At 59.5% G+C, this 40,560-nt stretch carries 29 protein-coding genes and 1 pseudogene; 21 read left to right on the top strand and 9 right to left on the bottom strand.

Going from position 1 to position 40,560, the window contains the following annotated elements; translation table 11 throughout:
- Positions 1 to 152: 152 nt before the first annotated feature.
- From ACRXB1_RS02435 to ACRXB1_RS02455, 5 genes are all read left to right on the top strand, one after another.
- On the top strand, positions 153 to 1,292 hold the full coding sequence (locus ACRXB1_RS02435) for a glycosyltransferase family 4 protein (RefSeq protein WP_449490990.1): 1,140 nt from the start codon (positions 153 to 155) through the stop codon (positions 1,290 to 1,292).
- A 2-nt stretch (positions 1,293 to 1,294) separates the two neighbouring features.
- Positions 1,295 to 2,824: a glucose-6-phosphate isomerase gene (locus ACRXB1_RS02440; protein WP_075359141.1), complete on the top strand. Its 1,530-nt coding sequence runs from the start codon at positions 1,295 to 1,297 to the stop codon at positions 2,822 to 2,824.
- Positions 2,821 to 4,026: a glycosyltransferase family 4 protein gene (locus ACRXB1_RS02445; RefSeq protein ID WP_449490983.1), complete on the top strand. Its 1,206-nt coding sequence runs from the start codon at positions 2,821 to 2,823 to the stop codon at positions 4,024 to 4,026. Before ACRXB1_RS02440 ends, ACRXB1_RS02445 begins: the two co-directional genes overlap by 4 nt.
- 39 nt (positions 4,027 to 4,065) lie before the next feature.
- Positions 4,066 to 5,337 carry a glycosyltransferase family 4 protein gene (locus ACRXB1_RS02450; RefSeq protein ID WP_449490984.1) on the top strand — a complete coding sequence of 424 codons (1,272 nt, stop codon included), beginning with the start codon at positions 4,066 to 4,068 and terminating at the stop codon, positions 5,335 to 5,337.
- 348 nt (positions 5,338 to 5,685) lie between these two features.
- Entirely contained in the window at positions 5,686 to 6,681 is a 996-nt protein-coding gene (locus tag ACRXB1_RS02455) for a LysR family transcriptional regulator (RefSeq protein WP_082778815.1), read from the top strand.
- On the opposite strand, the gene ACRXB1_RS02460 is transcribed toward ACRXB1_RS02455, so the two are convergent.
- Together ACRXB1_RS02460 and ACRXB1_RS02465 are read right to left on the bottom strand one after the other, a co-directional pair.
- Positions 6,671 to 7,639: a GDP-mannose 4,6-dehydratase gene (locus ACRXB1_RS02460; RefSeq protein ID WP_449490985.1), complete on the bottom strand. Its 969-nt coding sequence runs from the start codon at positions 7,637 to 7,639 to the stop codon at positions 6,671 to 6,673. The genes ACRXB1_RS02455 and ACRXB1_RS02460 overlap by 11 nt on opposite strands.
- Positions 7,636 to 8,121, bottom strand: coding sequence for a hypothetical protein (locus tag ACRXB1_RS02465; RefSeq protein WP_449490986.1), 486 nt, complete (start codon positions 8,119 to 8,121; stop codon positions 7,636 to 7,638). Before ACRXB1_RS02465 ends, ACRXB1_RS02460 begins: the two co-directional genes overlap by 4 nt.
- A gap of 187 nt (positions 8,122 to 8,308) precedes the next feature.
- Between ACRXB1_RS02465 and ACRXB1_RS02470 the strand changes: the two genes are divergently transcribed.
- The 4 genes and pseudogenes from ACRXB1_RS02470 (at position 8,309) to ACRXB1_RS02485 (ending at position 16,869) form a co-directional block, all read left to right on the top strand.
- On the top strand, positions 8,309 to 10,549 hold the full coding sequence (locus tag ACRXB1_RS02470) for a hypothetical protein (protein WP_449490991.1): 2,241 nt from the start codon (positions 8,309 to 8,311) through the stop codon (positions 10,547 to 10,549).
- A gap of 835 nt (positions 10,550 to 11,384) precedes the next feature.
- Positions 11,385 to 12,878 (top strand): oligosaccharide flippase family protein, encoded by a 1,494-nt coding sequence (locus ACRXB1_RS02475; RefSeq protein ID WP_075357809.1) that lies wholly within the window; start codon positions 11,385 to 11,387, stop codon positions 12,876 to 12,878.
- Between the two features lie 15 nt (positions 12,879 to 12,893).
- Positions 12,894 to 15,401 carry a glycosyltransferase family 4 protein gene (locus ACRXB1_RS02480; RefSeq protein ID WP_449490987.1) on the top strand — a complete coding sequence of 836 codons (2,508 nt, stop codon included), beginning with the start codon at positions 12,894 to 12,896 and terminating at the stop codon, positions 15,399 to 15,401.
- Between the two features lie 287 nt (positions 15,402 to 15,688).
- Positions 15,689 to 16,869: pseudogene (locus ACRXB1_RS02485) on the top strand (PDDEXK nuclease domain-containing protein).
- A 122-nt stretch (positions 16,870 to 16,991) separates the two neighbouring features.
- Here the strand turns inward: ACRXB1_RS02485 and ACRXB1_RS02490 are convergent.
- The gene (locus tag ACRXB1_RS02490) at positions 16,992 to 18,155 is read right to left on the bottom strand and encodes an acyltransferase family protein (RefSeq protein WP_449490988.1); all 1,164 of its coding nucleotides are present in this window, start codon (positions 18,153 to 18,155) and stop codon (positions 16,992 to 16,994) included.
- A 300-nt stretch (positions 18,156 to 18,455) separates the two neighbouring features.
- Here ACRXB1_RS02490 and ACRXB1_RS02495 point away from each other — a divergent pair, with 300 nt between their 5' ends.
- A complete protein-coding gene (locus tag ACRXB1_RS02495) occupies positions 18,456 to 18,599 on the top strand; it encodes a hypothetical protein (RefSeq protein WP_162915992.1) in 144 nt (47 codons plus the stop codon).
- A 148-nt stretch (positions 18,600 to 18,747) separates the two neighbouring features.
- On the top strand, positions 18,748 to 19,677 hold the full coding sequence (galU, locus tag ACRXB1_RS02500) for a UTP--glucose-1-phosphate uridylyltransferase GalU (RefSeq protein WP_062167451.1): 930 nt from the start codon (positions 18,748 to 18,750) through the stop codon (positions 19,675 to 19,677).
- Between the two features lie 51 nt (positions 19,678 to 19,728).
- On the opposite strand, the gene ACRXB1_RS02505 is transcribed toward galU (ACRXB1_RS02500), so the two are convergent.
- Both ACRXB1_RS02505 and ACRXB1_RS02510 read right to left on the bottom strand, forming a co-directional pair.
- Complete coding sequence (locus tag ACRXB1_RS02505; RefSeq protein ID WP_172811945.1) at positions 19,729 to 20,319, bottom strand: phosphatase PAP2 family protein; 591 nt, start codon at positions 20,317 to 20,319, stop codon at positions 19,729 to 19,731.
- A gap of 83 nt (positions 20,320 to 20,402) precedes the next feature.
- Positions 20,403 to 21,575 (bottom strand): GlxA family transcriptional regulator, encoded by a 1,173-nt coding sequence (locus ACRXB1_RS02510; RefSeq protein ID WP_236873361.1) that lies wholly within the window; start codon positions 21,573 to 21,575, stop codon positions 20,403 to 20,405.
- A 304-nt stretch (positions 21,576 to 21,879) separates the two neighbouring features.
- On the opposite strand from ACRXB1_RS02510, the gene galU (ACRXB1_RS02515) reads away from it, so the two are divergent.
- A complete protein-coding gene (gene galU / locus ACRXB1_RS02515; RefSeq protein WP_082771313.1) occupies positions 21,880 to 22,839 on the top strand; it encodes a UTP--glucose-1-phosphate uridylyltransferase GalU in 960 nt (319 codons plus the stop codon).
- A gap of 219 nt (positions 22,840 to 23,058) precedes the next feature.
- Here the strand turns inward: galU (ACRXB1_RS02515) and ACRXB1_RS02520 are convergent, their stop codons facing one another.
- The 3 genes from ACRXB1_RS02520 to ACRXB1_RS02530 form a co-directional block, all read right to left on the bottom strand.
- Complete coding sequence (locus ACRXB1_RS02520) at positions 23,059 to 23,508, bottom strand: GDP-mannose mannosyl hydrolase (RefSeq protein WP_062000954.1); 450 nt, start codon at positions 23,506 to 23,508, stop codon at positions 23,059 to 23,061.
- Between the two features lie 314 nt (positions 23,509 to 23,822).
- Positions 23,823 to 23,990, bottom strand: a complete 168-nt coding sequence (locus tag ACRXB1_RS02525) for a hypothetical protein (RefSeq protein ID WP_155524231.1) — start codon at positions 23,988 to 23,990, stop codon at positions 23,823 to 23,825.
- 143 nt (positions 23,991 to 24,133) lie between these two features.
- On the bottom strand, positions 24,134 to 26,362 hold the full coding sequence (locus ACRXB1_RS02530) for a hypothetical protein (RefSeq protein WP_082771312.1): 2,229 nt from the start codon (positions 26,360 to 26,362) through the stop codon (positions 24,134 to 24,136).
- A gap of 1,346 nt (positions 26,363 to 27,708) precedes the next feature.
- Between ACRXB1_RS02530 and ACRXB1_RS02535 the strand changes: the two genes are divergently transcribed.
- From ACRXB1_RS02535 to ACRXB1_RS02575, 9 genes are all read left to right on the top strand, one after another.
- Entirely contained in the window at positions 27,709 to 28,710 is a 1,002-nt protein-coding gene (locus ACRXB1_RS02535; RefSeq protein WP_062000096.1) for a GlxA family transcriptional regulator, read from the top strand.
- A 126-nt stretch (positions 28,711 to 28,836) separates the two neighbouring features.
- On the top strand, positions 28,837 to 30,351 hold the full coding sequence (locus tag ACRXB1_RS02540) for a mannose-1-phosphate guanylyltransferase/mannose-6-phosphate isomerase (protein WP_062167449.1): 1,515 nt from the start codon (positions 28,837 to 28,839) through the stop codon (positions 30,349 to 30,351).
- Between the two features lie 44 nt (positions 30,352 to 30,395).
- Positions 30,396 to 31,772, top strand: a complete 1,377-nt coding sequence (locus ACRXB1_RS02545) for an undecaprenyl-phosphate glucose phosphotransferase (RefSeq protein WP_062000094.1) — start codon at positions 30,396 to 30,398, stop codon at positions 31,770 to 31,772.
- Positions 31,773 to 31,788: 16 nt separating this feature from the next.
- Positions 31,789 to 32,970 carry a polysaccharide biosynthesis/export family protein gene (locus ACRXB1_RS02550; protein WP_082771311.1) on the top strand — a complete coding sequence of 394 codons (1,182 nt, stop codon included), beginning with the start codon at positions 31,789 to 31,791 and terminating at the stop codon, positions 32,968 to 32,970.
- 87 nt (positions 32,971 to 33,057) lie between these two features.
- A complete protein-coding gene (locus ACRXB1_RS02555; RefSeq protein WP_062167447.1) occupies positions 33,058 to 35,289 on the top strand; it encodes a polysaccharide biosynthesis tyrosine autokinase in 2,232 nt (743 codons plus the stop codon).
- Between the two features lie 70 nt (positions 35,290 to 35,359).
- Positions 35,360 to 36,478, top strand: a complete 1,119-nt coding sequence (gene gmd, locus ACRXB1_RS02560; RefSeq protein WP_062000092.1) for a GDP-mannose 4,6-dehydratase — start codon at positions 35,360 to 35,362, stop codon at positions 36,476 to 36,478.
- Positions 36,479 to 36,485: 7 nt separating this feature from the next.
- Positions 36,486 to 37,442: a GDP-L-fucose synthase gene (fcl, locus tag ACRXB1_RS02565; protein ID WP_062000091.1), complete on the top strand. Its 957-nt coding sequence runs from the start codon at positions 36,486 to 36,488 to the stop codon at positions 37,440 to 37,442.
- Between the two features lie 57 nt (positions 37,443 to 37,499).
- The gene (locus ACRXB1_RS02570; protein WP_062000090.1) at positions 37,500 to 38,642 is read left to right on the top strand and encodes a glycosyltransferase family 4 protein; all 1,143 of its coding nucleotides are present in this window, start codon (positions 37,500 to 37,502) and stop codon (positions 38,640 to 38,642) included.
- 150 nt (positions 38,643 to 38,792) lie between these two features.
- Complete coding sequence (locus tag ACRXB1_RS02575) at positions 38,793 to 40,127, top strand: glycosyltransferase WbuB (protein ID WP_062167445.1); 1,335 nt, start codon at positions 38,793 to 38,795, stop codon at positions 40,125 to 40,127.
- Positions 40,128 to 40,202: 75 nt separating this feature from the next.
- On the opposite strand, the gene ACRXB1_RS02580 is transcribed toward ACRXB1_RS02575, so the two are convergent.
- Positions 40,203 to 40,560 (bottom strand): hypothetical protein (locus ACRXB1_RS02580; RefSeq protein WP_449490989.1); only part of this gene is annotated, 358 nt, incomplete at its 5' end.

Here is a 40,560-nt window from a genome sequence, read left to right on the forward strand (position 1 = left end):
TTCAGACGTGTGCACATGCGATCAGCGCAGCACGAACCCGCAGAGTATGCGCTAGCCATGCGCAGCCATTCCGATGGAGCGAAAGCCGCATGAGCCGCGTATCGAGGGTCCGGCATTCACAGCGACAACACGGAGACGCCGAGGCTTCCGGCGTGCAGCCTACGAAGGTTCACGTGCATCTTTTCTATGGCTCCGATCCGCGGTTTTATCGGAAGGGCGAGAACATTGGTTGTCTTTATGGATATCACCATGCCGAGTCGGCGGGGATGACGCTGACGTATTCGCGCGACAAACCTGAGAACAAGATCGTGCGTCTCGCTCGCCGCGGATTGAAAGCCGTGCTCGGCTTCGATTTCATTCATACATGGCGCAATCGCGACGAGATCCTGAATTCGGACGTGGTGTGGACGCATACGGAGCACGAGCATTTATCGGCGGCGTTGTTGCTTTTGTTGAAGGGACGCGCCTGCGGCAATCCAATGTTGCTCGCGCAAAGCGTCTGGCTCTTCGATAAATGGGCGAGCTACGGTGCGATAAGGAAACTCTTCTATAAGAAGCTGCTCGCACGCGCCGATGTGCTGACCACCCACGCGACCGAGAATGCGCAGATGGCGCGCGACTACCTGAAGCGCGAGGTGCAGCAGGTTTTCTACGGCATCAATCCGCGCGACTTCCCGTTGCAGGAAACAGCGGCGTGGCAACCGAATACGCCCGTTCGAATTGGCGCGATTGGCAATGATCGTGATCGCGATTGGGAATCGCTGGTCAAGGCATTTCGGCAGAATCCTGCATGTGAAGTGCGGATTGCGACGCGTCGCCGGGTATCGAAGGAACTGCATGCCGGCAACGTGATGATCGCGCCGGCCATCGGCCTCAAGGCGGCGCGCGAACTCTACGATTGGGCCGATGTGATCGTCGTGCCGTTGCGCCATAACACGCATGTTTCAGGCATCACGGTCGTGCTGGAAGCCGTTGCGCTGGGCAAGCCCGTGATTGTTTCCGACGTCGGTTCGTTGCGCGATTACTTTGGACCCGAGCATGTGTTTTATGTGCCGCCGCACGACGTGCAGGCGTTGCAGCGCACGCTCGAGACAATCGTCGCCAATCCGGAACTCGCGCTGCAGCGCGCGCAGGCCGCGAGCCGTCACTTTGCGGCGCGTGATTACACGACCCATCAGTTCGCGATGCAGCACGTCCGCATCACGCAGGAGTTCATGCGTAATGCGCGTCCCGTCGAAACGCCGGCGCATGCCGATCTTCACGGCATCGCATCATCACGCAGGGCGCACTGACGATGAGCACGCCAGCCGCTCCGCGCACGCCCAAATTCATTGCCGATCTGATCGAGAACGGCGGTAAGCCCGCGCGCGCAGGGTTCCTCGGACTGTTCCGCGATGAACCCAAACACTGGGTGCCGCAGACCGGCTTCTGGGCGTTCACGCTGCTGCTCATCCTCGCGCATCAGGGCACGGTGCTGACGCTGGCTTTTCCGTTTTTATCGACAGCTGTCGGCTTGTGGCTTTATTTCAAGAGCCCCGCCCGATACATCGGCTTTGTCTGGTGGCAATGGTTCCTGAGCCCGGAAGTCCGGCGCCTTGCCGACTACGCAAAGGGCGGCTTCACGCCGACGAGCCTGATCCAGATCGCGCCGGTTGTCGTCACGATGATATGCGCGCTGACCGTTGTGCGGCATTACCGCGTGCTTGCCGAAAGACGCGGCGTGCCGGTCCTGCTGATCTTCCTCGGGCTCGCTTATGCGTATCTGATCGGCGTGATGTCAAACGGCCCCATGGCGGCCACCTACGATCTCGCTGCGTGGCTTTATCCGGTGCTTATCGGATTCCACATCATGGTCCATGCACGCGAATATCCAAAGTATCGCCAGGCGATTCTCGATACGTTCATCTGGGGCATGCTGTTCATGGGCGGTTACGGGCTCGTGCAGTTCTTCATCATGCCCGCATGGGACGCAATGTGGATGATCGGATCGCAAATGGCGTCGCAGGGCGACCCCGTTCGCCTTGGCGTGCGTGTGTTCAGCACCATGAATTCATCCGGCCCGTTCGCCCTCGCGATGATGGCCGCGCTCACTTTCACCATGGCCGGCACCCAGAGCGTGCGATGGCTTGCCGGTGGTCTCGGCTTTATCTCGTTCGGACTTTGCATGGTGCGCTCGACGTGGGGCGGCTGGGTCATCGCGATGGTCCTGCAAATCATCAAGGCGAGCAACAAGGTACGCGTGCGGATTCTGATTGGCGGAGTGGTGCTGGTCGCGCTCTCGGTGCCGTTGCTGACCTTCGGTCCTATCGCCGACAAGATGGCGACGCGCCTGCAATCCATCACCAATCTCAGCGATGACAACAGCTACGCCGCGCGCAACGAGTTCTATGCATCGTTTGCGAAAACAGCCTTTACGGATGTGTCGGGCGAAGGTTTTGGGGCGACCGGTTCTTCGACCAAGCTTTCGTCATCGAACGGTGATCTGGGAAAATACGGCAGCTTCGACAGCGGCGTGATGAACGTGCCGTTCGTGCTCGGCTGGCCAGGTTCACTGATGTACCTCGCCGGACTCGGCCTGCTGTTGATGCGCGCATTCCGTGCGTCGTTTTCCCTGCGCGATGACAAGTACGCGCAAGCCTCATTGAGCGTGGCGTTTGCGATTGTCGGCATGCTGGTCTTCACCAACACCTTCACATCGATTGGCGGAATGATCCTTTACATGGGCCTGTGCTCGGTCCTGGCCGCTCGCCATCACATGCGGCTCGAAAAGAAGCGGGCACGCGCGGTCTTCGAACAATCCATTCCACAAAAGGCAATCCGATGAAAATCGCCATCGTCACCCATGTCGTGCGTCATAACGACGGGCAAGGCCGCGTGAACTACGAGATCGCACGCGCCGCGCTGGCGGAGGGCCACCAGGTCACGTTGCTTGCGTCGCATGTGGCGCCCGAACTGGCATCGGAAACGCGTTTGCGATGGGTCGCGATCAAGGTCGGGCGCTTCTGGCCGACCAAGCTTTTCAAGCAGCAGGTCTTCGCGCTGAAGACCGCGCTGTGGCTGAAGAAACACAAAAAGGACTATGACGTGCTGCATGTGAACGGATTCATATCGTGGACCAAAGCCGATGTGAACACCGCCCATTTCGTGCATGGTGGATGGCTGCGGAGTCCTTACTATCCGTTCAAGCTCACGGGCGGTTTGTGGTCTGCGTATCAAGTCATCTACAGCCACGTCAACGCAAAGCTGGAACACTGGGCGTACCAGCGCTCGAAGATCATCGCGGCAGTGTCAGAGAAGGTCGCCGTGGAGATTCGCGCAAACGGTACGGAGAGCGAGCGCATCGAGGTCGTCTACAACGGCGTGGATACGACCGCTTTCACGGCGGCACGTCGCACGGGCAGCGATAGGGCGCAGTTCCAGCTTCCCGACGATGCCTGCCTGCTGTTGTTCGTGGGCGACCTGCGCACGCCGCGCAAGAATCTCGACACCGTCCTGAAGGCGCTACTGGAGCTACCGTCGAGCGTACATCTGGCGGTCGCCGGTTACATCCCGGGCAGCCCTTACCCCGATGAAGCGAAGGCGCTCGGCATCAGCGATCGCGTGCATTTTCTCGGGCTCGTGAAGAACATGCCGACGCTCATGCATTCCGTCGATGCATTCGTTTTCCCTTCGCGATACGAAGCCATGAGCTTGTCCCTGCTCGAGGCGCTCGCGGCCGGCTTGCCGGTCATCACGGCGAAGACGGCGGGCGGGGCGGAGATCATCGGCACGGATTGCGGCATCGTGCTCGACGATCCCGACGATGCCACCGCGCTCGCGGGAGCTGTCTTGAAGCTCGCGGATGCACCTGAGCTACGCCGTGAAATGGGCGTGGCCGCGCGCCTGCTTGCGGATCAGTTCGGATGGGCGCGGATGGCGCGGCGCTATCTGGATCTGTATCGCGGGTTTGCGAATCAGAAGGGTGCAGTGGCTTCATCGAACGATACAAGCGATGCGCAAAAGGCCGAAAGCGTGGCCGCCATATAAGTAGTTTATTTCCAACGATATTGAAGCGGGGTCAGGGATATGAGCACACAAGCCATCAAGTCGCTGCAGATCGGGATGCACTGGTTCCCTGAGCGCGCGGGCGGTCTCGACCGCATGTATCACACGCTGGTTGGCGCGCTGCCGCGCGCGGGCGTCACGGTGCGTGGGGTGGTTGCGGGATCGGCGCGAGTCGCATCCGATACAGAAGGCGCCATTCACGGTTTTGGTCCTGCCGCGCAATCGCTGCCGCACGCGGGCGTCACGGTGCGTGGGGTGGTTGCGGGATCGGCGCGAGTCGCATCCGATACAGAAGGCGCCATTCACGGTTTTGGTCCTGCCGCGCAATCGTTGCCGCGCCGGCTGATGGCGGCGCGCCGTGCGTTGCGTGCCTCGCTGAGCCGCGAAACGCCCGACGTCGTCTCGTCGCATTTTGCGCTTTATACGTTCCCCGGACTCGATGTCACGCGTGGCATTCCGCAGGTCTCGCATTTCCAGGGGCCTTGGGCCGACGAAAGTCATGTCGAAGGCGCGGACACCATTGGGCAACGTACCAAGCGGATGCTCGAGCAACGTGTGTATGCGCGTTCGACGCGGCTGATTGTTTTATCGGAGGCATTCGGCGAGATCTTGCAGTCGCGATATTCCATTCCTGCAGACCGGATTCGCGTGGTGCCGGGATGTGTAGATGTTTCGCAGTTCAACGTGCCGTTGAGCCGTGCCGATGCGCGCCGGCGTTTGCAGCTTCCGCAGGATCGTCCGGTCGTGCTTGCAGTGCGGCGACTCGTGCGGCGCATGGGACTGGAAGATCTTATTGAAGCGATGAAGCGCGTGAAGGCGAAGCAGCCCGATGTGTTGTTGCTGATCGCGGGGAAGGGGCGGCTGGCTGAAGAGCTGCAGGCGCGCATTACCGAAGCCGGTCTCGACGATAACGTGCGTCTTCTCGGGTTTGTGCCTGATCGGCATTTGGCGGCGCTTTATCGGGCGGCTGATGTGAGTATCGTGCCGACGGTTGCGCTCGAGGGGTTCGGGTTGATTACGGTGGAGTCGCTGGCGTCAGGCACGCCGGTGCTGGTTACGCCGGTTGGCGGGTTGCCGGAGGCGGTTGCGCCTTTGTCAGGGAATCTTGTTTTGCCTTCTACTGGGGTTGATGCGATCGCCGAGGGGTTGATCGGTGCGCTCGACGGGTCGCTTGTTTTGCCAAGCGAGCAAGCATGTCGGGATTATGCCAAGGCTAACTTCGATACGCCGGTGATCGCTCGCCGCGTGGCTTCGGTTTATGGCGAGGCTATTGAGGTGGGGGTTTTGCATTGAGTTGGTTTTGTGTAGCGGTTGGGGGTTGATACCGGGTTGCTGCTCTTTAAGTCTTCGCGCGTTCCGTCTTGGCTGATTTTTTTAGCACTATTAGCCACTGTCCGTGCCGCCACGCACAGTGGCTAATAGTGCTAAAAAAATCAGATAAAAACGAACGCGCGTTAGCCTAAAGAGTAGCAACCCGGCATCACCCTCGACCGCCAACCCTGACCCACCCCCATCCCACCCCCGCCCCGCCCATCCAACGCCCATCCAACGCCCCATTCCCATTTCCATCGTAATATTCATCTTTCAGGGCCCGCGCGCCCAGCGCCTCCCCGTATAACCTCTAGCCTGGAACCCCCATCCATGGACCGTTTCCTAGCGATGAAAGTCTTCGTCCGTGTCGTCGAGAGCGGCAGCTTCTCGAAGGCCGCCGATGCCTTGCGCCTTCCCGCCGCCAGCGTCTCACGCACCGTGCAAGCCCTCGAAGCTCACCTCGGCGCGCGCCTGCTCAACCGCACCACGCGCAGCATCAGCATCACCGAAGACGGCGAAATCTATTACGAGCGCTGCGTGCGCGTCCTCGGCGAAGTCGATGACATGGAATCCGTGCTCTCACGCTCGAAACTCAGCCCGAAAGGCACCGTGCGCGTCAGCCTGCCAGCTCTCATGGCGAAAAGCACGATCATCGGCGCGCTGCCGGAATTTTTCGCGGCCTACCCGGATATCCGGGTAGAAATGAGTCTCACCGATAAACAAGTCGACATCATCGAAGCCGGTGTCGATTGCGTGATCCGCGTAGGCGCTGTCGGCGATATTGGCCTGGTCGCGAAGACCATCGGACGATATTCGCAAATCACGGTCGCGGCGCCATCGTATATCGAGAAATACGGCGAACCGAAGACGCTCGAGGATCTCGAGAATCATTATTGTGTGGACTATCTGGTAAGCAAGACGGGACGCGTCAGGCCATGGGAATTCGTCGTGGACGGGGAAACGCGCACCGTTCCACTCAAGGCGATGCTCGCCGTGAACGACGCCGAATCGTACGTGGAATGTGGCTTGAAAGGACTCGGACTGATCCAGGCGTCGGGCTACACGCTGACATCGTATGTGGAAAGCGGGGAGCTGCGCGAGGTGCTGCAGGCGTATCCATCGTACCCGCGGATCGTGTCCATTCTTTACGCGGCCAACCGGCATCAGCCGCGTCGCGTGAAAGTGTTTATTGAATGGATAGCAGAAGTGTATAGGCGCCAATCATCGCTGCAAGTGCCTGCGGACGATCCGCTTGCCGGCCAGACGCGGCTTGCAGACCACTCGCTGCCTAACGGGCAAGTCAGGAACGGGCACGTTACGTCTTGACGGTCGCCGCGCTTTCAACTTTTGCACGCGCGTGGTTATACATCCACTCGAGTGTGTCGTAGATCGGCGTAACCGGCACGCGGCCAATCGCACGACGCAACTTGACGTTCGAACCAACGAGCTTCGCAATCTCATTGCGGCGCATGAAGCGAGGGTCGACGAACACCTCGATCTCGTACCCCGCGATACGGCGCATCATGCCGAGGATTTCGCCAAGCGAATGGCCGATACCGGAACACGTGTTGAACGCTTCGCCCACGGGCGCTTTTTCGATCAATTGCGTGTAGACCTCGACGACATCGCGGACATCGGAAAAATCACGGCTCACCGCGAGGTTACCCAGCGACATTTTTTGTTCGTGGCGCGCGTGGTGATTGACGATCTTGGGCAACAGGAAATCTTCGCCCTGGCCAACTCCCGTGTAGTTGAACGGCCGCGTAAAGAAAATAGGCAGGCGGTCGAGCCATAAACGCGCCATGTTCTCCATGGCGAGCTTGCTGACTGCGTAGTCGTTGCCGGGATTGAGCGGCACGTTCTCGTCGATGACTTCCACGTTCGCGTTGCCATACACATTCGATGTGCTCGCCATCAGCACCGCACGGGGCTTTTTATCGAGGAGCGCAAGGGCATCGAGCAGATTGCGCGAACCCATGATGTTGACGAGATAACTTTGTGTCGGCGGATTGCCGGTAACGTGCGCAAGACCGGCCAGATGCACGACGACGTCCGGGTTCGCGTCGGACACGCAAGCGCGCACGGCGTCGAGATCCAGGAGATCGACCGGCACGCCGGTCGTCCCCGGTACATCGGCCTCCGATGCCGGCGAGGTCGTGCCCCACACGTCGTAGCCTTCGTCCAGCAGACGCTCAGCCATGTGGCGTCCGGTGAATCCCGAAAGACCCGTGATGAGAGCGCGGCGACGCTTCTTGCCGCCATCAGGATGTTTTGTGTCGTTCATTGCGCTTGGTATGTGCGGCGATCATGTCGCGGGTGGATTGCAGCGCCTTCTGTTTGCGCCATTCCGACATGGCGACCCTTGAGCAAGTTATTGGTAAGCAAGCTTCGTGCTGCGCGCCAACGAGGTGCCGGGGCCATTTTTCGCATCGATTCAGCCGAGAATTTTAACATGCGGGTCATTACGCAAGGGGACAGAACAAACCGGATCATTTGCTGCAGCGGCAGTGGGGCTCGCGCCGGGAAACGGCTGGAAAAATCGTTGAAATCGGGTTGAGCGGTTTTGGAATGTGAAGCTCCCGCGCGTGATCCCCACCGTTTCGATGCGGGCCGCACAGATAAATCGCCCAAAATCGTCGTTAATTCTATGGCGAAACAATTATGAAAATATTTGGTGGCCCCTTGCTTGTCATGGCATCCAACGGCGCTTTGTAAGCCGCCTGAGTCAAGCGCGCTATTACTTTTCGAAACAATTTTTTTGAACAAAATAAGTCGGACCGGAATTCCGATCCACCCGTGCTCATTTCACCTTCCATTTATTTCAGATTTTTTTGCAATATTTGAACGGTAGGCTTGATTAACCCGAGTAACGGCCGTGACGCCTCTACTGCTCCATTGGCCGATCGAGCAGAGCCGGCCGCTCTCAGATGGAGAAAACCTCTTGCTTCGCACTTTGCATCGTTTTTCAGTTGTGGTTTCGCGGTTCGTAGTAGTGGGTGCGCTTGGCGTGGCGGCAGCGGCTCCGGCATATCCGGCGTACGTGGCGCCGGCGACGGTGCTGCAGGCGCGCACATCCTGGATTGGCAACACGTTCGGTTTCGGCGATGGCGCATGGACGCAGATCAACATCACCGCGATCGCCGTGGCCCCGGACGGCCGCGTGTTCACCAACTCGCCGTGGGACGAGAGCGGCGCCGAGGTCAGTGTCTACAAGAACGGCAAGGTGCTCGGCAGAGCCGATGGCACACACGGCTGGGGTCATTACGGCGGCAACGCAATAGCGATCAACAAGCGCTACGTATTTGTGGCGGTCGCCGTGGGCAATGAACGCGGCGGTCTGTCGAAGCCGGGTGTATGGCCGCCGAAGGGCAAGCAGTGGTTCGGCGTGTCGCGCCGTGAACTTGCCGATATGAAGCGGCCCGCCACATTCCAGGCGAGCCTCGCCGCCGATAAAGCCGACGGGCACGCCCAGCTTGCGGCCGCGTTCCTGATGGTCAACGAGGCGCCGGATGAGAAGCGGGGCGCACCGAAGGTCGAGTTCAGGCAGGACGTGGGCGGGTTGGCGGCGACCGATGCGTTGTTGTATGTCGCGAACACATCGGCCAATCGCATCGAAGTGTACGACGCCGAAACGATGCAGCAAAAGAGCAACTGGAGCGCGCCGCAACCGGGGCGTCTCGCGCTCGCGAAGGACGGCACGCTTTGGGCGCTGACCAACACGCAAGGTGCAAAGGCGCGGCTTGCGCATTACACGCCGGCGGGTGCGGTGATCGACGATGCGCCGGCGTTCGCGGCCGGCACGGATGCAGTAGATGTTGCTGTCGATACGCAAGGGCGTTTGCTGGTCGCAGACAACGGCCCACGTCAACAGGTGTTGATTTTGACGCGCGATGGCGGGGCGAACAAGTATCGCGAGACGGGCGCGCTGGGTGAGCGAGGCGGAATTTTCTCTGGCGTCGCGGGCAAGCCTGGCCCGCAGCGTTTCAATGGACTGACGGGCGTCGGCGCCGACGCGGCGGGCAACATCTATGTATCGACGAACGGCATTGGCGTGCGCCAAGGGTCGACGGGCGCGGGGCTTGGCGCCACGCTCGAAAGCTACGCGCCAGATGGCAAGCAGTTGTGGGAAGTGCAGGGCTTGTTGTTCGTGGACGGCGCGTGGATGGATCCGTCGCGGCCGAACAGCGTGTACACCGGCAACAAGCGTTTTGAACTGGATTTATCGAAACCGGTGGGACAGGAATGGAAGTACGCGGGGTTTCTATCGGGGCGTTTCAAGTATCCCGAGGACCCGAGTTTCAGCGTGGATGACTGGCCGGGCCAGCCGATCGCCCGCAAGCTCGACGGCCGGACGTTCCTGTATCTGACCGACATGTATTCGGATCACCTGAAGATTTATCGGTTCGATGCAAAGCGCGATGGTGAACTGGCCATTCCTTCGGGGTATTTCGCTGGTCGCGAACGCGGCGCCGCGAACATCCCGAATCATCCGGCTGGCGGTGACTGGATCTGGCGCGATGACAACGGCAACGGCCGCTTCGAGCCGAACGAGTTCGAGTCGAACAGCGCGATGCTGCCCAATCCGGGCGGTTGGGGATGGTGGGTCGACACCAAGGGTGACATCTGGCACACGAGCGATTCGAGCGGCATCAATCGCTTCAGGTATGGCGGCGTGGACAAGGTAGGCAATCCGCTTTACACGTACAACAACGCGCAAAACTATCCGATGCCTGCGCCGTTCAATGTAGTGAAGCGCGCCATATACGAGGCCGATACCGACACGATGTACCTGACGGGATACACCGCCGACGAGCCGTTTGATCGTGGGTACTGGAAGGAAGTGGGTCGACGCCTGGTGCGCTATGACCGTTGGTCTTCGGACACGCCAAAGCAGCGTTATTCGATTGCGTTGCCGTGGGATACGAAGAGCAAGCCGCTTGCGACCACGATCGGGCTGACGGTGGAGGGCAAGTATCTCTTTTCGATAGAGCCGGTCGGGATGGTTCATGTGTATGAGAAGGATACGGGGCTTGAAGTTGGGGTGATCAAGCCGGGGCCGGAAGTGGGGGGGGCGTCGGGGTGGGTTGATGTGCCGAATGGGATTAGTGCTAGCCGGCAGGCTAATGGTGAGTATTTGATTTTTGTAGAAGAGGATGCGCGGGGGAAGGTGATGATGTACAGGTGGAGACCGTAAGGGTCTCTGGGGGGTTGGATGTGTGGGGTGGGGTTTTGTGCCGGGTTGCTGCTTTCTGAGTCTGCGCGCGTTCATTGTTAGTCGTTCTCTTTAGCACTATTAGCCACTGTGCGTGGCGGCACTTCATTTCTTTTTCCAACGGCGAAAAAGAAACGAAGCAAAGAAAACGCCTCTCAACCGCTAATTCTTAAGTGTCCCGAGCGTGCAGTGACAACTGTTTGGTACGTCAGAAGAACGGTTACCGCTATAACCACGAACAGTTGAAACCCTTCCCCTCCGAACACGGATACCCACACGCTTCGCCACCAGTAATTGTGGCAGTCAATACGGAAACCTGCGCAACGCATAACAACGGTCTAGCGCATAACGAGCCCACAGCATCTTGAACTTGCCCAAGACCTCCTCACCGGGAAGCGGCCAAGCACGGAACACCATGGAACCGGTGCAGCCGACCCTTCGTTTTGGGCGCTGGCGCGCGTAAGCCTGATTAGTGGATTCCCACACTGGTGGCGAAGCGTGTGGGTTGCCGTTTACGGAGGGGGAGGGTTTCAAGTGTTCTGAAGTCCGGCGTCGAGCGTGCTTCTGAAGTACCAAACCGATAAACGTGCACGCTCGGGACACTTAAGAATTAGCGGTTGAGAGGCGTTTTCTTTGCTTCATTTCTTTTTCGCCGTTGGAAAAAGAAATGAAGTGCCGCCACGCACAGTGGCTAACGGCGATAAAGAGGATAACTAACAAGTAACGTGCGAAGACATTAAGAGCAACAACCCGGCATTAAGCCCGCCCCACAACACCTGAAAACCTCCTAAAACCAACTGCCAACGACCCGCCCCCGATGGAAAAATCGTTAATCAAAAACATGGCGATCAACTTCTCGGGACTGGTGCTGCCCACCTTCGTCTCCCTGATCACCGTACCTGCCTACATCCATCTCGTAGGTGTCGAACGCTATGGCGTCATCAGCCTCGTCTGGACGCTTATCGGCTACTTCGGCATTCTCGATCTCGGCATGGGCATGGCCGCGCAGCATCAAATTTCGAAGGCGCACGCAGCAAACGACCCCGAAGCCCGCTCGCGCGTTTTCTGGAGCGCCATCTGGCTCAACCTGGGCACGGGAATCATCGGCGGAGCGCTGATCTACTTCGGCGCCTTCGCCTACACGGCCTACGTGGCACACACATCCCCGGACATGCAGCGCGAGGTCTATCACGCGCTTCCGTGGCTCGCGCTCGCCATCCCCATCGCAAACGTTTCATGGGTATGCGCGGGCGCCATCAACGGCGTCGAACGCTTCGGTATCTACAACACGAACCAGACAATCGGCACGTTCCTCTTCCAGTTGTTGCCGCTCGCGGCTGCATGGAAGATCGCGCCGAACCTGCAGACGGTGCTTGCCGCCGCCGTGGTCGCGCGTGTTATCGCGGTCGTGCTGCTTGCGCGCGCGAGCATCAAGGTGCTCGACATCAAACGCATCGAATGGCCACAACTTGGCGTGGCCGGCGGTTTGTTCAAGTTCGGCGGATGGATGCTGGTTGCAACCATCTCCAGCATGATCACCGATTCGCTCGATCGCATCCTTCTCGGCGCAAATCTCGGCGCGCGGTTCGTCACCTACTACACGGTGCCGCAGAACCTCGTCACGCGTTTGAACATGTTGCCGAATTCGCTGGTGCGCACGTTGTTTCCGCGGCTGTCGGCAATCAAGCGCGATCACGCCGATGCAATGGTCCGCCAGTCGCTCGAGTTCCTGAACGGAGTGTTCACACCGATCGCGTTGTTCGTGATGCTCGTGCTCGCACCGTTTCTGCATCTGTGGGTCGGGCAGGAAATCGCCATCGCGAGCGCACCCGTTGGCCGGATCCTGATCATCGGCGTGTGGCTTGTCGGGCAGGCAAGCGTCACGCGCATCATGATCCAGTCGCAGATCAATCCCGCTACAGCCGCGCGCATCGGCCTCGTGCAACTGCCGTTCTTCGTGACGGCGCTGTGGTTCGGTATTGCGCACTTCGGTCCCATCGGCGCGGCGAGCGTGGTCGTCGCGCGTTCACTCGTCGACTACGGTCTGCTGCTGTGGATCTCACGCGTCAACGCCCGGCCAATCGCCGCCGACATGCTCCTGCACCTCGCGTTTCTTGTCGCGGGACTCGGTGTCGCTTACCTCATCGATCCAATTGAATACCCGTTGCAGTCGATTGCCGCGGCGTTCGTTATTGCAGGCCTCAATGCCGGCTGTTCCCTGTTGACGCGACCCGCGCTGCGCTCCATGGCGCGCAGCTTTGTTCGCGAGTTGAGTACGCGTCTGAAACGACGCGTGAAATCCACGGTTTGAGGTGAGGAGTGGCGCATGAGACATGATCTCGATGAAGTGCTCATCGACCCGGTTCAGGATCACGCTGACCGCACTGATGTGAATCCGCCTTCCGTGATGGATGCGCCGCCAAAGCATCGCGCACGGGTTGCAAAGCGGATACCGCGCGTAGCGATCGTGCACGACTGGCTCGTCGCGTTTGCAGGCGCCGAGAAGGTGCTGGAACAGATCCTTATCTGCTTTCCGGAAGCCGATCTGTTCAGCGTGGTCGACTTCATGGAGGAGCGCGCGTGGATGCGCGGCAAGAAGGTCACCACGTCGTTCATCCAGAAGCTGCCGCAGGCGAAGAAGCGGTATCGATCGTACTTGCCGTTGATGCCGCTTGCCATCGAGCAACTCGATGTCTCCGGTTACGACCTCGTGATCTCGAGCAGCCATGCGGTCGCGAAGGGCATCCTCACCGGTCCGGATCAGATCCACGTGAGCTACGTGCATTCGCCCATCCGCTATGCGTGGGACCTGCAGCATCAGTACCTGCAGCAATCCAACCTCACGGTCGGCATCAAGTCGGGACTCGCGCGCCTCGTGTTGCACTACATGCGCAACTGGGATATCCGGACGTCGAACTCGGTGGATCATTTCATCGCGAATTCGGAGTTCATTTCGCGTCGGATCAACAAGGTGTATCACCGCGATTCGCATGTGATCTTTCCGCCGGTAGATGTCGATGCATTCCAGCTTTGCGAGGTGAAAGAGGACTTCTATCTGACCGCGTCGCGCATGGTGCCGTACAAGAAGATCGACTTGATCGTCGAGGCGTTTGCAAAGATGCCCGAGCGCAAGCTGGTGGTGATCGGCGATGGTCCCGACATGCGCAAGATTCAAGCGAAGGCGACCGCGAACATCGAGATCATGGGATATCAGCCGTTCGCGGTCTTGCAGGACAAGATGCGTCGCGCGAAGGCGTTCGTGTTTGCGGCCGAAGAAGACTTCGGCATCTCGGTGGTCGAGGCGCAGGCGTGCGGAACGCCCGTGATTGCTTACGGGAAGGGCGGTGCGCTGGAAACCGTGCTCGACAGTTCGAACGCATGTCCGACGGGCCTCTTCTTCGATGAACAAACGACCGAATCGATCATCGATGCCGTCGATGGCTTCGAGCTCGGCGCGGTGAAGATCGAACCCGCGGATTGCCGCGCGAATGCCGAGCGTTTTTCGGTGAGGCATTTCCGCGATAACCTGCGCGCCTACGTGCAAAGCGTCGCGCCGCAGTTCACGCTGCCACCGCCGGCGTTGCCGCCGGTTCCCCTCGTGCGCAAGGTCAAGACGACAACGCCGAAGCAGGACGAAGAAAACGAAGCCGCCGATGGCATGCGGGTGCTCGCAGTCGATCAAAGCGGCGTGCTCGGCGGCGCGGAATTATCGCTGCTCGAGGTCATGAAGAACATGCGCGGCAACAACGAGACAGTTCTCTTCGATGACGGTCCGTTTCGCATTGCATTGGAAGCGGTCGGCATCAAGGTCGACGTGCTCGATGGCGCCGCGCTCGGCGGCGTGAGCAAGGACAGCGGCATGAAACGGCCGAGTGCCGGCATGATCGGCGGCGTGATGGGACTCGTGCGCGGCACGCTGGAAAAATCCCGCAACTCCGACGTGATCTATGTGAACACTCAGCGCGCGATGGTCGTTGGCGCAATCGCGGGCCTGATCTCACGGCGGCCGGTCGTGTGGCATCTTCGCGATATCGTCAGCCCCGAGCATTTCGGCAAGACGCAGCTCACCATCATCAAGTGGTGCACGAAGCTGATGCTGGAACGTGTGATCGCCAATTCGACTGCGTCGGCGGTCGCGCTTACCGCGTTGACGCGGATGAAAGAAGAGCGTCTGGATGTGGTGTTCAACGGCATTTCAGCCGAGCCGTTCACGGAACTCGAAGCGGTCGCGCAACATGAATTGCGCTCGCGTTTTGGTTTGCCGCAGGATGCGTTTCTGGTCGGATCGTTCAGCCGGCTCGCGCGCTGGAAAGGGCAGCACGTGTTGCTCGAGGCGCTGCTGGAGGCGCCCGACATGCACGCCGTGCTGGTAGGCGCCGCCCTCTTTGGCGAGGATGCTTACGAGGCGGAATTGCGGGCTTATGTGCTTGAGCACGGGATTGGGGATCGCGTGCATTTTCTGGGGTTCCAGCATGACATTGCGGCGTGCATGAAAGCAGTCGATGTCATCGCGCATACGTCGATCAGTCCGGAGCCGTTCGGTCGCGTGATCATCGAAGGCATGCTGGCGAAGCGGCCGGTCGTGGCCGCGCGTGCCGGCGGTGTGGTGGATATCGTGACGAATCGCGAGAACGGCATCCTGTGCACGCCGGGAGATGTGACTGAACTGGCGGGCGTGCTTGGCGAGCTGTCCGCCGATGCGGACTTGCGCGGCCGCCTGGTCGAGCAGGGTTATGCAAACGCGATCAACCGCTTCGGCACGGAGCGGTATGTAGAAAGCGTGCAGAAGATCCTGTCGGATGTTGCCGGGAGGGGAAGGTCGAAGCGGGGATGAGTTGCAAAAAAGCTCGCCTACCGGACTGTTCGAAAACGCTAAGCGTTGCCAACGGTAGCGCATCGCCTGCGGGTGTCGCCGGTACAATGTGGCGGTGCTGCGGGGGTTAGGTGCGTCTGCTTCAGGCACGACTTCATCGAAGCCGTCGTCCTGAAATGATTAGCGTGCGAGAGGCTATGGACAGTGGGCGAGGAGGCAGAGGTGATCGAGAACAGGAATAATGACGCGGTGAAAAGCGGGAAGCGTTCGCTGCGCCGAAACTCGACGTTGAAAAACGAGACCACGGTATGACCGATCTCGTTTCCTCGCATTCCGATTATGTTGGCATCCACGGCGATATCGTGGCTTTGCTGGAAAGTACACGCCTCGCTGCCGCACGCAGCGTCAATGCGCTGATGACTGCCAGTTACTGGGAGATTGGCAGACGCGTCGTCGAGTTCGAACAACGCGGGCAGGATCGGGCGGCATACGGCGACGCGCTGATCAAGCGACTATCCGCCGACTTGTCTGCCCGATTCGGCCGCGGCTTCTCCGCGCGCAACCTAGAGCAAATGCGCTCGTTCTACCAGGCTTGGCCGACGGAGCGAATTTCGCAGACAGTGTCTGCGAAATTGAGCGGACATCAAAATCCGCAGATACCGTCTGCGGTTTCTGTCAGCACAAAAACTTCAGATTCCCTGCGGCGTAACGTAGTTGACTTATTCACCGTTGCAAATGCCTTTCCCCTGCCTTGGTCGGCATATGTGCGTATGCTCTCGGTCAAAAGTGAGCAGGCTCGGCGCTTCTACGAAGCTGAAACTCTCGTGGAGGGTGGTCGGTACGCCAGCTTGATCGACAAATTGGCAGCCAGTTTTACGAACGCACGGCTTTATCCCGCAACAAGGCTGCCATGCTGGAAAAAAGCGAGGTGGTCAAACCAGGCGACGCCCTTACGCCCGAGCAGGCGATCAAAGACCCCTTCGTTCTGGAATTTCTCAATCTCAAGGACGAATACTCCGAATCCGACTAGGAAGACGCATTAATCCAGCACCTGGCCGACTTTCTGTTGGAATTGGGCGACGACTTCGCGTTTGTAGGCCGTCAGCGCCGGCTACGCATCGACGACACCTGGTTCCGCGTCGATCTGCTTTTCTTCCATCGTCATCTCAAGTGCCTGCTGGTGATTGACCTCAAGGTCGGCAAATTTGGATATGCCGATGCCGGCCAAATGCACCTGTACCTCAACTACGCGCGCGAACATTGGATGAAGCCTGGAGAAAATCCACCCGTAGGCTTGATTCTCTGCGCCGAAAAAGGCCCGGCAGAAGCTCGTTACGCGCTCGAAGGCCTGCCGAACAAAGTGCTGGCTGCAGAGTACCAGACCGTATTGCCTGACGAAAAGCTGCTGGCTAAAGAGTTAGCCAAGACGCGGCTGGAGCTGGAAGCACGGCGCTTCAAACAAGCCGGCGATGTGGATGACGACAAGTAAATCCGTGATTTGATCGGCTTGCGCAGTAGCCAAACCGAAACGGCGTCATCCGTTGAGCGGCGGTCGGCTGGTCGTTTATAAACATCCGTGCGCTGTTTGGCAACGGCCTCACCGCCCTTCACCTACCTCCGCTTGAAACTAGCCGACCAATGCATGGCAGGCCGTTCTACAAGCATATAAAACACGAACCCCACCGCCACCGGCACGATCATGAACACGAACGACGGCCAGATCGCGGTCTGCAGTGTCGAGCGGAACAGCAGCGATCCAAGGAAAATCAGAATCGGAATATGCACGATATACAGCGAGAAGCTGAACTCGCCGAGCCATGAAAATCCCCGTACGGGCAACGAATTTCGCATGGGTTTATCGAGTACCTGATACAGATACAGCGCGAACGCCACTGCCCAAAGCTGGAACGCCAGATACTGCGCAACCTGGAACGCGGCACATCCAGCCAACGCAACCACGAGTGCCGCACCCAGCAGTTTCCACGATCCCTTCGTCAACTTGACCGCATCCGGCGCGGCCTTCGCTTCGGCGATCCACGCGCCGAGCGTCCACGAGAACCAGTACGACGCAAACAAGATGATCTCGTGACGCTCGAACACGAGCGCGGACACCACGTTGACCACGCCCACACTCGCCAGCATCGCCTTCATGCCGATCCGCCGGCGTAGCGCAATCAAGAGCGGATACACAAGATAGAACTGCACCTCGAGCGACAGCGTCCACAGCGCGCCGTTCGACCCGAATGTCCCGCCTGCTACACCCTGCAGCGAAAGCAGATTGACGATAAACAAATGCAGGTCAAGCGTCCCGATCTTCGGGCTAACCGGCGAAAAGCCGCGGCTCCACGAATCGAGCACATACGTCAGCACGAGCGCCGCGAGCAGCACCGGGTAAATCCGCGCGAACCGGCGCATGAGGAAATTGCCGGTATCGAAGGGTGCGGACGGGTTGGTGAGCAGCTTGCGCGCCGTTCCACGATGAATACAGTAGCCGCTGATCACAAAGAAGATCGGCACACCGGCCGAGCCCCACGCAATCGGAAAGGTGAGGTAGCTGAAAAGCGTGTTGAGATCGAAGCCTGCAGCCGTCTTGTGAAACTGCTGGATGCCGATCCACGTGATCTGGCGGCAATGGAAATACGCGACCAGGAGCGCGGCGAAACCGCGCCACGCATTGATGGCGATGTCCTTGTCTTCCACGCTGACCGTGGCTACCCGCTCCGGCGATAACTGCAGGGAAGAAGCCGCCGGATCGAGCAGGGAGGAGTCGCTCATTAAAAACCTCATGTCCGCGATGTTTCGTTCATATAAGCGGGACCGGTCAATGCCGGGCCTACGGCGCCTTTGGGACGCGCTCACTCAGTAGGTGTCGTGAGTGTCATGTTAGTCCCGCAAATAATGGAAAAATATGCGCGGCAACCGCCTGGAAACACCTCGTACTGCGCATGATCGGGAAAAAACTCGTCGGGGTCTGTTCGAAAGGTAACGAATTAATTCGGCTGGAAACGGCGGCAATTATTTGCCGTTTTTTTTCTGATAACTTCATTTCAAACCATTCGAAAACAGGGTAACGCCATGGACATGCACGCACTCGCTGGTATTGCTGTTTTATTGGTCCTCGCCGCGGTCTCGGCGTACAGAGACGCGCTGCGCAACGATCCGATGTCGAAGATGAATGCATCAGGCATCCGTTTTCCGCAGGCTGAGGACATCGAATAGTGCTCGATTGAAACGACCGAGCTGGAGCGGGTTGTTGAATCAAAGCGGATTCTTCGTGGATAACCACGGTCATCGGCAATGCGTATGTACGAAACCGCACGAACGGCTGTTCGTGCCTCAATAAAATAATTCATTTGGGAAGCGCGCGATGCTGAAAGTCACCAAAGCCGTATTTCCTGTCGCCGGACTTGGAACGCGTTTCCTGCCCGCCACCAAGGCGAGCCCGAAGGAGATGCTGCCCGTCGTCGATAAACCGCTGATCCAGTACGCCGTCGAAGAGGCGATTGCCGCCGGCATCACGGAAATGATCTTCGTGACGGGCCGTAGCAAACGTGCGATCGAGGATCACTTCGATAAATCGTACGAGATCGAGGCGGAGCTCGAAGCGCGCGGCAAGCAGGCGCTCCTCGACGTCGTCCGCAAGATCAAGCCTGCGAACGTGGATTGTTTTTATGTCCGCCAGCCGAACGCGCTCGGCCTGGGACATGCGGTGTTGTGCGCCGAGAAGCTGATTGGCGACAACCCGTTCGCCGTCATCCTCGCGGATGATCTGCTCCACAGCAAGGAGCCGGTGATGAAGCAGCTCGTCGATGTCTTCAATCATTACCATAGCTCGGTGATCGGCGTGGAGCGCATCAACCGCATCGATAGCGCGTCCTACGGCGTGATAGAAGGGCGCGAGTGGGAGGAGGACATCATCAAGTTGTCGGGCATCGTGGAGAAGCCGCAGCCGGCGCTGGCGCCATCGAATCTCGGCGTGGTCGGACGCTACGTATTCATGCCCGGGATCTTCTCGCATCTGCGCGAGACGCCGCCAGGAAGCGGCGGCGAGATTCAACTGACCGATGCCATCGCGTCATTGCTTTCAGCCGAACAGGTGCTCGCTTACCGTTATTACGGCACGCGCTTTGATTGCGGCAGCAAGCTCGGATATCTGAAGGCGACCGTGCAACTCGCGTTGCAACACCCGGAGGTGCGGGAGGGTTTCGAGGCTTATCTGCGTGAATGCATGGCGGAGCTGATGCCGGCGCCCGTGCCCGAGCAGATCGAACAGGCGGAACTGACTGTGCTTGAATAGGACGCGGCTCGCATCATCGAATGGACCGGTGCGAGCAAAGTCCGGACAGAATCAGAAATCGAACCACCGGCATAACCACGGCGAGTAAGCGACCAGGATTTGCTGAATCGGGGCGTGATGCCCGTAAGCAATCGTCGATACAACCAGCAGCCCGAGCCCCGCGAATATCGACCCTGTCATCTTGCGCGGCTGACCGAAAAAGCGCCGCAGGAAAAACAGCGCAACGCCGCTGCCGAGGAACCATCCGGCAACGACCTCAATGGGCGTGTGTGCATCCTGTACGACCCGGCAGAACCCGATCAGCGCGCCGAGCGCCAACCCTGCCGCGGCGCCAAGCCCGTACCAGCCCGCGCGCCAACTCCCGGCCAGCAATCCGAACGTCACGCCCCATACCGCCGATGTCAGCATGGTATGGCCACTGATCACGCGAAAATCGAGCGATCGGACTTCGATGCCGCAGCCCGCATAGAGAATCTTGTTGATCCCGACCAGCGCCAGCGCGGCGCCAAGCGATGCAATCCAGACCAGCGCCTCGCGCTTGTCCGTTGCCCGCAGCCAGATCGCGCATCCCGCCGCGACCGGAATGGTCACCGCCACGTCACCCAGGTTGGTGAACATGGCCATCAAGGTGGTACTTGTCATGCTTCCCCCGAAAAACGCGCGCCGTGCTGCGACCGAAAACGTCGCGCACGGCTTGTCGCGCTGTGCTTTTACATCGTATCTATTTAATCTTCTGCTGCTTTCCTGCGTCCGGCAAGCCGGTATTCCGTCGGCGAGATAGACAGGCGTTTGCGAAAGATCTTCGCCAGTCCGTCGCCGCTTCCCGCGCCGCATCGGCGTGCAATCTTGTCGACGGGCAGGTCGGTCGCCGCGAGCAACATGCAGCTTGCATCGAGCCGGGCGCGCAATAAATATTCCGATGGCGTCAGCCCGATCTGCGCCTTGAACCGGCGCAGGAAGTTGCGCTCGCTCATGGCGGCGACACGCGCGGCATCGGCGATGGAAATAGGGCGGATATAGTTCTCACGCATCCAGCGCGCGGCTGCGTCGATTTTTTGCCGCACGCCGCCCACGTCGGTGTCTTCGAGCACGGCGGACAGCTTCGGCCACGCGCCGGGGATCGATCGCTCCGATACTTCCCGCGCCAGCGCCGGACCGTAATCGCGCTTGATGATCGACAACGCGGCTGCGATCGGACCCTTGGGGTCATCGAGCGTGAGCGTCTGTTCCGCAATGAACAACGAGCTCGTCAACGCGGACGCCGCTGCGGGGTCCTCGAAGTCGGGCGCGCGATTCTGCAGCGACAGGTTCGCCGCGGCGAGAATCTGCGAGCCTTCGCCGATTGCCTTCACGAAGGAAATCTTCGGCGCGACGCGGCTCAAGCGGCGCAGCAACTGCGTGTCGAGTTTCGCGCGCTGTGCGCCCTCTCCGCCGGCAATGAACAGCGCATCGCAATCGCTCATCCAGCGTGTGTCGAGACTTTCGGTCCAGATGCGCATGGAGCAACTGCTGGCAACGCTGCCGCCATCGCTCGATAAAAACAGCAGCGCATAGTCCGGCGTCTCGCCACCCTTGATCGCGGCTGCATCCGACAGTTCGTGAATCTCATTGGCGAGCGAAAACACTTCGGAAATCGAACTGACTTCGACAAGCGAAAAATCTTCGAAGATAAGAATGCCGATTCGCTTGGGTGCCGGCGTGCCTTCGAGTCTGGCTTCGTGCATAACGTCTTGCATTGCGTCGTTGGCAGTTTCGTGTGCCGGATCCTGGCTGGGGGCGGACAGATCGTGTTCAGTTGCATCGGGCGATGATTGATCGTGCAGCTCGTGCGCGAGTGCGATATCTGCACCGGTCGGGCGCACAATCTGCAACCGGCTCATGCCATTGGCGTGTCCCATCAACTTTCTCCGTTGTCGGTCAGAGCGGCGGGTATTTGGTCTCGTATGCGTCGCACTATACGCGGCGATGATGATGCGTCATATCAGTCGTCTGAAAAGCACGAGATGTTGGCAGATGGTTTCGATATTCGAGTAATAAGCTGGCCCTTAGTGATCGCTAGTGATCGAAATTGCGACGCGCATGGCGCACGAGCGTGATGCGTTCGCCAAGCCACATAAGCCACATAAGCCACATAAGTCAAACAAGTCACACTCACTAGAAATCCTGGCCCGCTCGCGAGCGCCGGACAAACAAGGGGCGGATATGCTGAAAGTACGCAAGGCGGTGTTTCCCGTCGCAGGACTGGGAACGCGTTTTCTTCCTGCAACGAAGGCAAGTCCGAAAGAGATGCTGCCGATCGTCGATAAACCGCTGATCCAGCACGCGGTGGAAGAAGCGGTCGCCGCAGGCATTACGGAAATGATCTTCGTCACGGGCCGCGGCAAGCGCGCCATAGAAGATCACTTCGACAAGTCATATGAAATCGAAAGCGAGCTCGAGGCACGCGGCAAACGTGAGTTGCTCGACCTCGTGCGCAACATCAAGCCGTCGCATGTGGACTGCGTGTACGTGCGTCAGGCCGAACCGCTGGGCCTTGGCCACGCCGTGCTGTGCGCTGAAAAGCTGATCGGTAACGAACCATTTGCCGTGATGCTCGCCGACGATCTGCTCGACGGCGAACCACCCGTCATGGCGCAGATGGTCGAAGTGTTCAATCGATATCACTCGTCGGTGCTTGGTGTCGAGGAGATCGATCCGAGCGAATCAGGATCGTATGGCGTGATCGACGGGCGTCAGTGGGACGATCATCTGTTCAAGATCGCGCGTGTGGTCGAGAAGCCCGAACCGGCGCTGGCGCCGTCGAACCTCGGCGTGGTGGGGCGGTATGTCTTGATGCCGCGCATCTTCCAGCATCTGCGCACGCAGAAGCCGGGCGCGGGCGGTGAGATCCAGTTGACCGATGCAATCCAGGCGTTGCTCGCTGACGAACAGGTGCTGGCGTATCGGTACAAAGGCAAGCGTTTCGATTGCGGCAGCAAGCTCGGCTATTTGAAAGCGACTGTCGAGTTCGCATTACGGCATCCGGAAGTGGCGCAGCAGTTTGACGCCTATCTGAAGGCGTTCCTTGCAAGCCGTCGCCCTGCGCCCGAAGCCGAACCCGAAGTCGAGCCGAAAGACGAACCGCCTTTGGATGAAACGCCCGAACTCGCAGTCGATGCCTGATAACGACGTCGCCGGAGTTTGTCAGCTGCAGGCAGGTCCGGCCGTGTCGGGGACACGTAATCAATTGCAGCATGTGCCGTGTTTCAAGTAGCGCTAGCCCCCCGGTGCGCGCTATGGTCTTTAGCCCGCCTCGTGCGGGCTTTTTTTCGTATGTGCATGGGCCAAAAAAAAGCGGCTCATGAAGCCGCTCGCCAATCAAGTGGACTGCGTCGCTGCGTGTTACCGAAAATAAGCCTTGGCGTTCGGATGCACGTCGTCACGACTGAGCACTTCAGTGGGCAGCAGCCACGCGTAACCGCTGTGCTGAACGAAGCGGCCTATAGGCACGGCGCCGCCGAGCGTGATGGAGTAAGCGAGCACCACATAATGCGTCTTGATGTCCGCAACGCCGGCGAAGTTGTCGTCGTAGTGGTGCTCGAATACGCCGAACAAACGCGAGGCTGAACGCTGGACGCTGGCTATACCCAGCTCGTCGCGTACCACGCGCGTGAACGCGGTATCGAGCGTTTCGCCTTTCATCACGCGTCCGCCCGGTACGAACCACATGCCTTGCGCCGGACGGTTGCGCCGCTGCCCGAGCAGCACGCGACGATTGCCGTCGGTCACGATCAGGTCGATGGACACAAGCGGTGTCAGCCGAACGACATCGAGAAAATCCGCTTCATTCAGATGAGAAGCGCTGGCAGTAGCCGGGGATTTCGCCGGGTGGGCGGTGCCGTGAGTATCGGCAACTGCGGAAAACGAAGAAAGGTCTGTCACGCTCGAAATACCTCAGTCATGGTCGTTGTTCTTGGACAGGCGTGTTCAGATACCGCTTACTGGAACACAATCATGTGGCGCCAGGACGCAAAGTTTTCCTGTGCATCGATGACTGTTCCGGCACTTAATGCAGGCAATTCAGTTTAGCGCGCGTCCAGAGCCGCCGTATTGGCGATGGACTGGCAGAAACCGACGAAAGATCGTGTTCGTAAGCCAAAAGGAAGTCAGCGCAGTTCATTCGGTACGAGCGTAGTGTTTTCAGCGTGCGTTGTGTCGGCGGGGTCGGGTGTGTCGACCGGACATGCGGTCATCACGGTGGCGCAGCCGATCAATACGGCGAGAAGAAGGTTGCTGCCGAGCGACGAAGCGCGCGATGTATCGTGTTGGTTCATGGCGATTACAACGGCATGCGCCGTTACCTCAAATGATCTTGGAGAGATCGAATTTAAGGGACGCCTGACGATGAAACTGTCGGAACTTTCGTAAAGGCCCGGCAGCTTCGTCGAAACAGTCTGAAGCGCAATGGAACATGAAGCTACCTCGCGGCATACCCCTCTGGCGCGTCGACGTTCTTCTTCATCACCTCGGCGTTCTGCGAAATGACGTACACGGGCGCTTCGGTGAGGGTCAACGCTACTCGGCCGTTTGCGTAAGGCAGCGTCGATGGATTGCCCATCATGTCGAGCACGGTGAGCGTTCCGGATGTGCCGGGTGCATCGACGGCAAGCGAATAACGCACGCCCCGCGTGGCGCTGAAGCCTGAGGCGCCGGGCCATGCGGCATTGTCATGGGTCCATAGCGCGGTCACGACCTTGCCGCCGTCCAGCCGCTGGAACGCATAGGCATACACGCCGGGCGGGGTGTCCTTGACGTGGCCTAAAGTGGTCGTGCCGTCTATCGCACGCGTCATTGCCGCCACGCCCATGGCGGCGGGTTTCGGGCTGATCTGCGTCTGGCCGAAACCGCCTTCGGCGTTCACGAGGTCGAAGAATATGCCGTACCCCACTTCGGGCGGATCGGTCGCGTAGAAAATGTAGCTCATGTCGGCGCCTTCGCCGAGCAGGATCAGATGCAGGCGTGCGACGAGCGCGCCCTGCGCATACAACACGTTCGCGGACGGCGTCGTGCTTCCGTACTTCGTGCCGATGTCATAGCTGATCCCGGACTCGGTTATGAAAAGCTTCGCGCCGGGTTTGAGCATCTGCGTCATGGTGTGGCGCAGCGTGCGCATCATGGCCGGCAAGCTTTGCGCCGCCTTTTGCGGATCGCTGTTGCCCGCCATGCGCTCGGGCGGATGCGATGGCGACGTGCCGACATCGTAATAACCGTGCGCGCTCACGCCATCGATATATTTGGCAATCCCAAGCGGTGCGAGACGGTTCAGCCACTCGGTGTTTTTTCCCAGCGATGACAACGTCAGCCCCATGACCACCGCATGCGGATCGGTCGCGTGGATAGCTTCGTACGTGGCCTTGTACATCGCGACGAGATTGGCGTCGGAATCGCGCCACGGAAGACCACCTTCATAATCAGGCTCCCAGCTCACTTGGTAGTAATTGCTCGATTGCGTCGGAAATACGGTCGAGCGCACACGGTTCGACTCTTCGCCCACGCGTTTCATGTATGCGCTGTAGTCGGTGAGCGAGGAGGGCGCGTAGCTATGTGTGTCCTTGCCTGTCTGGTTTGCCCAGCCCGGAATGCCATCGAGCTGGATCAGGCGCAGCAGGTCGCCTGGTTTAAAGAAAGGCTGGAGGTTATCGGCGGCGGCGTTGAAGGTGTTCGGCGCCTTCGGCTCCGTCATGTACCAGTTGCGGTTGTCGTTCACCCACGTGAGACCGAGGTCCGTATAGAGCGGCCGGTAGCCGTCGCCGGAACAACATGACTGACCCGGTCGCAGATATGCCGCGCCCTGACCGCCAAAGCGATGCAGGTCGACGTGCTTGTACTTGACCGGCGGCAACACGCCCGAGAGGTCGGGCAGCACGCCGAACGTAGCGATGCCTGCCGGCCGTGTGCCTTTGGACGGAAGCGTCACCGGCGACGCATTGGGAGATTCGAGCCGTGCCGAGACGGCGAAATACCCTGCTGCCTGCGAAATGCATCGGATGGACGACCCGTGCACGCCCGGCGCGACGGCAATGCGGCCGCTCGCCTTGACCGTGTTCCATGCGTCCTGGACCTGCCAGACGAGCGTGCCGGTCGATTTCGTTCGCGTGGTCAGCGTCACGTCGAACGGTTGGCGCCTCGGGAACATGCGCGTGCCGTTGCTGCCAGGGGTATCGGCTTCGACGCTGTCCGCCGTCGGGCTCGAACCGGAGATTTCAACCGGGGCGGCGGCCGTGCATTGCATCGCGAGCGGGGTGGACGGCGGCGGTGCATCGGCAATAAAGCGTGCGACGCCGCTCGGTTTCGAGCTTGTTTCCACCCAGCAACGCTTTGTCGCGCCCGGAGCGGGGTCGTCGAAAACGCCGTTGTCGCAGCCCGTGCCGCCGGTGAATGTCTTGACCGAGTGTTTTTCGGGCGTGCCATAGAGCACCTTTCTGGCGCCATCGAAGGAGCATCGCTCGTATTCGGCTGCGCATGGCGTCCACAAGGCGCCGTCTATCTTGACCGTATCGTCCGACGGCTCCGCATCCTGGGCGGCTGCCGACTCCCCGCGGCAACTTGATACCGCCACGGCCAGGATGCAGATCAGCGCGATCCTCGTGCGTCGGGCGAGCGTGCGGCCCGCACGAACCGGATGTGTTGTCGATGTCGTTTTCATTACGCCCCGAAGTTCAAAGCTGGATGGTCCGGACTGCGGCCTAAGTGTTTCCACCGATGAAAAGGCCGTTTCGCCACCTTCGTGCTACTTGGATGAAACGTTTTTGGCCCGTTTGCCGTCCGGTACCTTGTCCTGATGAAACCCCCGAAACTTTCGATACTGCAACGCAGCAAAAAGGGCCACATTTGCGCTGCTGCAACCGGTTGCCGGCGTGCCGGGGCCCATCGAATAAGGCTTTTTAATGTGCTGAGGATAGGCGAGGCGAAACAATCGCGCCAGTCATGGCGATGAACGTTGGCGGATGCTCACTGCATTGGGCTGCCCAATCGTATATGGATGGCGGGATTGCGCGACCACGTGTCTGATCCGGCGTGGCCGGGTGGTCCCAAACTGTAAGGAAAGACGCGTAACTAATCTGTATCAAATCGCACGACGCACTCAAGTGGAGGTTTGCGACCGGTCTATGTGGGCAGCCCCACACAAGCCCGGTTGAAGACCGCTTCAATACAGGTGGTATCGAATTGGTTGGAGTGGGCCGGACTGAACCGCCAGAGGTTCGCTTGTTTACGCCACTGCGCAAGCGACTCCGACGCGCTTACGGACCGTCGCACCCTGTTTGTCCGAGGGCGATTGCCTTCTGGCACTGTTTGTCAGGCGAGTTACATAATTTCATAGGATTAATGGAATTCGTTACTCGCATGAAACGCGATTATGTGGAATTTATCGTGTATGGGAATGTATGTGCGCCACCGCACTTTTAAAGTTTGTGTTGCTAATCGGAAGACGGGATTAAATGCGCCGCATAACGCTTGTAATTTAATTTGAAGTGGTTATCTCAGTGCGTTCCGCCACGGTTTAAACGCCAGCTACTTACGGTGTAATTCGCTAACCAGCTTTTTCGATGTATCACGGACGATACGTTTACACCGTCCAGTGCTTGAATCGCCTTCTTCGACAAGCTGCGGACACGCCGGAAAGCCCCGCGGCGCGTGGCTTCAGAAACCGCGCTGAGCGTTGATTTGTATGACGTTGGCAGGTTTTGACTGCCCTGTCCGATATGCGCTATCTGGTCCAACTGGCATTCGTCTTGCAATGTCCTATTCGAAATCAATTCGCCCCCCGCCCATTTCGTTGTGTTTGAAACGAACGGCCGTATTGGAAAAGGGGTGAATGATGGCCAGCGCACGCATTGAAAGGATTTGAATGGCGACGCCGGAATTTTTCCGCCAACATCTCGCTACTTTCAGTCACGACAACCTAATAAAACTTGAGGGTGTCTATGATGCACCGCAATGAGAACGCACTATCCAATCATGTTGGATTCAACAAGTTCGCAGGGGAATGCCATGCCTTACGCCAGTCTTGAACCCGCCGTAATGGGCTGGCTGCAACCGGCTCCCAGAAGCACGCAAGCCGAGATCCGCCGCATCGCGATCCTGCTGTACGACGGATTCTCGCTGCTCGGCGCCGGCATCGTCGCTGAGGTCTTCCATGTCGCAAACGAACTGGCGGTCCTGAAAGCCCGGAACGACTGGAACTACGACGTACGTTTCCTTTCCGTCGAAGGCGGCAACGTGGCGTGTTCTTCGTCGGTGCGCGTCTGGACCGACGGGCTCGACGCGCGTCATTACGGCGGCTTCGACGCGTTGTTCGTGGCCGGCGGCAAGGGCGCGGACAACGCAGCGGGCGATGAACGCATCGTTGAATGGCTGCGTCGCGTTCATTCGAAGACGACCGTGGTCAAGTCAATTGCAGAAGGGCGCAAGGTGCTCGACGCAGCCGGCATTGGTCACGCGGCGGAATCGCAAATCCGCATCGGACATTCGATGATGAACGCAGTTCGCGAAGAGCAGGCAAGCGAAGCCGGTGATCGCTATGAATCCATGAAGGGCGCGCTGCTGATGATCAAGCGCGATCTGGGTGTGGACGTGGCGCGCGGCGTTGCCGAACGTTTGATGCCGGGCTCGGCTTCAAAGCTGGTGCCGTTACTCGGCGACAGCGGCACGGCTTCTGCCGGCGACAAGATTCGCGCGGCTGCCCGCTGGCTGCAGGACAACTGCGAACGGCCGATCTCGGTGGTCGACGCCGCGCAAGTGGCGGCCATGAGCGAGCGCAATTTCCTGCGCCGTTTCAAGATCGAGATGGGCATCACGCCGTCGGACTATCTGCTGCAGGCGCGCCTTGCCGTGACGTGTACGTTGCTGACCGACTCCGAACTGCCGGTCGACAAGATCGCGCGTCGCAGCGGCATGGGCAACGGCGATCGGCTCGCCAAGATCTTCCGCAAGCGCCTTCTCATTTCACCTACCGAATACCGGATGCAAAGCCGCCGCGACGCGGGCGTCTGATCAGACACAGGCCATAGACGTGCAGGACGGCTCGAACCGGGCCGCGCCGAATCATCGGTGCAGCGAGCGCAATCATAATGCGCAGCTTCACCCGGGGAAGACGTTCAAGAAGATAGGATTACTAAAATGAACACGAAGGTGAGGCAGGGAGAAGGAGACGTAGTCACGGGCGCCGAAGGATTGCCGGCTGACTGCCGGCGTCTCGTTCAGGTGGTCCTGGCAGGCGGCTCAGGCACGCGCTTGTGGCCCGTATCGCGCGAAAACTTTCCGAAGCAACTCATTGGCGTTGTAGGCGCCGAGTCCTTGCTGCAAGCAACCGTATTGCGCATGAAGGGTTTTCCCGCTGCATGGGATGTTGCTGCGGAGCCTGTGATCGTATGCGGCGAAGAACATCGCTTTGCCACGGCTGAACAGGTTCGCGACAGCGGCGCGAGCGCGCGGATCGTGGTCGAACCTGCGCGCCGCGATACGGCGCCCGCACTCACGCTCGCAGCGCTCACCGCTTGCGCTGACGGCCAGGACGCGATCCTCGTTGCCATGCCTGCCGATCACGCGATTGCAGACGTGCCGGCACTGCATGCTGCCATCGATACCGCCGCGCGTCACGCGCAAGCCGGCGAGATCGCCACGCTCGGCATTCCGCCAACACGACCGGACACCGGCTTCGGCTACATCCGTCTGGGCGACGCGCTGGAAGACGGCGCGCATCGCATCGACCGTTTTGTCGAGAAGCCGGCAGCCGAACTCGCCGCGCAATACGTCGCATCCGGTAATTTCTGGTGGAACAGCGGCATCTTCATTGTGCGTGCATCGGTATGGCTTGCCGCTCTCGAAAAGCTCCAGCCGGAGATGTACGCGGCATGTGTCTTGTCGCACGAACAAGCGATTAACACTGACGAATACTTGCGTCCATGTGCTGCATCGTTTCAGAAATCGCCATCTGACTCCATCGATTATGCGGTGATGGAGCATCTCGGCAAGCCCGATTCGCCTTTCATGGGTGTGGTCGTGCCGCTTCAAGCCGGCTGGTCGGATCTCGGCTCATGGGATGCGGTCTGGGATGCGATGGACAAGGACGATCAAGGCAACGCGTCAAGCGGCCGGGTGTTGTTCGAAGGATCGACCGCAAGTTATGCGCGTTCGGAAGGTGGCAGGCTGGTCGCGTGTGTCGGGACGAACAACCTGATCGTGGTCGAGACCGATGACGCTGTTCTTGTGGCTGACCGCTCACGCGTTCAGGACATCAAGGGCCTCGTGTCGCGGATCAAGCGCGAGAAGGCGCCCGAAGCCGATACACACAGAAAGGTTCGCCGTCCCTGGGGTTTTTACGATTCCATCGACCATGGCGAGCGCTTCCAGGTTAAACGCATCGTGGTGAATCCGGGTGCGCGCCTGTCGCTGCAAATGCATCACCACCGCGCGGAGCATTGGATCGTTGTGAGTGGCACGGCCCTCGTGACGCGCGGAGAAGAAGAGTTTCTGCTGAGCGAAAACGAATCGACCTACATCCCGCTCGGTGTGCGTCATCGCCTGGAAAACCCGGGTCGCGTGCCGCTCGAAATCATTGAAGTGCAGTCAGGGACCTACCTCGGCGAAGACGACATCGTCAGATTTGACGACAAGTACGGCCGGTGCAGTTAATTAACCGTCAAGCGAAAGATTTGAGCGGTTCGGGGAGAATAAAAATGCGCGGAATGACCAACCTGCTGGCGAGAATGTTCGACGTCGCGATGATCGTGGCGGGTGCGCTCGTGGCGTCGCAGATCCGTTTCGACGATGTATCGCAACGCAGCTTTTATTTGGCGTTCGTGGCTTTCGCGGCGGCGTTTTCGCTTGCCGTGTTTCCCGCGCTGGGCGTCTACGAATCATGGCGCGGCCGCTCGAAGAGTGCGCTCGCCGGACAGGTCGCGTTGAGCTGGCTCATTGTGCAGGCTTGCGCGATGGTGCTGATGTTCTCGCTTCACCGCATCGACTTCGTGTCGCGTCTCTGGTTCGTGTACTGGACCGGGCTGGCGGGTGCCGGAATGATCGCGGGCCGCATGGTGACCCATACGGTGCTCGGCCGGGTCCGCAACGCGGGCCTGAATCTGAAGCAGGTGGCGGTTGCAGGCTGCGGTGATCATTGCGACGAGATCGTCCGCAAGATCGACCTGGCACCGGCCGCTGGTTTTCGTGCGACGGCGGCCTACAACGTACAGACTGGCGCCAAGCTGAATACCCGCGTGCCGGTCTTCGAAGATCATGAAGCGTTCGCCAATTATGTCCGCACGCAGAACGTGGGCGAAGTATGGCTTGCGCTGCCGCTGACGGAAGAACGCACGATCCTCAAGCTCGTCGACGAATTCCGCAACGACCTTATCAATATCCGTTTCATGCCGGACGTCCGCACGCTTTCGCTGTTCGAAGGCAGCGTGACGAACCTGCTCGGCGTGCCGACCATCAATCTGGCTGCTTCGCCATTGCCACCGAACGCGATGATGCAAAAAGAGATCTTCGATCGCGTGTTCGCAGCAGCAGCACTCATTGCCGTAGCGCCGGTGATGATCGCTTGCGCGGTCGCCGTCAAGATCAGTTCGCGTGGCCCGGTGTTCTTCAAGCAGCGCAGAAAAGGCGCCGATGGCCGTGTCTTCAGCATCTACAAGTTCCGCTCCATGCGCATGCACGTGGAGAAAGAAGGGGAGTTGCGGCAGGCCACGCGCAACGATCCGCGCATCACCCGTGTTGGCGCGTTCCTGCGCCGCACGAGCCTCGACGAGTTGCCGCAATTCTTCAACGTGCTGCGCGGCGACATGTCGGTGGTGGGACCGCGTCCGCATGCACTCGAGCATGACGATCTTTATCAGAAAGTCGTCTCGGGTTACATCCATCGGTACCGGATCAAGCCAGGCATCACCGGCTGGGCCCAGGTCAACGGATTTCGCGGCGAGACTGATCGCATCGAAAAAATGGAGGGACGGGTTGCACATGATTTGTACTACTTGGGTAACTGGTCGTTCGGACTTGATATGAAAATTATCTTTGCGACGATCTTCAAAGGTTTGCGCCACACCAACGCTTATTGAAGCAGGGGACGACAACATGAACAGCCAACAAATATCCGGTGCCACGGCGCCGAACAAAAACAGCCATGCCGTGCCTGGAACGCGTGTGGCCCTTTCCCTCGCGATCGCTGCGATGCTTTCTGCATGTTCGCTGGCTCCTGGCCAGCACATGATCGAACCGGCTGCATTGCCTGTCACGAGCGCCGACAACGGCGACGTGACAAGCGACATCCAGATTCCGATCAAGCAGATCGACCTGACGCTGATCCGTCAGATCCGCGCGGATCAGAAGAACATGGACAAGACGACCAGCCAGCTCGGTCTCTTCGCGAAGGCGACCGGCTACAAGCTGGGACCGGGCGACGTACTGCAGATCACGGTATGGGATCACCCTGAACTCGCGGCTGCAGTCGGTCAGCCGGCGCAGAACACCAAGACGTCGGATGCGGCGCCCGGCTTCGTGGTGGACGGCGAAGGCAACGTGCAGTTTCCGTATGTGAACCGTTCAATCCACGCATCGGGCAAGACTGCCGAGCAGATTCAGCGCGAGATCTATGGCGAGCTGAGCAAGGTATTCGTGAAGCCGCAAGTCACGGTTCGCGTGGCTTCGTTCCGGTCATCGCAGGTGTATGTGGATGGTGATGTGCGTGCACCTGGTGCGCAGACCGTCAACGACATTCCGATGACGCTGACCGAAGCAGTGAACCGTGCCGGTGGTTTTGCACCGACCGCCGACCAGAGCCGCGTGACGATCACGCGCAACGGCACGGCCTACCCGGTGAACGTTGCGCAGATGATGAAGAACGGCAAGAACCCCGCCGACATCATGCTGCAACCGGGCGACATGCTGCATGTGGACGCACGCGAAGACAACACGGTCTACGTGATGGGCGAAGTGAACAAGCCTGCACCGGTTCCGCCGTTGCGCGACGGCACGCTCACGCTTGCCGAAGCACTTGCACAAGCGGGCCAGTTGAACCAGGAAACGTCGAATCCGAAGCAGCTTTTCGTGCTGCGCTCGACAGCGGGGGACACGCCGGTGATTTATCGCCTGGATGCGCGTTCGCCGGTTTCCATGCTGCTTGCGAACCAGTTCCCGCTGGAGTCGAAAGACATTGTCTACGTCGATAACAGCGGCCTGGTCCGTGCGAACCGCGTGCTGAATCTGTTCCTCCCGGCAATCAACGCGGGCCTGACTGCCGCGATCGTTACCAAGTAGTTACTGAAGCTGTGTCCGGCGCCGTCCTTTTCAAAGGCGCCGGCGCGTTTCGTTTGATCGTCTGATCGTTTGAGTGAGCGACAAAAAATGGCCATCAATTTTGAAAACCGCTATGCGGATGTAGTGTCGACGGGGGACGAGCTGCGCTTGTCCGATTACCTGGCGGCCATCTTGGGGAGCTGGCGGATCATCGTTATGGTCACGCTCGCAGTGCTGCTGCTCGGCACGGCCTACGCGTTCATTGCGCCGCCGGTGTATCGCGCCGACGCGATGATCCAGGTCACTGAAAGCCAGGCAGGCGCCAATAACAATAACAATGCGAACGCGGTGCAAACCGTTTCGCAGATGTTCGACGCGAAGTCGACGACCGCCGCTGAGATCGAGCTTTTGCGCTCGCGGCTCGTGGTCGAGGACACGGTCAACAAGCTGCATCTGGATATCACGGCACGTCCGCGTTATTTCCCGATTGTGGGCGGTCTGATCGGCGACGTTCTCGGCGCACGCAATGGCCAGGCGCCGGTGAGCTGGCTGTCGGGTTTTGCGTGGGGCAACGAAGCGATTTCGGTGCCGAAGTTCGACACGCCGAAAGAAGCGTACGACAAGACGTACATCCTGACGGCAGGCGAGGGCGGCAGCTACGTCCTTAGCGATCCTGACGGCATTGCCATCCTGAACGGCAAGGTCGGCCAGGAAGCGAACGGTTCGAGCGCGCTGGGTCCGGTGACGTTGCTCGTCGAACAGATGACCGGTGAGCCGGGCGCGAAGTTCGAACTGACGCGTGCATCGACGCTCGGCACGGTGGACGCGCTGCAAAAGCGCCTCACGGTTGCTGAGACGACGCTGCAGTCGGGAATCATCGCGTTGAGCCTCGAAGGTCATGACGCGAAGCTGACGTCGGCGATCGTGAACAACATCGCACGCCGCTTCGTCCAGCAGGACATGGATACGCGTTCCGCTGAAGCCGGCAAGACCCTCGCGTTCCTCGAGCAACAACTGCCGGAACTGCGTACGCAACTGGACCAGGCCGAGCAGAAGTACAACAACTTCCGTAACAAGCAAGGCACGGTCGATCTCGGCGAAGAAAGCCGTTTGCTGCTGCAGCAAGTCGTCGACAACAAGACGAAGCTGATGGATCTGCAACAGCAACGCGCAGAACTGTCGCAGCGCTTCACGGCGAACCATCCGTCGGTGGCCGCGCTCGATGCACAGATCGGTGCACTGCAAGCCGCGCAAGGTTCGCTGACCAAGAACGTTTCGGTGCTGCCGGATACCGAGCAGACCGCGCTGCGTCTCTTGCGTGATGTCCGCGTGAATACCGAGCTCTACACGAACCTGCTCAACAGCGCGCAGCAGTTGCGCGTCGCCAAGGCCGGTCAAGTGGGCAACGTGCGTGTGGTTGACTTCGCCGAAGCCGCTGATGATCCTGTCCGTCCGAAGCGCCTGATCGTGATCCTGATCAGCCTGGGTACGGGACTGCTGCTCGGCATCATCGTGGCGTTCGTTCGCAAGTCGCTGTTCGGCGGCGTGGAACGTCCGGAAGAAATCGAGAACCGTCTGGGCGTGCGTGTGTTCGCCATCGTTCCGCGCAGCAACCAGCAGCTTCGCCTGCAACAGAAGGTCGGTTCGCGTAGTCAGGGCCTGCACGTGCTTGCTGCGACATCGCCGGAAGATGCTGCGGTTGAAGGCATTCGCGGCTTGCGGACCTCGCTGCAACTGCAGATGGCCGATGCCCGCAACAACGTGGTGATGCTCACGGGTTCGCGTCCTGATGCCGGCAAGTCGTTCCTCTCGGTCAACCTGGCGACGCTGGTTGCATCGACACGCAAACGCGTATTGCTGATCGACGGCGACATGCGCCGCGGCGACGTTCACTCGCACTTTGGCGTGCGTCATATGCCGGGTCTGTCGGACGTGCTGATGGGTTCGGATATCGAAGCGGCCGTGCTGCATGACGTGCTGCCGGGCGTGGACTTGCTGACCAAGGGTTCGCTGCCGTCGCATCCGTCGGAACTGCTGATGAGCGACCGCATGCACGAAGTGCTCGAGTTCCTGAAGCACCAGTACGACCTCGTGATCATCGATACCCCGCCGGTTCTCGCGGTCACCGACGCGACCGTGATCGGCAAACACGCTGGCACGAGCCTGCTGGTGGTGCGCCATGGCCGCAACCAGGTCGAAGAAATCGGAGAAACCATGAAGCGCCTGAAGCATGGTGGCGTGAACATGAAGGGTGTGCTTCTCACCGACGTGCCGCAATCGAAACTGATGTCAGGCAGTTCATATACCAACTACTACGGCTACGAGAGCATCCCTGAGTGATGCCCTGGACACGTTGACGCCGCGGCGCGCGGGACGCGCCACTTTCACTGAGAAAGACGAGAGGCACAAGATGAAACACAAGGTCGCTTTGATCACCGGCGTGACGGGACAGGATGGGTCCTACCTGGCTCAGCTCTTGTTGGAAAAAGGCTATGAGGTACACGGCATCAAGCGCCGGAGTTCGCTCTTCAATACGGATCGCATCGACCATCTCTACAGCGACCCGCATGAGGACGGCCCGAAGCTGGTGCTGCACCACGGGGACCTGACGGATACCTCGAGCATCATGCATATCGTGCAGCGCACCGAGCCCGACGAGATCTACAACCTGGGCGCGCAGAGCCACGTGCAGGTGTCGTTCGAAGAGCCCGAGTACACAGCGAATGCCGATGGTCTGGGTGCATTGCGTATCCTCGAAGCGGTCCGCATCCTGGGCATGGAGAAGAAAGCGCGCTTCTACCAGGCATCGACGTCCGAGCTCTATGGCCTCGTGCAGGAATCGCCGCAGCGCGAAACCACGCCGTTCTATCCGCGCAGTCCGTATGCCGCTGCGAAGTTGTATGCGTACTGGATGACGGTGAATTATCGCGAAGCGTATGGCATGTACGCGTGCAACGGCATCTTGTTCAATCACGAGTCGCCGGTGCGCGGCGAGACGTTCGTCACGCGCAAGATTACGCGCGCCATGGCGCGTATCGCAGTCGGCCTGCAGGAGAACATGTATCTCGGCAATCTCTCGGCGCTGCGCGACTGGGGTCATGCGCGCGACTATGTAGAGATGCAATGGCTGATGCTGCAGCAGGACAAGGCGGAAGACTTCGTGATCGCAACGGGCGAGCAGCACAGCGTGCGCGAGTTCGTGATTCAGGCGGCGGCCGAGCTTGGCGTGCATCTGCGCTTCGAAGGCAAGGGCGTGGATGAGGTCGGTATCGTCGACCGGGTTGAAGGGCGCGAAACCAAACTCGTCAAGGGTGATGTGATCGTCCGCGTCGATCCGCGTTATTTCCGTCCGACCGAAGTCGAAACCCTGCTTGGCGATCCTTCGAAGGCACACGCAAAACTTGGCTGGCGTCCCACTACGACTTTCTCCGCGCTCGTCAAGGAGATGGTTCGTTCGGATTACCAGATCGCACGGCGTGACGCCCTCGTCACGCTGGCCGGATTCAAAGCCCTTGAACACCACGAGTAAAAAAATCATGGACAAAAACGCACGCATTTTTGTAGCGGGTCATCGGGGCATGGTGGGTTCCGCGCTGGTGCGCCGGCTCACCGACGCAGGATACAAGAACATCATCACGCGAACGCGTTCGCAGCTCGACCTGACGGATCAGGTGGGTGTGAACATGTTCTTCGAGAAGGAGAGCATCGACGTCGTGATGCTCGCGGCCGCGAAGGTCGGCGGGATTCTTGCGAATTCGACGCTGCCGGCATCGTTCATTTACGAAAACCTCACGATCGAAACCAACGTGATCCATGCGGCATGCCGCTGGAATGTTTCGAAACTGGTGTTCTTTGGTTCGTCTTGTATCTACCCGAAAGCGTGTCCGCAGCCGATCAAGGAAGAGTACCTCCTGACCTCCGCGCTGGAACCGACCAACGAGGCGTATGCGATTGCGAAGATTGCAGGGTTGAAGCTTTGCGAGGCTTATAACCGCCAGTACGGTTGCAAATTCATCTCGCTGATGCCGACCAACCTTTACGGTCCGAACGACAACTACGACCTGAAAAGCAGCCACGTATTGCCGGCGCTGATTCGCAAGGCGCACGAAGCGAAGCTCAACGGCGAAAGCACGCTGACGGTATGGGGATCGGGTACGCCACGCCGTGAGTTCCTGCACGTGGATGACCTCGCGGACGCGTCCGTGTTCCTGATGGAAAGCGCGCATGAGGAAGGCGTGTTCAACGTGGGCGTGGGTGAAGACCTGTCGATCCGCGAACTCGCAGAAACGGTCTGCAGCGTTGTCGGCTTCGAGGGTGAACTCGTGTTCGACGCGACCAAGCCCGACGGCACGATGCGCAAGCTGCTGGATGTATCGAAGCTCGGCAACATGGGATGGCTTGCATCGACGGGGCTCGAGCAGGGCATTCGCGCGACCTACCAGGACTTCTTGCAGCACTACGAGGTGCTGAGCCAGCAGCCGGCTCACGCATGAGGCCGGCGGTGCCTCATGCCTCGTGAAGTACACGCTACCAATAGGGATAACTAGAACATGAACGCCAGGGTCACCATTTTCCATAATGTCGTCTGGTCGCGGCATAAAGGCGCGGTCTTGTCTGCGCTGCACAATATTTCAGGCTCGGGGTCGATCAAGTATTCGATGGTGCAGATCGCCGATACCGAACATGACCGTATTGGATTTTCGGACGTGGATTATTCGTTCCACAGCTATCCGATGCGCAAGCTCTACAACGGCTGTTATGAAGACGTTCCGACCTGGCGCATGACAGCGCGCCTTACGTGGGAAGTGCTGAAGGCGAAGACGGATCTGGTCGTGCTGCCGGGTTATCACCGCCCCGAATACTGGGCGATGATGGCGGCCTGCATTCTCACGGGCAAGCGCCGCGCCGTATTCTGCGATTCCACGGGACGTGACCGGCCGCGCAAGATGCTTACGTCGATTCCGAAGCGCGTGTTCTTCTCGCTATGCGATGGTTATTTCGGCTTCGGGGAACGCAGCCGCGAATATCTGATGTCGCTTGGTGCAAAGCAGGAAAAGATTTTCATCCCGTGCCAGGCAGCAGCGTTGCCGCGTTCGTTCTCGCCTGAACGCGCGCTGGAGGACCGGATGCATTACCGCGCGGGATCGAAGCCGGTGTTCGTCTACGTGGGACGGTTGTCGCCGGAGAAGGGCATTGGCACGCTGATCGATGCGTTCCGCGGCTTGAAAGAACGTATTCCCGATGCATCGCTGCGCATTGTCGGCACCGGTCCAATGGGCGACGAACTCAAGGCCAAGGTCGCGGACATGAGCATGACGGATTCGATCACGTTCCTCGGCAGCTTGCAGGACGAGCCGCTTTCGATCGAATACTTCGGTGCGACGTGCATGGTGTTGCCGAGCATGAGCGAACCGTGGGGTCTCGTTGTCAACGAGGCGTTGAGCCATGGTTGTCCGTCGATTGTGAGCGAGAGCTGCGGCTGCGTGCCGGAACTCGTGATCGATGGTGTATCGGGTTATGCATTCCCCGCCGGTGACGTACCGGCTTTGCAACGCACGATGCTCAAGTCCATAGAAGCATTCGCCGATACCGCAGGTTCGGCGAGGCGCTGTATGGATGTGATCCAGCGTTTCGACCCGCCGTCCGCGGCCGCAAACATTGCAAGGGGCTGCGCGATGATGCTCAGCGACTGACTGCGCCATCCGCTTCCGGTTTCGACCCAACAACCAAGAGAGCCACACATGGTCGCCCCGACGCGCACGCGCCGGAGCGAGTCCCGTGAGTGATGTCTGGCATAAATCCGTTTCGCCGGAGCGCGCTTGTCCGGCGGAAGTGGAGGCAAGATGAGAATCCTAATCTACGGGCTGAACTACGCGCCCGAGCTGACGGGTACGGGAAAGTACACTGCCGAGATGGCGGAGACGCTGCAGCAGCACGGCCACGAGGTTCGTGTGGTATGCGCGCCTCCGTATTATCCGGAATGGAAAATCGCCAAGGGTTTTTCGGCGTGGCGCAATGCACGTGAAACGCGCAATCACGTGCGGATCTGGCGTGCGCCGTTATGGGTGCCTGCTCACCCGAGTGGCTTGAAGCGGATGATTCATCTTGCATCGTTTGCGGCGGCTTCGTTGCCTGCGCTTTTGAAGCAGGCAAGGTGGCGTCCCGATGTGGTGATGACGATTGCGCCGACCATGCTCAACGCGCCCGCCGCATTGATGCTCGCGAAAATGACGGGCGCTCATTCGTGGCTGCACATTCAGGATTTCGAAGTCGATGCTGCGTTCGATCTTGGCTTGCTCAAGAGCGAACGCGCGGGCCGGATCGCACGGTTCCTGGAGCGCGCGATCCTGTGCCGCTTCGACATGGTATCGACGATCTCCGACAAGATGATCGAGCGCGCGATGACGAAGGGCGTGTCGTCATCGAAGATGTTCCGTTTGCCGAACTGGGTGGACATCAGCGCGATCTATCCGTTGCAACGTGCGAACAAGTTTCGCGACGAGCTCGCCATTCCCGAGAACGCCAAGGTCGTTCTGTACGCGGGTAACATGGGGTCGAAGCAAGGCATAGAAGTGCTTGCGGGCGCGGCGCACGCGCTGGCTGGACGCGAGGACATCACGTTCGTCTTTTGCGGCAACGGTGCGACCAAAGCTGACCTGGAGAAATCCTGCGAGAACCTGAGCAACTGCAGGTTCATTGCGCTGCAGCCGGTCGAACGCCTGAACGAACTGCTCAATCTCGCCGATATCCACGTCCTCCCGCAACGCGGCGATGCGGCAGATCTCGTGATGCCGTCCAAGCTCACGGGCATGTTCGCGAGTGGGCGCGTCGTGATTGCAATGGCTCGCCCAGGAACCGAATTGCATAACGTGGTTTCATCGCGTGGTGTGGTCGTGCCGCCCGAGAATGTCGATGCGCTGGCTGCCGCGATCGAATCCCTGGTGGCCAACCCGGAGCAACGTGCAGCGCTCGGCGCAGAGGGCCGGGTGTTTGCGGAACTGCATCTGTCGCCGGCGTGGGTGCTCGGACGGCTCGACGACAAGTTGCGCACGCTCCGGGGAGAACGTGCCGGCGTGCGGACGGTGGAGCGCAAGGACGTCAAGACGGGAAATTCAGGGGTTGCCGCACCCAAGGCGAGTGCCGCGGTGAAGCTCGTGGAGATCGAGAAGATCGATTGATGTATGCCGGATTTTCAAGCCGCCCAATGCATGTTTGCCGGGCGGCTTTTCTATTTGCTGCGGGTATGTTCGTCTTCAATACGGCGACTTGTAGATCTCCATTGGCTTGCGTGCAACCTTGACGCCGTTCGCGCCGTACACGGATTGTGCGGCGGTATCGGGCGTGGCGACGATCTTGCCGTTCGCGTCCTGTACCCGAGCGCCGCGTTTCATGACGACCGTGCCCGGCTTGACAAACGATGCATTGGTTTGCGCGGGGTCCGCATTGTTGTTCATCATGGTCTCGGCAGATGTGGTGGCGGTGCCCGCTTTCGCGCCGTTTTTCGCGCCGTTGCCATTTGCGTTCGGCGCCTGGCCGTAGGGATCGGCATACCCGGCATACGATGACGGGCCCCCCAGCAGCTTGTCTTCGGCCGCGTAGTCACGCGTGCCA

This window comes from Caballeronia sp. M23-90, assembly GCF_053574605.1.

Coding starts and splice junctions, on each gene's coding strand:
- ACRXB1_RS02440 (WP_075359141.1), top strand. CDS start 1,295: ATGAGCACGCCAGCCGCTCCGCGCACGCCCAAATTCATTGCCGATCTG.
- ACRXB1_RS02445 (WP_449490983.1), top strand. CDS start 2,821: ATGAAAATCGCCATCGTCACCCATGTCGTGCGTCATAACGACGGGCAA.
- ACRXB1_RS02450 (WP_449490984.1), top strand. CDS start 4,066: ATGAGCACACAAGCCATCAAGTCGCTGCAGATCGGGATGCACTGGTTC.
- ACRXB1_RS02455 (WP_082778815.1), top strand. CDS start 5,686: ATGGACCGTTTCCTAGCGATGAAAGTCTTCGTCCGTGTCGTCGAGAGC.
- ACRXB1_RS02460 (WP_449490985.1), bottom strand. CDS start 7,639: ATGAACGACACAAAACATCCTGATGGCGGCAAGAAGCGTCGCCGCGCT.
- ACRXB1_RS02475 (WP_075357809.1), top strand. CDS start 11,385: ATGGAAAAATCGTTAATCAAAAACATGGCGATCAACTTCTCGGGACTG.
- ACRXB1_RS02480 (WP_449490987.1), top strand. CDS start 12,894: ATGAGACATGATCTCGATGAAGTGCTCATCGACCCGGTTCAGGATCAC.
- ACRXB1_RS02490 (WP_449490988.1), bottom strand. CDS start 18,155: ATGAGCGACTCCTCCCTGCTCGATCCGGCGGCTTCTTCCCTGCAGTTA.
- ACRXB1_RS02495 (WP_162915992.1), top strand. CDS start 18,456: ATGGACATGCACGCACTCGCTGGTATTGCTGTTTTATTGGTCCTCGCC.
- galU (WP_062167451.1), top strand. CDS start 18,748: ATGCTGAAAGTCACCAAAGCCGTATTTCCTGTCGCCGGACTTGGAACG.
- ACRXB1_RS02505 (WP_172811945.1), bottom strand. CDS start 20,319: ATGACAAGTACCACCTTGATGGCCATGTTCACCAACCTGGGTGACGTG.
- ACRXB1_RS02510 (WP_236873361.1), bottom strand. CDS start 21,575: ATGGGACACGCCAATGGCATGAGCCGGTTGCAGATTGTGCGCCCGACC.
- galU (WP_082771313.1), top strand. CDS start 21,880: ATGCTGAAAGTACGCAAGGCGGTGTTTCCCGTCGCAGGACTGGGAACG.
- ACRXB1_RS02525 (WP_155524231.1), bottom strand. CDS start 23,990: ATGAACCAACACGATACATCGCGCGCTTCGTCGCTCGGCAGCAACCTT.
- ACRXB1_RS02530 (WP_082771312.1), bottom strand. CDS start 26,362: ATGAAAACGACATCGACAACACATCCGGTTCGTGCGGGCCGCACGCTC.
- ACRXB1_RS02535 (WP_062000096.1), top strand. CDS start 27,709: ATGCCTTACGCCAGTCTTGAACCCGCCGTAATGGGCTGGCTGCAACCG.
- ACRXB1_RS02540 (WP_062167449.1), top strand. CDS start 28,837: ATGAACACGAAGGTGAGGCAGGGAGAAGGAGACGTAGTCACGGGCGCC.
- ACRXB1_RS02545 (WP_062000094.1), top strand. CDS start 30,396: ATGCGCGGAATGACCAACCTGCTGGCGAGAATGTTCGACGTCGCGATG.
- ACRXB1_RS02550 (WP_082771311.1), top strand. CDS start 31,789: ATGAACAGCCAACAAATATCCGGTGCCACGGCGCCGAACAAAAACAGC.
- ACRXB1_RS02555 (WP_062167447.1), top strand. CDS start 33,058: ATGGCCATCAATTTTGAAAACCGCTATGCGGATGTAGTGTCGACGGGG.
- gmd (WP_062000092.1), top strand. CDS start 35,360: ATGAAACACAAGGTCGCTTTGATCACCGGCGTGACGGGACAGGATGGG.
- fcl (WP_062000091.1), top strand. CDS start 36,486: ATGGACAAAAACGCACGCATTTTTGTAGCGGGTCATCGGGGCATGGTG.
- ACRXB1_RS02570 (WP_062000090.1), top strand. CDS start 37,500: ATGAACGCCAGGGTCACCATTTTCCATAATGTCGTCTGGTCGCGGCAT.
- ACRXB1_RS02575 (WP_062167445.1), top strand. CDS start 38,793: ATGAGAATCCTAATCTACGGGCTGAACTACGCGCCCGAGCTGACGGGT.